This is a genomic window from Amycolatopsis sp. NPDC003865 (assembly GCF_053605345.1).
This window is the reverse complement of sequence record NZ_JBSGJA010000005.1, coordinates 336,874-393,865: the sequence shown is the minus strand read 5'-3', so window position 1 is coordinate 393,865 and position 56,992 is coordinate 336,874. Positions and strand designations below refer to the sequence as shown.

Below are 56,992 nucleotides of genomic sequence, written 5' to 3'. Positions count from 1 at the left end.
CGCCGGGACGTGGAACAGCCGGGCGAACAGCTCCAGGTCCGCCAGGTCGCCGTCGATCGAGAGCTTGCCCGAGCGGATCGCCTCGGCCGCCGACACGTGGCCGCTCATCAGGTCCAGCAGAACCGACCCGCTCGCGGCCTTGATCACCAGGTCCGCGCCGGCGAAGCGGCCCTCGCCGACCTTGACCGCGCCGTCCTCGACCAGGGTGTGGACGATCATGCGGTCGTCGAAGCGGATCTCGTAGTTGATCTGGACGCCCTCGGCGGCGTCCGCGCGGAACGTCGTGTACAGCGAGAGGATCGCCGAGTCGAGGGTGAAGACGTCGTCCGGGCCCGGGTGGTGCAGCGAGCGCGCGCCCCACAGCCCGAGGTCGAGCAGGATCTGGTCGAGTTCGCTGCCGTACTGGGTCAGCTCGTAGACCAGGCCCGCGTCGAGCTCGGCGCGGACGCGGCGGCGCAGCACCCCGGTCGCCTCCAGCTCGTTGAGGCGGGCCGACAGGATCGACGGCGGGATCTTGGGCAGGCCGGCCTGCAGCTCGTCGTAGCGCTTCGGGCCGAGCACCAGGTCACGGACGATCAGCAGCGACCAGCGCTCGCCGACGATCTCGAGCGCGCGGGCGAGGCCGCAGAACTGGCCGTAGGCGCGGGTGTTGGGAGCGGGCATCGAACTTCCTCACTTCTTTCTCGGGCGGAGCGGGGTGAACGGCCGGAGCCGGGGAAGCGGTTGATCAGCGGTGGTCCCCTTCGGAGATCAGCTCGCGGTGCAGCACCTGGAGGTCGTCGCACGGTTCGACGCCCAGCTCGCCGGCCAGCCGCGACCGGAGCCTGCGGTAGACGGCCATCGCGTCGGAGCGCCGCCCGCTGCGGCCGAGCACGCGCATCAGCTGACCGTGCAGGGCTTCGTCGAGCGGGCTGCCGGTGGCCAGCGACCTCAGCTCGCCGATCAGCTCGCGGTGCTTGCCGCTGGTGATCTCGGCTTCGATCCGCAGGTGCAGCACGCTGCGGCGCTGTTCCAGCAGCTCGGTGCGGTACGCCGACAGGATCGGTCCACAGTAGACGTTCGCGAGCGGCGGGCCGGACCAGAGGTCGAGCGCCGCGCGGTAGGCGTCGGCCGCCGCGGTGTGGTCGCCGGCGTCCTGGTGCTCGTGGCCCAGCTGCTGCAGCCGGACGAACCGGTGGACGTCCACTTGGGACGGATCGATGTAGAAGGTGTAGCCGGACTGCTTGGTGGCCAGCATCTTCTCACCGTCGGGGGCCAGCCGGTTCTGGTCGATGCACCGGCGCAGGTGGTAGACGTAGGTGTGCAACGTCGTCCGCACCGTCCGGGGCGGGTTGTCCGACCACAGCTCCCGGATCAGGGTGTCGATGTGTACCATCTTGCCCGGGCGCATCACCAGCACGGCGAGCAGCTGCAACACCTTCGGCGTGGTCGGCGCGTAGTCGGCCCCGGCGCGCAGCACTTCCAGCGGGCCCAGGACGGTGAACGTCACTCCGCCGTCGTCGGGTGCTTCCGTTGGCGGAAGTTCGGAGTACATGGCAGGCCTCCAGCGTCATCAATGCGTCCTCGCGCTCCCCAGTGGTGCGGCGCGGGTCGGGGGACGGCCGACTCCGGGCTTCTATCCGAATGTGACAGAGCGTCCTTCCGGCGACCAGTGAGTCACCCACCAGAGTCAACGTGGGTTTCCCCCGTGGCCCCGTGCGTTTCGCAGCTTCGTCCCGTGCGTTCCGCATGGTCCGCCATCCGGCCCAACCTGGGGCCGGATGCCCGGCGGGGTCGCTGGAACGGACCAGGCGCCGGCCCCGGCGGGACCGCCGCGGCTCCCGCGGGCGGGTGTCCCGCACGTCCGCACCGTGCGTTCCGCACGGACCGTCCGGTGTGGATCTCCGGTGGACGAGCGGGTGTCCGGCGAGCGGGTGCGTTTCGCCCGGTCACCCTCCAGCGCGCGTCGACCGTCCTGCAAGGACCGGCGTCTTCCCTGACACCAGGAGAACTGACGTCTGGGAATTCGAGGTTGGGTTGATCATGTTGCGCTCTGTTGCGGCTGCCGGGTACGGCAGCGAGTTCGACCTGCTCCGCGAACCGGCGCTCGAGCGGGTGGAAAAGTCGGTCCGGCCCGCGGTACTGCAGGCGATTTCGTCGATCCAGGAACGGTACTTCGAGCCGATCACGCTCGCGGAACTGGCGTCGGAGGTGTTCGTCAGCCGGTTCCACTTCTCCCGGATGTTCGCCGACGCGACCGGGGTCACGCCCGGCCGGTTCCTCACCGCCGTGCGCCTGTTCGAGGCGAAGCGGCTGCTGCTGACGACGTCGCTCAACGTCTCCGACATCGTCTGCAGTGTCGGCTACAGCAGCGTCGGCACCTTCACCAGCCGGTTCTCGCGCGCGGTCGGGATGACGCCGACGCAGTACCGCGAGCCCGAAGTCGCCGAGCTGCTCGTGGCGATTTCGCCGACGTTCCAGCGGCTTCCGCCGCTGCGCACGCTGCGTGCGGCCGGGCGCAGCTGCGCCTCGCTGCAGACCGGCAGCGGCGTGCTGTCGATGCGGCTGGACATGCCGCGTGGCGCCGCACCCGCGGACACCCTCGTCGGGCTCTTCGCCGACGCGGTGCCGCAGTGCGGCCCGGTCGCCTTCGGCGGCATGGCGAACATGAGCTCCGGTGAGCTGACCATCCACGGCGTGCCCGCCGGCCGGTGGACCGCGATCGCGGTCGCGCAGCACCAGGCGGGTGGCGCCGGGCCGCGGTTCACGATCGGCTACTCGACCGTGCAGGTGTCGCCGTTCGGCCAGTCGGCGGGCCGGGTCGCCCTGCGCGCGCCGGCGGCGACCGACGCGCCGATCGCGATCACGCTGGCGTCGATGCCGTCGCCGTTCACCCAGCGCATGCTCGCCGCCCAGCGGCCGAACCTGCGCGTCGCCTGATCCCCGACGAGCAAAGGACGACCACGACGATGTCCACCGTTATCGGAGTGCTCCGCAAGCGCTTCCTGGCTCCTTCCCTCGCTTCGGTCGGGTTCGCCGAACGGGGCTTCCCGGTCACCCACACCGACGCGACGGCCCGGCTCGAGGCGGTGCCGCAGGCGGTCGTGTGCGGCTTCGAATGGGCCATCGAGGGCGCCTCGCTGTGGGAGATCGAGCGCCGCCTCGCGCTGATCGAGCCCGAGCAGCGCGGGTTCGCCTACGAGGGCGCGACGATGGGCTACACGATCCTCGACGCGATGCCGGGCGGCGGCCGCGACCGCACCCGCGAGCTCCTGGAAGGCCCCGGGCGCCCGCACATCTTCCTGACCTACATCGGGATCGGCTTCGCGATGGCGCGGCTGCCGCGTCCACTGTGGAAGAACATCCTGCCCGAGCTGACCGGGGTGGCCTACCACCCGGTGATGAGCTGGCTGGCCGTCGACGGCTACGGCTTCGACCGCGCCTACTTCGACACGGACAAGTGGGTCGACGAGCAGGCCGAGCCGGTGCCCTACCCGTGGGCGGGCCGTCCGGAGTACTTCGGCCGCGCGTTCGACCAGGGTGTCGGCCGCGCGCTGTGGTTCATCAACGGCGGCAACCCGGACGCCGTCGCCGCGGCCGTCGGGCGGTTCGCCGAGCACCGCCGCGCGGACCTGTGGAGCGGGGTCGGGCTGGCCGCGACCTTCGCCGGCGGCAGCGACCAGGGCGGGCTGGGCCGGCTGCGCCGGGCGTCCGGCGAGTACTACGACGAGCTCGCGCTGGGCGTGGTCTTCGCGGTGAAAGCGCGGACGTACTCCTCCTACGTGCCCGCCCACACCCACCTCGCCGCCGGCGTGCTCACCGACCTGTCCGTGCAGGGCGCGCAAAACCTCGCGGACCGCACCGAGCAGGCCGACGGCGACGACGGGCCGGTGCCGCCGTACGAGCTGTGGCGGCAGCGGATCCGGACGGAGTTCGCCCCGGCCGCGCGGCGGCGCGCGAGCTGAACCCGTGATCGCCGGCAAGCGCGGAGTAGAGCGCTGACCAGGGAATCTGTGACCGTAGAGGAAACAAGCCTGTCGACCCTAAGGGGGAGAGTGCGTTGGGCAATGGTTGGCGCACGCTGAGACGCCGTGTCTTGACGCCGGACGTCTCGGAAACCTTGCTGGAGAAGCGGGGCTTCCACCGGAAGAGCCCAGCCGCACAAGAACGGCTCGAGACCGTCGGGGAGAAGTTCCTGCTCGGGTACGCGCACGCCGTCGAGGCGAAGTCGGTCGAGCAAGCCGAGGAATGGCTCGAGCAGATCCCGCCGCAGTTCCGCGGATTCGCCTACGAAGGCGCGGGCATGGGCTACGGCGTGCTGGACGGGCTGCCCTTCGGCAAGAGCTCGAACATCGCCGAGTTCCTGGCGGGCCCCGGCGAAAAGCACGACTACATCATCTACGTCGGGGTCGGCTGGGCGATGTGCCGGCTCCCGCGGTTCGCGTGGCCGAAGGCTTCGGCGTTCGACCCGCTGCTGCGCTGGCTGGTGCTCGACGGCTACGGCTTCCACCAGGCGTACTTCAAGACCGACAAGTACATCCGGAACCAGTACCAGGAACCCGGCTTCTCGTGGCCGGACCGGCGGTACGGCGACTACGCGCTGCGAGCCATCGACCAGGGCATCGGCCGGGCGCTGTGGTTCATCTGCGGCACCGACGTCGAACTGGTGACCAAGACGATCGAGGGGTTCCCCGAGTCGCGCCACGGCGACCTGTACGCCGGGGTGGGGCTGGCCTCGACCTACGCGTGCGGCGTCACGGCCGACGAACTGGCCGAGCTGGTCGACCGCGCCGGAATCCACCACGGGCCGCTGGCACAGGGCAGCGCCTTCGCCGCCGAATGCCGCGTGCGGTCGGGCCTGCTGATCCCGGAGACCGAAATGGCGGCCCGGGCGATCTGCGGGCTGTCCGCCGAACGCGCCGCGGCCATCACCCAGGAGGTCCGCCCGGCCGTGGTCGTCGACGGTGACGACGTCCCGGCGTTCGAAACCTGGCGGCAGCGGATCGCCGAAGAAGTGCTGACCCACGGAGGGAAGAAGAAATGACCGCGACCTTCGGCTGGCTGCGCAAGCAGCTGGCGGGCATCGTGGCGCTGGTGCTGATCCTCGGCCTGTTCCTGGTCGCCCGGCTGCCCACCGTTTCCGCCGCCGAGCAAGACGCGATGGCGGGCAAGTTCCACTTCACCCCGATGACGATCGCGCTGCCGGCGGCCAAGAAGTCGCAGTCGATCCGGACGGTGAACAAGGAGTACGAGCACATCGCCGCGTGGATCTCCTCGGTCGGCGCCGCGATCGCCATCAACGACATCAGCGGCAGCGGCAAGGCCAACGACCTCTGCCTCGTCGACCCGCGCAGCGACCAGGTCGTCATCACGCCGGCGCCGGACTCCGGCCCGCGGTACGCGCCCTTCGCGCTCGACCCCGCCCCGGCGCTGCCGACGTGGGACTACATGGCGCCGATGGGCTGCGTCCCCGGTGACTACAACGAGGACGGCCGCACCGACGTCCTGGCCTACTACTGGGGCCGGACGCCCGTCCTGTTCCTGCAGAAGGCGAACGCGACCAAGTTCGACGCGTCCGCGTTCCAGCCGACCGAGCTGGTGCCGGGCGACCACCGCGGCGCCGACGGCAAGTACAACGGTCCACTGTGGAACACCGACTCCGTCACCATCGGCGACTTCGACGGCGACGGCCACGTCGACGTCTTCGTGGGCAACTACTTCCCGGACAGCCGGGTCCTCGACCCGAACGCCGACGGCGGCATCACGCTGAACCAGTCGATGTCGCACGCGGAGAACTCCGGCGCCAAGTACATCTTCCGCTGGACCGGCGGCTCGGCCGGCGCCACCCCGAGCGCGCGGTACGTCGACGCGTCGCAGGGCATCCCCGAGTCCGCGCGGCTGGGCTGGACGCTGGCTTCCAGCGCCACCGACGTCAACGGCGACAACCTGCCGGAGCTCTACATCGCCAACGACTTCGGGCACGACCACTTCCTGTACAACAAGTCCACGCCGGGCCACATCGAGCTCGCCGAGGTCACCGGGGTCCGCGGGATCGCCGACCCGAAGTCGAAGGTGCTGGGCCACGACTCGTTCAAGGGGATGGGCGTCGACTTCGGCGACCTGAACCACGACGGCCTCTACGACCTGTTCGTCAGCAACATCACGACCTCGTGGGGCATCGAAGAGTCGAACTTCCAGTTCATGAACGAGGCCAAGGACAACGCGGACCTGACCAAGCAGTTCCAGAACGGCGTCGCGCCGTTCCACGACGACAGCGCCGAGAAGGGCACGGCGTGGTCGGGCTGGGGCTGGGATGTCAAGATCCAGGACTTCAACAACAGCGGCGAGAACCAGATCGCCCAGGCGACCGGCTTCGTCAAGGGCCAGATCAACCGCTGGCCGAACCTGCAGGAGATCGCCACGGCCCACGACGGTCTGCTGTCCAACCCGTTCTGGTGGCCGAACGCGCGCGCGGGTGACGACATCGGCGGCGACCAGACGCTGCACTTCTTCGTGAAGAGCCCGGACGGCCGCTACGCCGACCTCGCGCCGAAGCTGGGGCTCGCGGTGCCGGTGCCCACCCGCGGTATCGCGGTCGGCGACACCGACGGCGACGGCCTGCCCGAGTTCGCGGTGGCCCGGCAGTGGGAAGAGCCGATCTTCTACCACAACGACAGCCCGAACCCCGGCAAGTACCTGCAGCTGAAGCTGACCACCGACGCCCCGGTGGCGCCCGGCCCGCTGCCCGCGGCCGGCGTGCCCGCGATCGGCGCCCAGGTGACCGTGACGACCTCGGACGGCAAGAAGTACCTCGGCCGGGTCGACGGCAGCAGCGGGGAGGCCGGCCGGCGCAGCTTCGACATCCAGATCGGCCTCGGCCAGAACGTCAGCGGCCCGCTTGACGTGCACCTGCAGTGGCGGGACCGGACCGGGCAGCTGCGGACGCAGGACCTGAAGCTGCAACCCGGTTGCCACATGTACCAGCTGGGCTCCACGGCGAAGGAAGCGATGTGACATGACCACCCCGACTCTGACCAAGGTGGACAGCGCGCCACCGAAGCGGACCAACAAGGTCATCACCGCGCTGCGGCGCTTCGCGATCTCGATCACGATCTTCAACATCATCGGCTACACCGTGCTCGGCTTCGAGCAGCCGTGGCTGTACCCGTTCGTCGCGCTGGCGACCGCGTACACCACGGAGATCGTCCTGGAGATCATCAACGCCCGCGTGACGCAGCGCGACGTCCGGTTCCGGGGCAACGGGTTCAAGGGCCTCATGGAGTTCCTGCTCCCCGCGCACATCACCGGTCTCGCCCTCAACATGCTGACCTACGTCAACGACCAGATCCTCGTGATGATGTTCGGCGTCGTCGTCGCTGTCGGCGCGAAGTGGGTGCTGCAGGCGCCGGTGTACGGCCGCATGCGGCACTACATGAACCCGTCGAACTTCGGCATCACGATCATCCTGCTCGTGTTCCCGTGGGCCAGCATCGCCCCGCCGTACCACTTCACCGAGCAGATCCCCACCTGGGGCGGCTGGCTGATCGTCGGCATCATCCTCGTGTCGGGCACGGTGCTCAACGCGCTGCTGACCAACCGGATGTGGCTGATCGCGGGCTGGCTGAGCTTCTTCGTCGTCCAGGCCTTCGTCCGCGGCTGGCTCTTCGGCACGTCGATCCCCGGCGCGCTGGCGATGGGCACCGGCGTCGCGTTCGTGCTCTACACGAACTACATGGTCACGGACCCGGGCACGTCGCCGTCGAAGAAGGGCTCGCAGTTCCTCTTCGGCGCCGGGGTGGCGCTCGCGTACGGCTTCTTCACCGCCGTGCACGTGGCCTACGGGCTGTTCCTGGCCACCGCGACCGTCTGCCTGATCCGCGGCATGTTCCTGTGGGGCCTGCACTTCTCGAACAAGGCGCGGATCAAGTTCGAGGCCGACCAGGCCGCGCAGAAGACGAAGCTGGAGCTCGCCTCGGCGCCGCCGGCCGACGACGAGAAGCCCGGGGCTGTCGCGGCATGACCGTTCCCTCGGACGAGACCCGGGCGGCGCGCACCGCGCCGCCCGGGCCGCCGCGCCGGGCGACGTTCCGGTTGCTGAAGCAGCTCTTCACCGACCGGCTCGCGCTCATGGGCGACAACGCCGAGACCTACGGCGACGTCGTCCGCATCGCCATCGGCCCGAAGGCGATGTACCTGGTCAACCACCCGGACCTGGCCAAGCACGTGCTCGCGGACAACGCCGCGAACTACCACAAGGGCATCGGCCTGCAGGAGGCCCGCCGGGCCCTCGGCGACGGCCTGCTCACCAGCGACGGCGAGACCTGGAAGAAGCAGCGCCGGACCATCCAGCCGGTGTTCCAGCCCAAGCGGATCTCGCGGCAGGCCGCGGTCGTCGCGTCCGAAGTGGACGCGCTGGTCAAGCGCCTGGCCTCGCACGAGGGGCCGGTCGAAATCCTGCACGAGATGACCGGGCTGACGCTCGGCGTGCTCGGCAAGACGCTGCTCGACGCCGAGCTGGGCGGGTACGAGACGCTCGGTCACTCGTTCGAAGCCGTGCAGGACCAGGCCATGTTCGAGGCCGTCACGCTCAGCATGGTCCCGCAGTGGGTGCCGCTGAAGAAGCAGCTCGAGTTCCGGACCGCGCGCGACGACCTGCGCCGGATCGCCGACGAGCTGGTCGAGCAGCGGCTGGCGAACCCGGTCGAGAACGGCGAGGACGTGCTGTCCCGGCTGATCGCGTCCGGGTCCGAGCAGGGCGCGTCGCGCGAGCGGATGCGCGACGAGCTGATCACCCTGCTGCTGGCCGGCCACGAGACCACGGCGAGCACGCTCGGCTGGGCGTTCCACCTGATCGACGAGCACCCCGAGGTCGGCGAGCGGCTGCACGCCGAGGCCACCCGGGTGCTCGGCGACCGGCTGCCCGAGCACGAGGACCTGCGGCGGCTGACCTACACGGTCGCGGTCGTCGAGGAGGTCATGCGGCTGTACCCGCCGGTGTGGCTGCTGCCGCGGATCGCCCAGGCCGACGACGAAATCGGCGGGTTCCACGTGCCGGCCGGGTCCGACGTCGTCGTGGTGCCCTACACGCTGCACCGGCACCCGGGGTTCTGGGACGACCCGGAACGCTTCGACCCGGGCCGGTTCACCGCCGCGGAGCGGCCGCCGCGCTACGCCTACCTGCCCTTCGGGGCCGGGCCGAGGTTCTGCATCGGCAACAGCCTCGGCGTGATGGAGGCGGTGTTCGTGCTCGCGACGGCCGCGCGGGACCTGCGGCTGCGCAAGGTGCCGGGCAAGGTCGTCGAACCCGAGGCGATGTTGTCCCTGCGGGTGCGGGGTGGCCTGCCGATGACCGTGCACCGCCGGCAGCGGCGGCGGCTGACCGACGCAGCCTGACGTCTACTGAGGACATTCGACGAGGAGGTAGGCCGGTGCAACCCGAGGCCACCGAAGAAGAACGCGTCAAGAACATGACTCTCGAGGCCTACGCGGACACGATCGTGCCCGGGGAGAAGCGGTTCCCGGAGGACCGGGCGGTCGCCGGAGCCGCGCCCGGTCCCGGCTCGGTGGCGGCCGGCGCGCTCGAGCTGCTGAACTTCGACGCGACCGGCGTCACGGCCGGCCTGCCCTACCTGGCGCAGTCGCTCAACGACCACGCGAAGGTCTACGCGGGCGAGGTGGAGCTGCGGCTCGACCACGACGTCCCGCCGTTCGTCGCGCTGCCGTACGAGCACCGCCGCGAACTGGTGCGGCGGCTGACCACGCCCGGGCACCCGGAGAAGGACGGCTGGGTCAGCCTGGCGCTGTTCTGCAACATGGCCTTCGACAGCGCTCCGCACAAGCACACGGCCGAGGCCATCCGCGAGGGGCACCCCGGCCTGCTGGCGCTGGGCTACACCGAGCCGGACGCCGACGGGTTCTGGCGGTTCCCGAAGTACGGCTACGGCCGCAAGCTGGCCGACCTCCACCCCGACACCACGCCCTCCGGGAGCCCCGCATGAGCGCCATCGACAAGACCGACGTCGTCATCGTCGGCAGCGGTTTCGGCGGGTCCATCCCGGCCTACCACCTCGCCGCCGGCGGGGCCAAGGTGACCGTGTTGGAGCGCGGGCCGTGGCTGGCGGCCGACGACTTCGAGCACGACTACCTGCTCGGCTCGTCCTACACCCGCGCGTTCGACTTCGTCGTCGGCGACGGGATGAGCGTGCTGGGCGGCAACTGCGTCGGCGGCGGCAGCGTCGTCTACTTTGCGGCGATGCCGCGGGCGCCGAAGTTCGTCTTCGACCGCCACGGCAGCATCGGGCGCCGGATGTGGCCGTCGATGATCAGCCGGGACAGCCTGGAGCCGTGGTACGACCGCGTCGACGAGTCGATCCCGGTGTCCAAGCAGGACTGGAGCGACGTCTCCTACGCCGGCGGGCTGTGGGCCGCCGCGTGCAACCACTCGGGTCGCACGGCCAACCCGGCCCCGGTCGCGGTCGACAACGCCACCTGCGTCAACTGCAACTTCATGATGGCCGGCTGCAAGTTCGACGCCAAGCGCTCGATGCTGACCAACTACCTGCCCGCGGCGCTGGCCCACGGCGCGGAGATCCGGCCGCTGCACGAGGTCCAGCGGCTCGAGCGCACCGAGGACGGCGGCTACCGCGTCCACTTCGACATCGTCGACGAAGAGGACTACCGGATCCACACGGGCACCGGGGTGATCGAGGCGAAGGTCGTCGTCATCGCCGCCGGCGCCGGGGCGACGCCGGTGATCCTGCAGCGGTCGGAAGCCGCGCTGGGCACGATGCCGCACGGCGTCGGCCGGTACTTCTCCGGCAACGGCGAGCGGCTCAACACCGCGATCATCGACGAGGACCGCGTGCGCGAGGTGCTCGGACTGTCCCGTGAGGACGGTCCGGTGTACTCCGCCAACCACATCGGCAAGGGCCCGACCGTCGCGAACTGGGACAAGCTCGACGGCTCGCTGCCGGAGTACGAGCGGTACTCGCTGGAGCAGCTGTACTTCCCGCCGGGACTGGGGACCATCCTCGCCCAGGTGCCCGGCGGGGAGGAGCCGCGGTGGTACGGGGCGCAGAAGAAGGAGATGCTCAAGCAGTGGGCCAACTGGCTGACGATCTTCCTGATGACCGAGGACGACAACGAAGGCGTCTTCGGCACCCCGCCGCCCACCGGGAACGCCTACCGCATCTCGCAGCAGATGCTCGGGCGCGGCTCGCTGCGCTACGAGCCGACCACGAACACCCGCCGCGGCTGGGCGCTCGCGGACGCCGACTGCAAGGCGATCATCGAGAAGGACGGCCTGGCGAAGGTCGCGCCGTGGACCAACGACGTCGTCGGCGCCTACACCGTGCACCCGCTCGCGTCGTGCCGGATCGGTGACGACCCGGCGACGTCGGCGCTGTACCCGAACCACGAGCTGCGCAACCACCCCGGCATCTTCGTCACCGACAGCGCCGCGGTGCCGGGCGCGCTGACGGTGAACCCGGCGATGACGATCGCCGCGCTCGCCGAACGGTCGGTCCCGAGCATCGTCCGGGCCGCGCAGGCCAGGGGCGTCGACGTCAAGTACGGCGCGCCGGCCCCCGACGGCTCGATCACCGGCCGTCGGGCGGTGTCCAAACTGGACCTCGTCGCGGGCAGCTGATGCACGGGTACATCGAACTCGCGCTCCTGGGGGCCTGGGAGCGCGGGTCCGCCGGTTCTCGAGGAGGAACGATGGCGCCCGGACTGGTGCGGTTCGCCCTGCGGCGGACGCTGCGGGACGTGAAGTACGTCGAGGCCGTGCGGCCGAGGCGGGCGCGGGGGCTGGTGCGCGCCGTCTACCGGCAGGTCGAGCGGGACTTCGGGATGCTCGCCCCGCCGATCGCGCTGCACTCGCCCGCACCAGACGTGCTCGCCGCGGCGTGGCTGATGCTGCGGGAGTCACTCGTCGCGGGCGGGACGGCGAGCCGGGCCGACAAGGAGGTCGTCGCGGCCGCGGTGTCGGCGGCGAACTCCTGCCCCTACTGCGTCGAGGTGCACGGCATGGCGCTCGGTTCGCTGGGCGAGCCCGGCGCCGCCGCGGCCATCGAAGCCGGCGACACCGGGGCCATCCCGGACCGGGACACGCGCGCGCTGGCGGAGTGGGCGAGGGGCGGGGGACGGCTGCCCGCCGGCGTCCCCGCCGACACCGCCGCCGAGTTCACCGCCGTGGCCGTCGCGTTCCACTACCTCAACCGGATGGTGAGCGTGTTCCTCGGGCCGTCGCCGCTGCCGGAGGCCGTGCCGCCGTCGGCGCGGGCGAAAGCCAAGGCGGTACTGGGGTACCTGCTCAGGCCGGGTGCCGCGCCGCCGGCCGGGGAGGCGCTGGGCCTGGTGCCCGCGACCGCCACCGACGGCCCGGGCTGGGCTCCGCGGGGCAGCACGCTGGCCGAGGCCTTCGCGGCCGCCGCGGCGGCGATCGAGGCCGCCGGGGAACGTTCGGTGCCGCCGCGGGTGCGGGAGCTCGTCCGGCGGGAAGTCAAGGCGTGGGACGGGAAACCGCCCGGGCTCAGCCGCGCGTGGGTCGAGCCGGTGCTCGCCGAACTGCCCGGCCCCGAACGCGCGGCGGGCCGGCTCGCCCTGCTCACGGCCAAAGCCGCCTACCAGGTCGTCCCGGCCGATGTCCGTCCTAAAAGGACTAACGATCGCGCGCTGGTGGAGCTGGTGTCGTGGGCGGCTCTCACCGCGGCCGCGGCGGCCGGTGACCGGCTGCCGCACCGCCCGCGAAGAGAAGACTCCCCAGGTCGGCGCGGGTGATGATCGAACGGTCAGATCGCCCGCCGGGGCGCGCAGAACCGGGGCACACCGATTTCCTGGCCCGTGACGCAGCACCGGAGGAACCGATCTGCCGGACGGCGGTCGCCGCGACGGTGGCTCCCCTCACCCCCGCCACCACCGCGGTGGCCGCCGTCCCACCATCTTGACGTCGCACCGCCGAGAGGACAGACAGGTGACTGACACCACGGGCGTGATCGCCGACCTGACCGCCGAGGCCGCCGAGGTGGACGCGCTCGTCGCCGGCCTCCCGGACGCGGGGTGGGACACCCCGACCCCGGCGCCGGGCTGGGCGGTCAAGCACCAGATCGCGCACCTCGCGTTCATCTTCCGGATCGCCGGCCTCGCGGCCGCGCAGCCGGAGACGTTCACCGAGACGATCAAAGCGGTCGAGGCGGTCGGCTTCGAGAACGCCGTCGAAGGCGCGCTGCAGGAGTTCATCCACGACCCGGCCGAGGTGCTGCTGTCCCGCTGGCGCGCCGAGCGCGACGCGGGCCTCAAGGCCCTCGCCGCCGTTCCCGGCGACCAGCTGGTGCCGTGGCTGGTGCACCCGCTGCCGCCGTACGTGCTGGCCTGTGCCGGGCTGATGGAGCTGTTCGGCCACGGCCAGGACATCGCCGACGCGCTGGGCGTGCGCCGCGAGCGCACCGACCGGATCAAGCACCTGGTCGGCTTCGCCGTGCGCGTCCGCGACTTCGGCTACGAGGCGCGCAACCTGACGCCCCCGGACGAGGAGTTCCGGTTCGAGCTGACCGGGCCTTCGGGCGCGCTCTGGACGTTCGGGCCGGCGGACGCGGCCCAGCGGGTCAGCGGCAGCGCCGAAGACTTCTGCCTGCTCGTCACCCGGCGGCGGCACCGCTACGACCTCGACATCCGGGCGAAGGGCACGCTGGCGGACCAGTGGCTCGACATCGCGCAGGCCTACCGCGGGCCGGCGGGCCAGGGCCGCCGTCCGGGCCAGTTCGACGCTTGAGTGTCCACAACAGACAGTGAGGTTCGGTTGTCCCAGCGTGCTGAGGTGCGCGCCGGGGCAGTGAGAAAGAAGACGGTCCGCGCCGGTCCGGAGAAGCTGGACTCCGGTGGCCCGGCGGACCGGGCGGACCGGGTGGCGGCGCCGTCGCCGCCCGAGGACGACAGACCGGCGCAGGACCCCGTTCCGGCGCCGGAGGACAGCGGGGACCTGACGGTTCCGGTGATACGGGGCTCGAGAGCCAGTGGGAGTGCGGTGGCATGAGCGTAGAGCGGATTTCGATCGTCGGTATCGGTCTCCGGTACCCCGATGCGAGTTCTCCGGAGGAGCTCTGGGAAAACGTGCTGGCCGGGCGCCGGGCGTTCCGCAGGCTGCCGGACGAGCGGATGAACCGGGCGGACTACTACTCGCCCGACCCGAAGGCGCCGGACCGCTTCTACGCGCAGAAGGCGGCCGTGCTGCGGGACTACGAGTTCGACCGGGTCGCGCACAAGGTCGCCGGCAGCACGTTCCGGGCGACCGACACGACGCACTGGCTCGCTCTCGACGTCGCCGCCGCGGCCCTCGCCGACGCCGGCTTCGGCGAGGGTGAGGGTGCCCCGAGGCAGAACACCGGTGTCGTCATCGGCAACAGCCTCACCGGCGAGTTCTCCCGCGCCAACATCATGCGGCTGCGCTGGCCGTACGTGCGCCGCACGGTCGCGGCCGCGCTGACCGCCCGCGGGTGGGAGGACGAGGAGACCGCGAACTTCCTGCGGGAACTGGAAGTCCAGTACAAGGAGCCGTTCCCCGAGATCAACGAGGACACCCTCGCCGGCGGCCTGGCCAACACCATCGCCGGCCGCGTCTGCAACCACTTCGACTTCGCCGGCGGCGGCTACACCGTCGACGGCGCCTGCTCGTCGTCGCTGCTGTCGGTGGTGACCGCGGCCAACGCGCTCGCCCAGGGCGACCTCGACCTCGCCATCGCCGGCGGTGTCGACCTCTCGATCGACCCGTTCGAGGTGATCGGCTTCGCGAAGACCGGCGCGCTGGCCAAGCGCGAGATGAAGGTCTACGACGCCGACTCCAACGGCTTCTGGCCCGGCGAGGGCTCGGGCATGCTGGTCCTGATGCGCGAGAGCGACGCGCTGGAGCAGGGCAAGCGGATCTACGCGTCGATCGGTGGCTGGGGCGTCTCCTCCGACGGCAAGGGCGGCATCACCCGGCCCGAGGCCGCCGGGCACCGGCTCGCCCTCAAGCGCGCCTACGACCGCGCCGGCTACGGCGTCGAGACCGTCTCCTACTTCGAGGGCCACGGCACCGGCACCGCGCTGGGCGACGCCACCGAGATCGAGGCGCTGTCCACCGCCCGCCGCGACGCCGACCCGCTGGCCAAGCCGGCCGCGCTGTCGACGATCAAGGGCAACATCGGGCACACGAAGGCCGCGGCCGGGGTCGCCGGCCTGATCAAGGCGACGCTGGCGGTGTACCACCAGGTCATCCCGCCGGCCACCGGGCACTACGAGCCGCACGAGTCGCTCACCGGGTCCTCCGCGCGGATGTACGTCCCGCGTGACCCGGCGCTCTGGCCCACCGACCAGCCGGTCCGCGCCGGTGTCTCGGCGATGGGCTTCGGCGGGATCAACTCCCACGTCACCGTCACCGAGGCACCGACGGCGGCCCGCCGCCGCGAGCTCGACGAGCGGGCCCGCGCCCTGACGGCCGGCCGGCAGGACGCCGAACTGCTGCTGTTCGACGCCGACGACGTCGCGACCCTGCGCGGGAACATCGCCGCGACGCTGGAAGTCGTGCCGAAGCTTTCGTTCGCCGAGCTGACCGACCTCGCGGGAACGCTGGCGAAGGACCTCTCGGGCAAGCCGGTGCGCGCCGCGGTCGTCGCGGCCAACCCGGAGCACGCCGAGCGGAAGCTGACGAAGCTGCTGGAGCAGCTGGAGTCCGGGGACTCGGTCTTCGACCCGGCCGACGGCATCTTCGCGAGCAGCCGCGGGTCCGCGCCGAAGATCGGCTACCTGTTCCCCGGCCAGGGGTCCGGGCGGGGCGGGGAAAGCGCCCTGCGCCGCCGGTTCGCCGTGGCCGAGGAGATCTACCGCGCCGCGGCCCTGCCGGTCGCCGGCGACCAGGTCGCCACCGAGGTCGCCCAGCCGCGGATCGTCACCGGTTCGCTGGCCGCCCTGCGGGTGCTGCGGTCGTTCGGCATCGAGGCGTCGTCGGCCACCGGGCACAGCCTCGGTGAGCTGACCGCCCTGCACTGGGGCGGCGCGCTCGACGAGCGCGGCCTGCTCGCGCTGGCCAAGGTCCGCGGCAAGGTGATGGCTTCGACGACCGGCGACGGCACCGGCGCGATGGCGGGCATCGCCGCCTCGCCCGGCCGGGTCGAGGAGCTCGGCCTGGGCGACGACGTGGTCATCGCCGGGTACAACGCGCCCGAGCAGACCGTGATCTCCGGGCCCGCCGAGGCGATCGACAAGATCGTCGCGCGGGCCAAGGCCCAGGGCGTCGGCGCGACCCGGATCAAGGTCTCGCACGCCTTCCACTCGCCGGCCGTCGAGCCGGCCGCGAACGCCATGACCGAGCGGCTGGGCGAGTTCACCTTCGCCCGGCTCGAGCGGCCGGTGGTGTCCACGGTCAGCGGGGACGTGCTGCACACCGCCGAGAACCTGCCCGAGCTGCTGCGCGACCAGATCGTGCTGCCGGTTCGCTTCCGCGAGGCCGCCGCCAAGGTGGCCGAGCGCAGCGACCTGGTGGTCGAGGTCGGCCCCGGCCGGGTGCTGACCGGGCTGTTCGAGGAGATCGCGCCGGAGACGCCGGTGCTGGCGATCGACACGGACAACGCGTCGCTGCAGGCCCTGCTGCGCGTGGTCGGCGCGGCGTTCGCGCTCGGCGCGCCGGTCTCGGTGGCGGCCCTGTTCGAGGGCCGCGTCGTGCGCGCCCTGCCCGCCGACGGTGAGTTCAGCTTCCTCGCCAGCCCGTGTGAGGCCGCGCCCTCGATCGACAGCGAGCTGGCCGCCGAGCTGGCCGCGGAGAAGGCCCAGGCCGCCGAGGCCGACGCCGGCACCGCCGATGCCGACTCCGGCTCGACGCTGGACCTGCTGCGCAAGCTCGCCGCCGAGCGCGTCGAGCTGCCCCTGGAAGCCGTCACCGCCGACACCCACCCGCTCGACGACCTGCACCTGTCGTCGATCACGGTCGGGCAGCTGGTCAACGACGTCACCCGGGCGCTGGGCCGGCCCGCGCTGGAGGGCATGCCGAACTTCGCGACGGTGTGCCTCGGTGAGCTCGCCGAGATGATCGACGAGCTGGCGCAGACGGCGAAGCCGGCCGACACCAAGTCCGGCGAAGCCCCGGGTGTCGGGCCGTGGGTCCGGCCGTTCGCGGTCGAGTACGTGCCCGCGCCGCGGCCTTCGGCGGACCTGACGCCGGGAACCGGCCGCGCCGAATGGCAGGTCTTCTCGACGCCGCGGCACCCGCTGGCCGAACCGCTGCGGGCCGCGCTCGCCGCGTCCGGTGCCGGTGACGGCGTGCTGCTCTGCCTGCCGGCGGACTGCGACTCCAGCCACGTCGGCCTGTTCCTCGACGCCGGCCGCGCGGTCATGGCCGCCCCCAACGGCACGCGCTTCGTGGTCGTGCACCACGGCTACGGCGCCGCCGGCCTGGCCCGCACGCTGCGGCTCGAGGACCCCTCGGCGAAGACGACGATCATCGACTTCGCCGACCCGGCACCGTCCGATGTGGACGCGATCGCCGAAGCCGTGCACACGGTGGTGGCCGAGGTCGCCGCGACCACGGACTTCACCGAAGCCCGCTACGGCGCCGACGGCGGCCGCACGGTGCCGCGGCTGTCCGCGCTGGCCGCGCCGAAGCCCGGCCCGATCCGCGACTCGCTGGACCCGACCGACGTCCTGCTCGTCACCGGTGGCGGCAAGGGCATCACCGCCGAAAGCGCGCTGGCGCTGGCCAAGGACTCCGGCGCCAAGCTGGCCCTGCTCGGCCGGTCGGACCCGGAGTCCGACACCGAGCTGGCGGAGAACCTCGACCGCATGGAGGCGGCGGGCATCCGCTACCGCTACGAGCGCGCCGACGTCACCAGCGCCCCGCAGGTCGCCGAGGCGATCGCCCGGGCCGAGGCCGAGCTCGGCCCGGTCACGGCGATCCTCCACGGCGCGGGCCGCAACGAGCCGGCCGCCCTCTTCAGCCTGACCGAGGACACCTTCCGCAAGACCCTCGCCCCGAAGATCGGCGGGCTCAACGCGGTGCTCGCCGCGGTCGACCAGGACCGCATCAAGCTCCTGGTCACCTTCGGCAGCATCATCGGCCGGGCGGGCCTGCGCGGTGAAGCGCACTACGCCACGGCGAACGACTGGATGACCGAGCTGACCCTGCGCTTCGGCCAGGAGCACCCGAAGGCGCGGGCGATCGCGCTGGAGTGGTCGGTCTGGTCGGGCACCGGCATGGGCGAGAAGCTCGGCGTGGTCAGCGCCCTGATGCGCGACGGCATCACGCCGATCCCGACCGAGGACGGCATCACCATCCTCCGCCAGGTGCTGGCCGACCCGGCCGCGCCGCCGGTGCTGGTGGTCTGCGGCCGCACGTCGGGCCTGGCCACGCTGCCGATCCAGAAGCGGGAGCTGCCGCTGACCCGGTTCGTCGACCGCGCGGTCGTGCACTACCCGGGCGTCGAGCTGATCACCGAGGCCGACCTGTCCGACGGGGCCGACCCGTACCTGACCGACCACCTGCTCGACGGGCAGCTGCTGTTCCCGGCGGTGCTCGGCATGGAGGCCATGACGCAGGCCGCGTCGGCGACGCTGGACCGCGTCGGCACCCCGGTGCTCTCCGACGTCGAGTTCCTCCGGCCGATCATCGTCTCGCCGGGCGGGTCGACCACGGTCCGGCTGGCCACGCTGGCCCGCGACGCGGACACCGTGGACGTCGTCATCCGCAGTGACGAGACCGGCTTCAGCGCCGACCACTTCCGGGCGCGGCTGAGCTTCGCACGGCCGGCGGAACTCGGCGAGCGGGCCGCCCGCGACGTCGCGCTGCCGCCGGTCCCGGTGGAGCCGATCAGCGAGCTGTACGGCTCGGTCCTGTTCCAGGGCAAGCGGTTCCAGCGCGTGCTCGGCTACCGGCGGGCGAGCGCCCGGCACGCGGTCGCCGAGATCGCGACCACCGCCGACCACCAGTGGTTCGCCCCGTTCCTCCCGCAGGAGCGGCTGCTGGCCGACCCCGGCACGCGGGACGCGATGATGCACGCGATCCAATGCTGCGTCCCGGACGCGACGCTGCTGCCGCAGGGCATCGAGAAGCTGTACCTGGCCGAACCGGGCCGTCAGCACGACGAGTACGTGCTGCTGGACGCGAAGGAACGCTCCCAGGACGGCGACAGCTACGTCTACGACCTCGACGTGCGCAACCCGGACGGGACGCTGGTCGAGCGCTGGGAAGGCCTGAAGCTGCGCGCGGTCCGCAAGCGCGACGGCGCGGGGCCGTGGGTCCCCGCGATGCTCGGGTCCTATGTGGAGCGTGCCTGCGAACGGCTGCTCGGCGGGACGCGGGCGGTGGTGCTGGAACCGGACCCGGCGGGCCGCCCGGCGGAGGGCATCGCCGAACGGAGGGCGCAGACCGCGCTCGCCGCGGGCCGCGCGCTCGACCGGCCGGTCGAGGTCCGCTACCGTCCCGACGGCAAGCCGGAGTGCGACGGCGTGCAGGTGAACGCGTCGCACACCTCGGAGCTGACCCTGGTGGTCGCCGGCGCCGACCAGGTCGCCTGCGACATCGAGACGGCGATCGAACGCACCGACGAGGACTGGGCCGGGCTGCTGGGCGAAGAGCTCCTCGCCCTCGGCCGGCTGCTGGCCGCGGACACCGGCGAACCGATCAGCGTGGCCAACACGCGGGTCTGGAGCGCGCTGGAGTGCGTCCGCAAGACCGGCTCGATGACCCAGGCGCTCACCGTGCGCCAGGTCGACGCCGACGGGTGGGCGCTGCTCGCCTCGGGCGGCGCGCGGATCGCCACCTGGGCGACCACCGTCAACGACCGGACCGATCCGATCGTCTTCGCCGTGCTGCACGCAGAGGGGAACTGAGATGGCCGACTACTACGAGATCCGTCACACGGTCGGCTTCGAAGAGACCAACCTGGTGGGCAACGTCTACTACGTGAACTACGTGCGCTGGCAGGGCCGGTGCCGCGAGATGTTCCTCAAGGAGAAGGCCCCGGCGGTGCTCGAAGAGGTCCGGCACGACCTCAAGCTGTTCACCCTCAAGGTGGAGTGCGAGTTCTTCGCCGAGATCACCGCGTTCGACGAGCTGTCCATCCGGCTGCGGCTGGAGGAGCTCACCTCGACGCAGATCCAGTTCGCGTTCGACTACGTCCACCTCACCCCCGAGGGCGACGAGCGGCTGGTGGCCAGGGGACGGCAGCGGATCGCCTGCATGCGCGGGCCCAACACGGCCACCGTGCCGTCCCGGGTTCCCGAGCAGCTGCGCGAAGCGCTGGTGCCCTACTGGACGGCCGCGGTCAACGGCAAGGGAGTCTGACAGTGGCCCACGAATCGGAGCCTCCCGTGCTGAAGCGGCTGCCGAGGTCCTCGACGCGCCGCGTCCTCTCGCCGCAGCCGGGACTGCGGCAGGTGATGGCGCAGTTCGCCACCGGCGTGACGGTGCTGACGGCGGGCGGGGAGGACGCGCACGGCATGACCGCGAACGCGTTCTCGTCCGTCTCGCTGGAACCGCCGATGGTGCTGTGCTGCGTGTCCAAGGCGGCCCGGATGCACACCGCGATCGTCAACGCCGGCTCGTTCGGGGTGAACATCCTCGCGGCGGACCAGCAGGACACGTCGAAGTACTTCGCCGACTGGCGCCGTCCCGACGGGATGGCCCAGTTCGAAGCCGTCGGCTACACGGCGGGCGGCAAGACCGGCGCCCCGCTGCTGAACGGGGCGCTGGCCTGGCTGGAGTGCGAGCTGGCGCAGGTGCTGGAAGGCGGTGACCACTCGATCTTCCTGGGCCGGGTGGTCGCCACGAGCCGCGGCACGGGGGAGCACGCCCTCGTCTTCTACGGCGGCTCCTACCACCACGTCGACGGGAAGGCCCGCGCGGCCTGAGGGAGGGAACGCCATGCTGATCGCGGTCACGGGCGGCACCGGTTTCCTCGGTGCCCACACGGTCGCGGCGCTGCTGCGGCGGGGGCACCGGGTCCGGCTGCTCGCGCGTGACCCGGTCGGCCTGGCCCGGCCCGGCGTCGAGGTCGTCGGCGGCGACGTCACCGACGTCGTGGCGGTCCGGCGGCTGGTCGCCGGGGCGGACGCGGTGCTGCACGCCGCCGGCGTCTACACCTTCGACAGCCGGCGTCGCGACGAGCTGTGGCGGGTGAACGTCCGCGGCACCGAGGTGGTGCTGGCCGCCGCGCGCCGGGCGGGCACCGGGCGGATCGTGCACGTGTCGACGGTCGGGGCGCTGTACCCGGCGACCGCGCCGTCGATCGGGGCGTCGAGCCCGGTCGGGGAGTCGCGGGAGCCCTACCTGGCGTCGAAGGCGGCGGCGGAGCGGATCGCGCGGCAGCACCGGTCGGTGGGCGCGCCGGTCGTCGTCACGTACCCGCCGGCGCTGCTCGGGCCGGACGACCCGCGCCTGGGCGACCAGAACGCGCGGCTGCGCGACGTCCTGCGCGGGCTGACGCCGATCTGGCCGGGCGGCGGGCTGCCGATCGGGGACGTCCGCGACTCGGCGGAGCTGCACGCGCGGATCCTCGACGGTTCGGTGTCCGGCGCCGCGTTCTTCGGGCCGGGCCACTTCTTGACGACGCGCGAATACCTGGCGGCCGTCCGGGCGGCGACCGGGCGCGCCCTGCCGGCGGTGGTCCTGCCGGCGCGGGCGCTGTACCCGGTGGGGCGCCTGGCCGACCGGCTGCAGCGGGTGTGGCCGCGGGCGCTGCCGGTGCAGTACGGCGCGATCCACGTCTGCGCGACGGCGGTGCCGGTCGGCGCGGACGCGCCCGGCGGCGGGGTTCCGGCGCGGCCGGTGCTCGAAACCGTGCGCGACACGGTGGCCTGGCTGCACGCCACCGGGCGGATCTCCGGCGGGCGAGCCGGCCGCGCTTTGTCCACAGTGGACGTCAAGCGTCCAGTTCTCACCGGCCCCGGACCCGGGGCCGTCCAGACCGAGGAGGTCCTGCCATGACCACCAGCGACGCCGGGCACGCGGACACCGGTGACCGGGGGCACGTGACGGTCCCGGCCGCCGCGGCGGCCGCGGACGCCGTGATCCGCCCGATGCCCCGGCTGGGCCGCGGCATCGTGTGGTCCGACATCGTCGCCGAGATCGAGCGGGACCACCGGGCCCGGATGAGGGATGCCGCGTGAGCGGAAGCCAGGAGTCCGGTGCGGCGCGGGCGGACGACGCGGAGGTGGTGCCGGTCCCCGACGGGGTCCGGCGCCGCCGCCTCGGCCGTCCGGCGCCGTCCGGGGACGCGCAGGTCATCGAGCTGGCCCGCGCCGCCGACCTGGCCCGGCCGGCGCCGCCCGACATGCCGCTGCTGCGCCGGCGCCGCGAGGAGCTGCGCGCGCACATCCACGAAGGCAAGCTCGACGCCGTCCGGCGCCAGCACTCGCTGGGCAAGCTGACCGCGCGCGAACGGCTCGCCCTGCTGCTCGACGACGACTCCTTCACCGAGATCGAGCCCTACCGGCGCCACCAGGCGAGCGGGCCGGGCCTCGCGGGCAACCGCCCGCACACCGACGGCGTCGTCGCCGGCTCCGGCACGATCGACGGCCGCCGGGTGTTCGTCTACGCCCAGGACTTCACGCTCTTCGGCGGTTCGCTCGGCGAGGCGCACGCGGCGAAGATCCACAAGGTGCTCGACCTCGCGGTGGCCAACGGCGCGCCGGTGATCGGGCTCAACGACAGCGGCGGCGCCCGGATCCAGGAGGGCGTCCTCGCGCTCAACGGCTACGGCGGCATCTTCCGCCGCCAGGTCGAGGCGTCCGGGGTGATCCCGCAGATCAGCGTCATCCTCGGCCCGTGCGCGGGTGGTGCGGCGTACTCGCCCGCGTTGGCGGACTTCACGTTCATGGTGCGCGACACCGCGCGGATGTACCTGACCGGACCCGACGTCGTCGAGGCCGTGACCGGCCGGCGCGTCACGCACGAGGAGCTCGGCGGCGCGGACGTCCACGGCGGCGCGTCGGGCGTGGCGACGGTGGTGCACGACGACGAGGAGAGCTGCCTCGCCGACGTCCGGTACCTGGTGTCGCTGCTGCCGTCGAACTACCTCGACCGGCCGCCGTCGGCCAGCCCGACGAGCGCGGCGGACGACTACCGGCCGCGGCTGGCCGAGCTGGTCCCGGTGGAGCCGAACCAGCCGTACGACATGCGCGACGTCTTCGCCGAGGTGGCCGACGACGGCGAGTTCTTCGAGCTGCACGAAGGCTGGGCGCGCAACGTTTTGTGCGCGCTGGCGCGGATCGACGGCCACGTGGTGGGCCTGGTCGGCAACCAGCCGGTGGTGTTCGCCGGCGTGCTCGACGGGCCGGCGTCCCAGAAGGCGGCGCGGTTCGTGCGGTTCTGCGACGCGTTCGGCATCCCGCTGGTGAGCCTGGTGGACGTGCCGGGTTTCCTGCCGGGGGTGGAGCAGGAGCGCGGCGGCATCATCCGCCAGGGAGCGCAGCTGCTGCACGCGTACTGCGAGGCGACGGTGCCGCGGATCCAGGTGATCCTGCGCAAGGCCTACGGCGGCGCGTACATCGTGATGGACTCGCGGTCGATCGGGTGTGACCTGTCCTTGGCGTGGCCGACGAACCAGATCGCGGTGATGGGCGCGGAGGGTGCGGTGAACGTGCTGTACCGCCGCGACCTGGCGGCCTCGTCCGATCCGGCGGCGTTGCGCGCGAAGCTGGTCGCGGAGTACACGGAGGAGTACTTGAACCCGCAGTACGCGGCGGAGCGGGGCTTGGTGGACGACATCATCGACCCGGCGGAGACCCGCGCGGCGGTGGCGAGGGGGCTGGCGATGCTGCGCGACAAGCGCAAGCCGGCCCCGGCGCGCAAGCACGGCAACCTGCCGATCTGAGGGAGGACCGGGATGTCCGCGATCCGCGTGGTGCGGGGAGAGCCGGACGACGGCGAGCTGGCGGCGCTGGTGGCGGTGCTCGAGGCGCTCGCGCGGGCGCGCCCGGCCGAGGTGGCGAAGCGGTCGGCGTGGGCGGACCCGGCCCGGAGGGCAAGGGAGCCGCGAGCGGCGGCGGACGCTTGGCGGCTGTCGGGTCTGCCGCGCTGAACCGGGCCGGGTGAGCGCTGGCTCCTGGGTCGGCCCGCGCCTCGGGCCCCGCGGCTGGGGACCTCGGACTTCGGGCCTTGCGTCTCGGGCTTCGCGCGCTTTGGGCCGCGGGGCTGGGGTTTCGGGTCGCGCGCCTTCGGCTTTGGGCCTCGGGTGTCGGGTGTCGGGTCTTGCGCTTCGGGCTTGGGCCTCGCGCTCTGGCCGCGCACCTCGCGCCTGGGGCCGCGCGCCTCGGCCTCGGGCCTCGCGCGGCGTTCAGGCTCGCCGCCGAGCGCCCCAAGGCACATTGGTTGCGTCTCGCGCACCGAAGGCCGCCTTGGGGCGCTTGCCGACTCGGCCGAGGAACAACCGTGCGGGTGAGCCGGGGCGCGCCCGCGGCGCCCATAGGTGGCCTTCCGCCGCCCGGCTTCGCTGCCGCCGGTCCCGGTGGGTGGTCTCCGGTCGCCCGGCTTCGCTGCCGCCGCTCTCGGTGGGTGGTCTCCGGTCGCCCGCCTTCGCTGCCACCTGTCCCGGCGGGTGGCCGCCGCCCGCCCGGCTTCGCTACCGCCGTGCCCGGTGGATGGCTTCAGGTCCCCCGCCGCTGCCGGCGTGCCGCGGTCAGGCCACCCGGCCCTGCAACCGGCGCGCCGCGGCGCGCTCGCGGCTCGGTGAATGCGTTGTGTGGCCCGGGTGCACCGCCACGTACCTCACCACGCCGTCCGAGAACGCCTCCACCTCCGTGCGCTCGCCCGACCTGAACTCCGCTCCGCACACCGCGCACGTGCGCTGCCGGTCGGCCGCGCCGCCGAGGGGCTTCCGTTCCTCCGCCATGCGTCGCACCTCGCCTTCGAGTCACTCCCAGTGCACCCCTCCCACCCCTGTCCCGACCACTCAAAAGCTGCGCACGTCAGCGGATCCCATCCGATCCTCGACCCCGGGGGCGCATGGTGGATCCACATCCCCGACACACGCGGAGGAACGCCATGACAGCAGCAGCGATCCCGGCCGACGACTGGACCCCGCCACCCGCCGAGGAACCCCGCGGGCTCCGGCTCGTGGAGGCGCCCGAACCGGCCGAAGAAGACCACATCGTGCTCGGCTACAACTGAGCGGCGCGGGCTCCGGCGCCGGACACGGACGGTGCCGGAGCGCACGCTCGGAGATGAGCACCCCGTCGCCCGGCCAGGAGAATCGAAGCTGTTCGGGCCGGAGTGTCACCGCCGCACGGTGGCCCATGCGTCACGGCGATCTGCGACGTTCGGTTGGGAGGCCGGCGGATGGCAATGCGCCTCCAGCTCACGGCGGGCCTCGAGGTTCTCGAAAGCTGGGCCGAGACGGCGTCGCAGGCGGAGCGGAACGTCGTCTACGAAGCCTTGTTCGCCGTCGGCGACGGCTCCGCCTTCATCGTCTACGATATTTTCGCCGATCCCGGCGATCCCGGTAATTTCCTCATCATGGTGAAATCGGGACTGGTTATCAAAGTAATGGTGCAACGCGCCGATTCCGCTTTCGAAATCCGCTATGTCGGAGCGGTCGAAGACGGGGTCAACGCCGCCGAACCCCAAGAGACGTCGAGCCCGGAGTAGTCGTTCCTCCGCGCGCGCTGGGCCGAACGGACCAATTCCGGCCCGCAGCCGGGTGTTGACATTTGCACTGACCGGACCCCGCCCAGTGCGCTCGTCGGACGTGTATTCCTCACCTTGACAGCGTATCTTGCCATGTGAAAGCCTTTGTATGTTCGCTGGTCAGGCCACTATTTCTGGGGTGGGTTACGTAGGAGGCTGCACCATGTCTTCACCCGAATTGCCAGGACTCGACGTCTCCGGTCGCGTGCGCGCCAGGGATGTGCAGATGACCGGGACCGCCGACGTCGGCCGCCGGGTTCTCATGATCACCGGCGCCATCGACACCACCGACCACGACGTCTCGGTGAGCGTGAACCTCCCCGAGCCCGGCCGCTGGCAGGTCATCAAGGCCGAGACCAACCTGACCGACCAGACGTGGGTCGCGATGCAGGCCGTCATGGACGAGGACTCCACGTTCCTCGACGACGAAATGCTGATGTCGCCGCAGTTCTCGAAGAGCTTCATGACGCCCGACGCGCGCCGCCTCACCTTCTACGAAGGCGAAGTCCGCCCGGGCGAGACGGTCCTGAAGACGTACTCGATGGAGACGAGCGGCCGCAAGCCGACCTACTTCTACTCGCGCTACAGCCCGATCGCCACCGACAGCGCCGAGCAGTCCCAGCAGACGCTGGACGAGCTGGTCACCAACGGGATGAGCCAGCGGCCGGTGGTGGAGCTGATCGTCCCCGTCACGGTGCTCTGAGCCGGCGGCGGGGCGAGCAGTGATCACGTTCGTACCGGAGCCGCACCTGCTCGACTCTCCTCGTGGCCGCGCCTGGCCGCGTCCTCCCGCGCCACCTTCCCCGGCGCGGGGGGACTCGCCGGCGCCCGCCGCGGACGTCGTGGTCGTCGGGGCCGGCCCGGCGGGGCTCGCGGTCGCCTCCGCTCTGTGGCACCACGGCGTGACCGACGTCGTCGTCGTGGACCGCACCGGGCGGCCGTGCGGGCGGTTCTTCGGCCGGATCGACCAGCTGGGCCAGCGCGTGCTGCGCTCGCCCTACGAGCACCACCCCGGCGTCGAGGGCTTCCGCGACTGCGAACTGCTCGACTTCGCGCGGCTGCACTGGGGCCGGCTGACCCCCGCCGAGCGCGGCGAGATCCGGATGTCGCAGTCCGGGCACCGGTCGGTCGTCCCCGTCGACGTCTTCGAGGCCTACTGCGCGCACCTGGTCACCACCCACCACGTGGGGGAGAAGACCTGGCAGGCGACCGTGCGCGCGGTCGTGCCCGCGCCCGAAGCCGTCGCCGTGCACACCGACCGCTTCTCCGTCGCCGCCCGGCACGTCGTGCTGTGCCCGGGCGAGGAACGCCGCCCGGCCCCGGAAACGTGGTGGGGCGGGGGCCATCCGCCGCGCGGAGTGTCCTTTTGGGACGAATCGGTGCCGTCGGGCGCGCGCTGCCAGGTGGTCGTCGGCGCCGGGCTCACCGCGGCGCACCTGATCACCGGCGCGCTCGAAGCCGGGCGCGAGGTGCACTGGGTGGTCCGCGAGACCGGCGAGCGCTACCAGTGCGCGGACGTCAACTCGACCTTCTTCCGGCCGGAGGGCCGCAAGCGCTTCGACGGCGTCGGCTGGGCCGAGCGGCTCGAGCTGATGGGCCGGTTCCGGCGCGCGTCGATCATGTTCGAGTTCCGGCCGCTGCTCGAGCGCGCCGAAGCCGAAGGACGGCTGGTCGTGCACCGCGGCGAAGCCGTCAAGGAGATCACGACCGCCGTCGGCGGGAGCGTGGTGCTGCGGCTGGAGAGCGGGCGGCGGGTCGTGGGCGACCACGTCGTGCTCGCGCTCGGCACCACGCCGTCGATCGGCACCGGCCTGCTGCCCGACGAGGTCGTCGACGCCCGCGACGGCTGGCCGTCGCTGGACGAGCGGACGTTGTCCTACCGCCGCGAGCCGCGGGTGTCGGTGGTCGGGGCCGCGGCCGGGATGGTGCTGGGCCCGGCCGCTCGCAACATCGACGGCCACCGCGTCGCGACCACGCGGGTCGCCGCGGCGATCGCGGCGCAGCTGCGCAGCGGCGTCGCCGAGCCGGCCGAGGCGGTCGTCGGTGTCTGAGGCGGCCCCACGACACGATTCGCGGTTCGCGCTCCCGGACGTCGACGCCCCCGGCACCACCGAGGCCGGGATCATCCTGCTCGGCCTGGACGCCGACCGGCTGCTCGCCGGCCTCGCGCTCGCCCGGCTCGGCGACGACCCGGCCCTGGTCACCCAGGTGGTCGACCAGGCCCGGCACGGCTCGGCCGGGTTCGGCCTCGGCGGGCTCCTGGAGTCCGGGCGCGAGCACTGGCTGGCCCTGCGCGACCGGCTCGGCGAGCCGCCGTCGACCTCGTCGCCGGGCTCGCTGCGGCGGGAGTGGGAGCGCCGGCAGGACCTGGTCGCCGCGGCGGTGCCCGGCGCCGGCGCGGGGACGATCGCCTACCTGACCGCCTGCGCGCTGCGCGGCGTCGAGATCGACCAGCTCGCCGCCGGGCTGGCGGACGGAAAGGAACCCTTCGATGTCGTACCTGAGGTCCCTGCCGGCTGAGACCACGCTGCTGCAGGTGTTCCAGGCCAACCCGGATCCGGCGCGGCACCTGCTGGACCTCCACGAGGTGCTGATGCGCGGCGAGTCGCCGTTCTCGGCGGGGGAGCGCGAGCTGATCGCGGCGTACGTGTCGGGGGTCAACAGCTGCCGCTACTGCCACGGCATCCACACGATCACCGCGGAGGCGTTCGGGGTGCCCGAGGGGCTGCTGGCGGCCGCGGTCGCGGACCTGGACTCGGCGCCGGTCGACGACAAGCTCCGGCCCGTGCTGGCCTACGTCGGCAAGCTGACCCGCACCCCGTCCCGGATGACCGAGGACGACGCCGAAGCCGTGTTCGCCGCCGGCTGGGACGAGCGGGCGCTGCACGACGCGGTGCTGGTGTGCGCGCTGTTCAACTTCATGAACCGGATGGTGGAAGGGCTGGGCATCCGCGCGGACGAGGCGTACGCGACGACGTCCGGGCTGCGGTTGAAGGAAGGCGGCTACGCGGGCCTGGCCGCCTTGCTGTGAGTCCCTTCGTGAGCAGGAAGGAACCCGGGCCGCCAGGAGCGGCCCGGGTTCTTCCGGCAGGACCGGATCAGACGGTGCCCGGCTTCGGCAGCTGCTGCTTGGCCGGGGTGTTCTGGTAGGACGCCAGGTGCCAGGCGCCGTCCCGCTTCACGACGGTCCAGGAGGCCCGGATCGACTGGGAGTCCGCGACCTCGGTCTCGCCGGGGCCGAGGACGCCGCCCTGGGTGATGAGCACCCCGGAGTCCGCGGTGAAGAAGCGGATCTCGATCGGCCGCCCGGTGACCTGGGTGCCCTTGTAGTTGCCCTCGAACGACTCCTTCAGGAACGCGCGGATCTCTTCGCGGCCCTTCTTGAAGATGCCGGGCAGGATCATCGTGCCGTCTTCGGTGAAGACGCCGGCGAACCCGTCGGCGTCGCCGTAGGCCCACGCGGCGATGACCTTCTGGGTGAGCGCCGCGATCGCGGCCTGGTCGGCGGCGGTGCCGCTTTCGGTCGTGGTCATGGGAGTCTCCCTAGATGTAGAGCGTGTTGGGCTCAAGACCGCACAGCACCCGGCCGTACAGCTCGGTGTTGGTGTTGGGGTGCATCAGCGCGTGGAGGTTGACCGCGGCGATGTCGCGGGCGATCCGCTGGATCGGGATGCCGTGGTAGATCGAGGAACCGCCGGAGGCTGCGGCCAGGATGTCGATGGACTCCTTGGCCAGCCGGACCACCGCGCCGAGGTCGGCCCGCGCGATCGCGCGCTCGTCCAGCTTCCACGGGGTGCCGTCGGCGGTCTTCGTGTCGACCAAAGTGGACAGCCGGTGCGCGTGGAACTGGGCCTCGTCCATCTTCATCGCCGCCTCGGCCACCTGGTGGTGCGTGATCGGGGCCTCGCGCTGCGATTCGTAAGCGGTGTAGGTGATCTTGCGGTCCGGCAGCCGCTTGAGGAAGCTGTCCTGAGCGGACTTCGCCATGCCCACCAGCGTGCCGACCGACGACGCCGAGGCGATCGGGAGCAGCGGCGCCCGGTAGATCGAGCCGGCCGGGCCGCCCTGCCCTTCCAGGACCGCGGGCAGCGGGAGCACGCGCTCGGCCGGGATGAAGACGTCCTGCGCGACCGTCGACACGCTGCCGGTGCCGCGCAGGCCCGCGGTGTCCCAGTCGTCCACGACCAGCAGGTCCGACAACGGGACCAGCGCCATGATCGGGTACGGCTCGCTCTCGGGCGGGACGAGGATCGCGATGATCTCCTGCCACTGCGCGTGCAGCGCCCCGCTGATGAACCCCCACTTGCCGTTCACCACGACGCCGCCGTCGACCGGCGCGGCCATCGCGGACGGGCTGAGCGTGCCGCACACGCGGACGTCCGGGGTCGAGAACACCTCGTCCTGCACCGCTTCCGGGAAGTGGCAGGCCATCCAGGTGGGGATCCAGTACACCGAAGCCACCCAGGAGGTCGAGCCGTCGGCGCGGCCGATCTCGGTCGCGACGTCGACGAGCGTCCGGGTGTCGGCCTCGAAACCGCCGTACCGCTTCGGGCGGCGCAGCTTGAACACCCCGGCCTCGGCGAGCGCCTCGATGGACTCGTCGTGCACCCGCCGGTTCTGCTCGGACCAGTTCGCGTGCTTCTTCAGTACGGGAGCCAGTTCGGCCACGCGGCGAACCAGTTCCTCCCGCGTCGGAACATCGGTGCTCGACACCTTGACCTCCTAGATTGTCGACCGGCCCAGCTTGCAGCGGCGCGACGGAAAACGCGTCTTCCTGCTTGCCGGAGCCCGCACGAGGATCGGCGGCCGTGGTGGGAAGGTTAGTCAGCGAGGTGACCGGGCAGGTCCTCGCGAATGCGGTTTTCGCGCGGGCGGTCTGGAGTCCTGCCCGGCGCGCGGTTACGTTTGCTCCCATGGGATCTCCGATCGACGACCTGCTGGCGGTCCTGCCGGCCGACCGCGTGCTCACCGATTCCGGCGTGCTGGCCGCCCACTGCCGTGACGAGGCCGACCTGTGCGACGCGGGCACGCCCCTCGCCGTCCTGCGCCCGAAGAGCACCGCCGAAGTCGCCGCGGTCGTGCGGGTCGCCGCCGCCCACCGCGTGCCGGTCGTCCCGCAGGGCGCGCGCACCGGGCTGACCGGCGCGGCCAACGCCGTCGACGGCGCCCTCGTCGTTTCGCTGGCCGGGTTGAACCGGATCCTCGAAATCGACGCGGGTGAGCGGATCGCGGTCGTGCAACCGGGGGTGGTCAACGCGGAACTGCGCCGGGCGGCGGCGAAGGAAGGGCTCGCCTACCCGCCGGACCCCGGCTCCTGGGAGTCCTCGACGATCGGCGGCAACGTCTCGACCGACGCGGGCGGCATGTGCTGCGTCAAGTACGGCGTCACCGGCGACTACGTGCTCGGCATGGAGGTCGTGCTGGCCGACGGGGAGGTCCTGCGCTGTGGCCGCCGGACCGTGAAGGGGGTCGCGGGCTACGACCTGACCGGTCTGTTCGTCGGGTCGGAGGGCACGCTCGGGATCATCACCGAGATCACCGTCCGGCTCCGCCCGGCGCCCGCGGAGACCCGGACCGTGGTCGCGGTGTACCCGACGGTGCCGGCGGCCGGGCGGGTGGTGTCCTCGATCGTCGCCGCCGGCCTCGTGCCGAGCATGGTCGAGCTGCTGGACCGCACGCACCTGCGGGCGATCGAGGCGTACCGGCCGATGGGCCTGGACACCGAGGCCGCGGCCATGGTGCTGATCGCGACGGACACCGGCACCGGGACCGACCTCGAGGCGATCGCCGAGTGCTGCCGGACGGCCGGTGCCAGTGAGCTGTACGTCGCCGAGGACGCGCTCGAGGCCGAGGCGTTGACCAGCGCGCGCCGCCTGGCTCACCCGGCGATGGAACACCTCGCGCAGCGGGCGTTTCCCGGCGGCCGCGGCGGTCTGATCGTGGACGACGTGGCGGTGCCGAGGGCGCGGGTCGCCGATCTCCTCGCCGGTGTCGGGGAGATCTCCGCCCGGCACGGCGTGCTCGTGGGGGTAGTCGGCCACGCCGGCGACGGGAACCTGCACCCGGTCATCGTGGTGGACCGGGCCAGCCAGTCCAGTATGGACAGTGGCAGGCTGGTGTTCGACGAGATCATGCGGCTGGGCCTTTCGCTGGGCGGCACCTGCACCGGCGAGCACGGCGTCGGCCTGCTCAAACGGGACTGGCTCGCGCGTGAGGTCGGCCCGGTCGGGATGGGGGTCCACCGAGCGGTGAAGGCGGCCCTCGACCCGCACGGGATCTTCAACCCCGGCAAGGTGATCGCGCTCGGCTGAGCGCACACCGCAGGAAGGCAGCCACCGTTTCCGGCTGCGACCATGGGCGGAGAGAACGCTTGCGGAAACGGAGACGCGATGGTGGTGGACGAGCAGACGCCCGCGGTGGCGGTGATCGCCGGCACGCCCTACGACTCGGGCCTCGGCGCCGAACTGCTGAGGGCCAGGGGGCTGGCGACGGCCCCGTACGCCATGGCGGGTTCGCCGGACGAGCAGGACTCCCTGCAGTACCGGGACCCCGGCGCGCTGACGGCGGCGTTCCACGCTCGTCTGCACGACCTGCACGCCCGGGGGACCGAGCTGGCGATGCTGTTCTGCAATTCGCTGTCCGCCGTGGTGTACCACGATGCCGCGGCACTGCCGGTGGTCTCGCCCGTCACCGTGTACCGGGAAGTGTTCCCGGCGCTGCGCTCGTCGCTGGTGATCACCGGCAACGCGCAGGCCGTCGTCGGTGTCGAGCGGACCGCCTGGGAGGTCAGCCCGGGCCACCGGATGCTCGGCGTGTCCGATCCCGGCCTGGTCCGCGCGATCGAGAGCGGTGATCCGGAAGCGGCTTTCAGCTCCTCGCACCTGCCCGCGACCCTGCGCCTGGCGGAGCGCCTCGACCTCGACGCCGTGGTACTGGCCTGCACGCACTTCACCAGCGTCCAGCCGCTGATCGCCGCCGCCTGCGGCCTGCCCGTCATCGACGTCGGCGCCCGGCTCGTGGAGCTGGCGGCGCTGACCGCCACCGGATCGGAGATCCATGGTTGAGCTGTCCCGCGCCGACCTGCACGTTTCGGTGTCCGATCCGGTCGCGACCTCGATGAACTTCCTCAACGAGATCGCCGGCCGGTACCCGGACGCGATCTCGCTGGCCGCCGGCCGCCCGTACGACGGGTTCTACTCGACCGAGGACGTGCAGCGGTACTTCGGGTCCTATGTGGACCACTTGCGCGCCGGCGGGCTCTCCGAGGAGCGGGTACGCGGCCTGCTGTTCCAGTACGGGCGGACCAACGGCCAGCTCGGCACGTTGATCGCCACGATGCTCGAGCAGGACGAGGGAATCGTCGTGCCCCCGGATTCGGTGATGGTCACGGCGGGTTGCCAGGAAGCCATGCTCATCGCGTTGCGGGCGCTGTGCACCGGCCCGGACGACGTCGTCCTCGCGGTGGAGCCCTGCTACGTCGGGCTGACCGGCGCGGCCCGGATCCTCGGCGTGGAAGTGGTGCCGGTGCCGGAATCGCCCGCCGGGGTCGGCCCGGAGACCGTCGCCGAGGTGGCGCGCGAGGTCCGCGCCGCAGGCAAGCGCCCCCGCGCGCTCTACCTCGTGCCGAACTTCTCCAACCCCTCGGGCGTCTCGCTGCCGGTGACGACCCGCCGCCGGCTGCTCGAGGTCGCGGACGAGCAGGACCTGCTGCTGCTCGAAGACGACCCGTACGGCCTCTTCGGTCTGGACGACGAGCCGCGCCCGGCCCTGAAGTCGCTCGACACCGGGCACCGCGTGATCTACCTGGGATCGTTCGCTAAGTCGTGTTTCCCCGGTGCCCGCGTCGGCTTCCTCGTCGCCGACCAGACCGTGGTCGACGCGGAGGGCCGGCGCACGCTGCTCGCCGAAGAGATGTCGGCGGTCAAGAGCATGGTCACCGTGAACACCTCGCCGATCTCCCAGGCCGTCATCGGCGGCGTCCTGGTCGAATCGGCCTGCAGCCTGCGCGCCGCCAACCGGGACAAGGTCGAGTTCTACCGGGACAACCTGCGCACCATGCTCGCGGCGCTGGAGAAGCATTTCGCGCCTTCCGGACGCGGCGAAGGCGCCGTGCGCTGGAACGTGCCGCGCGGTGGGTTCTTCGCGGTCGTCGACCTGCCGTTCGAGGCCGACGAGAAACTGCTCGAGCTCTCCGCGGAGCAATTCGGCGTCCTGTGGACACCCATGCGGTTCTTCTACTCCGACGGCGGCACCCACGCGGTCCGGCTGTCCTGCAGCTACCTGAAGCCGGAGCAGATCGCGGAAGGCGTGCACCGGCTGTCCCGGCTGGTCGCGGCGAACGCCTGAGCGGGGTCTCGCGCCCAGCGGGCCCGGAGGCGGTCGGTGGCGCACGTCCGCCTTCTTCCTGCGTGCCTTTTTTCGCGACCCCGCCGTTCGAGCGATATCGGTTCCGGTAAAAGGAATCGGACGTCCGAACGCCTCGTCCGGGAGCCGAACCGGCTGCCTTGTCGACGGCAGGTGATCGGAGTAATGATGTCCACCATGACCAAAACCGCCCGTCGCATGTTCGAGCTGCTGGAGCCGATCTGCCTGGCCACTTTCCTGGCTGCCGAATGCAGCGAGGAACTGGCCGCGCTCGGCCACCGCACCTACTGGGACGGCTACTTCGCCAGCCGCGCCGCGCCGTTGGGGCGGGTGCCGGCGCAGGTCGTGCATGCGGCCTTCTACGGCTTCACCGCGGCGGAGGCCGCGCGGCACATCCCGAGCGCGTGGGAGACGATCCCGCCCGAGGCGTCCCTCGCCGCGCGGGAGCGGGGCAGCGTGGCCTCCCTGCGACGCATCCTCGGCGACGAGCTGGCCGGCTCTCCGGGCCTGGTGCGCGCCGCCGACCTGACGGCCAAGGCCGCGACGAGCGCGCCCACCGAAGGCCGCGTGATGTACGCCGCGATGCGAGCGCTCCCGGTGCCGGACGACCCGGTCGCCCGGCTGTGGCACTGCGCGACCATGCTGCGCGAGCACCGCGGTGACGGGCACGTCGCCGCGCTCGTCGGCGCGCGCATCGGCGGCACGGAGGCCCACGTGCTCAGCGCGCTGGCGCAGGGCGTCCACCCGCCGGAGTCGTTCGGGCGCATCCACCACCTGCCGAAGAAGAAGCTGGCCGCGGTCATGGCCGGGTTGCGCGAGCGCGGGCTCGTCGACGCCGGCGGCCGGTTCACCGACGCCGGCCGCGAGACCCGGCGACGCGTCGAAACCCTCACCGACGAACTGGCCGCCGCGCCCTACGACGCCCTCTCCGCCGCCGAGCTCGACGAGCTGATCGCCGAGCTCGAACCCATCACCGCGAAGCTGGTGGCCGGGGGGTTGCCGGTGCCGGACAACGACTGACCGCTCCGGTGCGCGGAAACGGCGAACCCGCCCCGCGTTGGCGGGCTTGCCGTTTCCGCCGGGCAACCGGCCGGTCCTTTGTTCACGTCCCATTCCGGCGTATCACACACCGCGCCGTCACGGGTACCGTGCGTTGGCATTTCTGGAAGGCGTCGGCATGCCTCCGACCGTGCGAAACTCCTGAAGCTGCCCCATCACGAAAGCAGGAACAGGGAGTAGGACAATGTCGCACGAAGCAATTCAACCTCGCTCGGGGCCGGCTCCGACGCGAAATCTGACCCCGCGTTTACCGTCACTCACCGGATTGCGGTTCGTCGCCGCCGCGATGGTTTTCGCCTTCCACGCGCAGGCGATGAACCCGTACGCCTCGAAGAGCGCTCAGGCCGTCACGAAAGCGCTGTTCGGTGTCGGCGGGTTCAGCGGGGTCACCTTCTTCTTCGTCCTCAGCGGCTTCGTCCTGACCTGCGCCGCGCGGCCACGGGACACCACTCCGCGGTTCTGGCGGAGAAGGTTCTTCAAGATCTACCCCAACCACCTGCTCACCTTCGTGGCCTCGATCTTCTTGCTGACGGTGATCACCGGCCAGGGCGCCCGCGTCTCGGACGGGGTGCTGAACCTGCTGCTGCTGCAGAGCTGGAGCACCACCCTCGACGTCCGCATCAGCATCAACCCGGTCGCCTGGTCGCTGTCCTGCGAGCTGCTGTTCTACCTCCTCTTCCCGTTCATCATCAAGCTGGTCAACAAGGTCCGGCCGGAGCGGCTGTGGCTCTGGACGATCGTCTCGGCCGCCTCGGTGCTGGCTCTCCCGGTCGTCGCCGGGGTACTGCCGGCCGGCCCGATGCTTCCGTACGGGTTCAGCGACCTGCAGCTGTACTACGTCTTCCACTGCCCGGCGGGGCAGCTGCTGACGTTCGTCTTCGGGATGTTCCTGGCCAAGGTCGTGCTCGCCGGGCGGCGGCTCCCCCTGAAGCTCGGCGGCGCGGTCGCGCTGACCATCGCCGTCTACTTCATCACCCCGATGTTCGGGCCGCTCTTCCAGTTCGGCTCGCTCATGGCGATTCCGCTCGGCCTGCTCGTCGCCGCCGCCGCGGTCGCCGACCTCGACCGGGTGCCGACGTTCCTCGGCAGCAGGCTGATGGTCTGGCTGGGCAACATCTCGTTCGCCTTCTACCTGTGGCACTACACGATCATCGTCGCCGGCCACCAGTGGCTGGGGCAGGGCGGGAACTGGAGCACGCTGACCTCGGCCGCCGTGGAGGTCCTGCTGTTCGCGGTGTCCCTGGTGGTGGCCTGGGCGACGTTCAAGTTCTTCGAAGAGCCCATCATGAAGCGGTTCGCCTCGCCGCGCCGCACGCTCGGCCCGGCCACGGTGACGACCGTCCCGGCCGGCGACCAGGCCGACCGGGCCGCCTGATTCCCGGTAGGCGAGAGGGCCTCCGGGTCCGGTGTGGATCGCGACATCCGCACCGGACCCGGGGGCCCTCGCGGTTTGCGCCGACGCACTCCTGACTCCGTGCACCGGCCACGGCAAAGCGGCCTGCCGCTGGAGGCAGGCCGCTTTGCGGACCCGGGGGCCGGGAACCGGAATCAGGAAAGGGCGGCGGTGTCGATGACGAAGCGGTAGCGGACGTCGGAGGCCAGGACGCGCTCGTAGGCGTCGTTGATCCCCTCGGGCGTGATGACCTCGACGTCCGCGGTGATGCCGTGGGCGGCGCAGAAGTCGAGCATTTCCTGCGTTTCGGCGATACCGCCGAACAGCGAGCCGGCGACGGTCTTGCGGCCCATGATGAGGGAGAAGGCCGGCAGTACCAGCGGTTCGGCGGGGATGCCGACGTTGACCAGGGTGCCGCCCGGCGCCAGCAGGGACAGCAGCGTCGGCAGGTCGGGCGGCGCGGTCACGGTGCTGATCAGGAGGTCGAACCGGCCGGCGAGCCCGGCCAGCGCGGCGGCGTCGCCGGTCGCGTGGAACTCGGTCGCGCCGAGTCGCAGGCCGTCCTCGAGCTTCTTCAAGGTCTGGGAAAGCACGGTGACCTCGGCGCCCATCGCGACGGCGAGCTTGACGCCGACGTGGCCGAGACCGCCCAGCCCGAGCACGGCGACCTTCTTGCCGGGGCCGGCGCCGTAGCGGCGCAGCGGCGAATACATGGTGACACCGGCGCAGAGCAGCGGCGCGGCACCGGCCGGGTCGAGTCCTTCCGGGACGCGCAGGACGAAGTTCTGGCCGACGACGATCTTCCCGGAGTAGCCGCCCTGGGTGACGGTACCGTCGGCGTCGGTGCCGGCGTAGGTGCCGACCATGCCCGCGCAGTCTTGCTCCTGGCCGGCCTCGCAGCTCGCGCACTCCCCGCAGGAGCGGACCATGCAGCCGACCCCGACCCGGTCCCCGGGTGAGAACCGCGACACCTCGGCGCCGACGGCGGTGACGGTCCCGACGATCTCGTGGCCGGGCACGAGCGGGTACGGCTGCGGCCCCCACTCGCCGCGCACGTGGTGGATGTCGGTGTGGCAGATCCCGCAGTACGCCACGTCGATCAGCACGTCGTGCGGCCCGACCGCGCGCCGTGTGATCGTCGCGGGCCCGAGCGGGGCACCCTCGGCAGGTGCGGCAAAAGCGTCAGTGGTGAACAAGGCTCGGCACTCTCCTCACGGGGCTCGCGAAACCAGCGGCCCCATCGAGTCAACCAGCGTGGCCCCGGCGGCTGCTTATCCCGCATTGCCGAATCCGCGACGGGAAGCCCGTCCGCCGGAGGACGGCCGCAACGAGGAAGTTGCCGCGGTGGCGGGCCGCGGTGAGGCTGTCAGCGTGACCGCTCAAGGTCTACCCCCTTCGTGCGGATCCGACAGCCGGCGAAGGTTGAACTACTAACGCGAAGGGGGCGTAGTGCCCACGCGAGAAAACTGGGAAGTGCTGGTCCGGCGGGACGATTTCGCCGCGAGCGAGATCCGTGTCCCGGTCCTGGCCGAGCTGGAGCCCGGCGAGGTCCGGCTCGAAGTCGAGCGGTTCGGCCTCACCGCCAACAACGTCAGTTACGCGAAATTCGGTGCCGGGAACATGATCGCGTTCTGGAACGCCTTCCCCGCGCCGCCGGAGTTCGGCCGCGTGCCGGTCTGGGGCTTCGTGCGCGTCGCGGAATCGCGCCACGACGGCGTCGCGGTCGGCAGCCGCTACTTCGGCTACCTGCCGATGGCGAGCCACCACACCGTGCGGGCGGAAGTCACGCCGCGGGGTCTGCTCGACACCTCGCCGGAGCGGGCCTTCCTGCACCCGTGGTACCTGACCTTCCAGAGCGTCGGCGAACCGGACGAGCTGGACGACTTCCGCGCCCTGATGCGGCCGGTGTTCCCGGCTTCGTTCACCCTCGCCGACCTCGTCGAACGACAGGCCGCCCAGGGCGCGAAGTCGCTGATCGTCACCAGCGCCTCCTGCAAGACGGCGATCGGCCTGGTCGACGAGCTGCGGGCGCGGCAGGTCGGGATCACGACCGTGGGCATCACCTCCGAGGGCAGGAAGGCGTTCGTCGAAAACCTGGACGTCTACGGCGAAGTCGCCACCTACGACGCCTTCGAGTCGGCCACCGTCACGGCGCCGGCCGTCCTCGTCGACTTCACCGGCTCGGCCAAGGTGCTGCACGCGGTGTACCGGCAGTTCGCGCCGTCGCTGACCCAGGGCGTCCTCATCGGGTTCAACCACCCGGAGCCGGGTGAGCAGGCCCCGGCCGGGCTGCCCGACCCGCAGCCGGAGCTCTTCTTCACGCCGATGGTCGAAGACCACACCATCGGCGAGGAGGGCGCGGACGCGTACTACGCCCGCTACCACGAAGCGGAAACGCGGTACCTGCGGAACATGGCGTCCTGGCTCACGATCGCGCACGGGCACGGACCCGTCGAAGTGGTGGAGGCGTTCCGCGCGCTGGCGGACGGAACCCAGGCTCCGGAAGTGGGCCGCGTTCTGCTGCCTTGACCCGGCGGGAAAACCGGCGGCGCCCCACGGGGTGCCGCCGGTTTTCTCGTTGTACCGCAGCATCCGAGACGCCGCCGGCGCGGACGGCATCGATGATGGAAGGGATTTTTTCGGTGTCGCCGGCAGTGTGGAGTGAAAATGGACGAGTGCCCGTACGTACTGGACCGCAGCGGCAGCGATCTCCACGGGGAGAACAAGAACCTGCGCGCCCGCGGCCCGGTCACCCGCGTGGAACTGCACGGCGGGTACACCGCCTGGTCCGTGACGGGTTTCGAAGAGGCGAAGCAGCTGCTCGTCGACCCCCGGATCGCGAAGAACACCAAGGACAACTGGCCGGAGTACCAGGCGGGCCGGGTGCCGCAGAACTGGGAGCTGTTCACCTGGGTCGCCATGGACAACATGCAGACCCGGGACGGGGCGGAGCACGACCGGCTGCGCAAGCTCGTCGCGAAGGCGTTCACCAACCGCCAGGTGGCGAAGTCCCGGCCGATCATCGAAGGCATCGTGCACCGCCTCCTCGACGAGCTCGCGGCGGTGCCCGCCGACGAGGTGGTGGACATCAAGGGCCAGTTCTTCTACCCGCTGTCGACCATCCTCGTCTGCGACCTGCTGGGCATCCGCGACGAGGACCAGGCGACCATGCTGCGGGGCGCCCAGGTGAACGCGAAGACGGACAACACGGCCGAGGAGTCCGAGGCCAACCTCCACCAGTGGCACGAGGCGCTCGGCCGGCTGGTCGCGACGAAGCGCCGCGAGCCGGGCGACGACCTCACCACCATCATCATCAAGGCCACGGAGGACAACGAGGCGCCCCTCACCGACGAAGAGGTCGTCGGCTCGGTGCACCTGCTGATCGGCGGTGGCACCGAAACCACGGCCAACGTCCTGTCCCACACGCTCGTCGACCTGCTCACCCACCCCGACCAGCTCGCCGCGATCCTCGCCGGGGAAGCGAGCTGGGAAGCGGCGTGGGACGAGGAGGTCCGCAAGGACGGCGCCGTCGGCTCGATGCCGTTCCGGTGTGCGCTCGACGACATCGAGATCGGCGGGGTGACCATCGCCAAGGGCGACCTGGTGCTGATCAACTACCTGGCGGCGGGCCGGGACCCCGCCAAGTACGGCGACACCGCCGACGAATTCGACATCACCCGCGCGGACAAGAGCAGCCTCGGCTTCGGTTACGGCCGGCACCGCTGCCTCGGCCCGGCCCTGGCCACGATGGAGGCCCTGGTCGCGCTGCCGGCGTTGTTCGAGCGCTTCCCCGACCTCAAGCTGGCCGTCCCGGCCAGCGAGCTGAAGCCCGCGCCCACCTTCATCTTCAACGGGTTCGCGGAAGTCCCGTTGTTGCTGCGGGGCTGAACGCGGCCGGCTCGCGGTGCCGCGGCGAGCCATCCGGACTATGCGAAGGGCGCCGGTCACGATGTGGCCGGCGCCCTTCGCGTTCGTCCGCCCGTCAGGCGGCTTTCGGCAATTCCTCGTCGAAGTGCTGCACGCGGGTCCCGCGGGCCGCTTCCCGGCGGCCCGCCCGCTTGTCCAGGTACACCGCCATCGGGGCCGTCATCGCCGTGGAGATCAGCGCCATCAGCACCAGCATGGTGAACATCTCCGGCGACAGCACCCCGAGGTCCAGACCCACGTTCAGCACGATGAGCTCGGTCAGGCCCCGGCAGTTCATCAGGACGCCGATCTGCAGCGCCCGGCAGAAGGTTTCCCCGACACTGCGGGCCGCCGCCGTCGCGCTGACGAGCTTCCCCACCACCGCGACCACGAGGATCGCGGCGCACCACAGCCACAGCGTGGGGTCACTGAGCAGCCGGATGTTCGTGCGGAGGCCGCTGTAGGCGAAGAACAGCGGCAGCATCAGGGACGTGGTGAGCCCGTTGACGTTCTGGTGCAGCCACTTCTCGATCACGTTGCCGCGCGGGAAGACCAGGCCGAACATGAACGCGCCGAACATCGCGTGCACACCGATCCACTCGGTGGCCATCGCGCACAGCAGCACGCCGACCAGGGCCAGCGGGGCCAGCCGGCGCAGCTTCGGCTCGGAGGTCCGGCTGAAGTACTTCGCCATCAGCGGCCGGACCACGTAGTACAGCAGGCCGGTGAAGGCCGCGGCCAGGCCGAGGGTCAGCAGCACGCCGAACAGCGACGAGGCGGTGACCAGTGCGACCACCAGCGCGAGCAGGGACCACGCCGTGACGTCGTCGACCACCGCGCAGGTCAGCGCGACTACCCCGATCCGGCTGTGGAACATGCCGGTGTCCTTGAGGATCCGGACGAGCACCGGCAGGGCGGTGATGCTCATCGACACGCCGATGAACAAGGCGAACGCCAGCGACCCGACACCCTGCGGCGCGAACTTGGCGTACGCGAAGACGGCGAGCAGAACGCCGAGCACGAACGGCACCGCGATGCTGACGTGGCTGACCACCACGGCGAGGTGCCCGCGGCCGCGCATCAGCCGGGTGTTCACCTCGAGCCCGGCCAGGAACACGAACAGGACGACGCCCACCTGCGCCAGCACGTTCAGCTGGGGCATGATCGCGGTGGGCAGCAACGCCGACGCTGCCGACGGCGAGATCGCCCCGAGCACCGACGGGCCGAGGACGATGCCCGCGGCGATCTCGCCGACCACCGGTGGCTGGCCGATGCGCCGCATCACCCAGCCGGCCGCCTTGCACGCGGCGATGACGACCGCGATCGCCAGCAGCAGCTGGGCCACCGGGTGCCCGGTGGCCGCCGCCGACTTGGCCGCCACCCCCGCTCCCTTGCTGTCCCGGGTGAGCAGGACGATGCTGGCCAGCACCGGTATCACGACGAGCAGGCCGTAGACCCCCAGCGCCCGGCTGGTGTACTTCCGCTTGGTATCCGCCATCGGTGATCTCCTCTCTCAGAGCGGGCCCGGTGACGCCGGCCGGAACGACGGGCCGGCGCGTGGGCCCGCGCCGCGCGAAGCAGGCACCGGGAATGGACTTGGGTGCCGTGCGAACAACGTATCCGCGGCCGCTGGTCCGGAGTCTTTCCGAGTGCTTCGGTCACGCCGCTGCGCAAACGCGGAGAAGACGCGCGGGGGGTCGGCGGGAAATCCTGGGAAACCACGGTTTCCGGGAGGACGCGATGGGCCGCGACGGCCGCAGCGCCGCGAGGCGCGAGCACTGCGAACGCCCCGACGACGTGACCTCCGTCGACGAAAACGGAAAGAGCCCGGCAGCAGGCGCCGGGCTCTTTCCGTTTTTCCGCACGGCCGTCGGCAATCGGAAAGATGCGTTCGCGCGTACCGGCTGTCAACGTCGATGGGAGTGTTTCACATCAGCGTCTCTGGCGGGTTCTGGAGGACAGGTGACGGTATCGCGGACGCGGGCGTCCGAAAACATGACCGTTGATTACGTCGAGTTTTACGTCGAGGACATCGAAAAGAACATCAAGTGGCTTGTGGACGGTTACGGCTGCGGGGTGCGTGCGACCTCCGGGGACGCGCCGGGACAGGTCCGTTCGATCGCGGTCGGGCAGGGCGATATCGATCTGGTGCTGACCGAGCCGGTGGAGCAGGACCACTCGGCCGCCGCGTACGTCGAGCGGCACGGTGACGGGGTCGCCAACATCGGCCTGCGGGTGCCCGACGCGGCCGCGGCGTTCGACGCGGCGGTCAGCGGCGGTGCGCGCCCGGTCTCGCCGCCCGCCGAGCGCAACGGCGTGGTGACCGCGTCGATCATCGGGTTCGGCGACGTCACGCACACCTTCGTGCAGCGCCCGGCCGGCTCGGCCGCCTACGACGCGCACGGGCTGGTCGCGCGGCCGGGTGCCGGCGGTGCCGGTACCGGCCTGCTCGCCGTCGACCACTTCGCGGTGGTCGTCGAGCCGGGGCAGATCGACGCCACCGTCGACTTCTACCGGCAGGCCCTCGACTTCGACCTCACGCTCGCCGAGCGGATCGTGACCGGTGACCAGGCCATGTACATCAAGGTGGTGCAGAGCAAGTCGCGGGCGGTCACCCTGACGCTGATCGAGTCCGACCCGGCCGCCGAAGCCGGGCACGTCGACGAGTTCCTGAAGGACCACGGCGGGGCCGGCGTGCAGCACATGGCGCTGTCCACGGGGGACGTTCTCGCGTCCGTGCGGCAGATCGGTGACAACGGCATCGAGCTGCTGTCCACTCCGGACGCTTACTACACCCTGCTCGCCGAGCGCGTGCAACCGGACCGTCACAGCGTCGAGGAGCTTCGCGCGCTGAACATCCTGCTCGACGAGGACCACGACGGCCAGCTCTACCAGATCTTCGCGAAGTCGGTGCATCCGCGGAACACGATCTTCCTGGAGATCATCGAACGAGCGGGCGCGAGCACGTTCGGCAGTTCGAACATCAAGTCCCTGTACGAAGCGGTCGAGACCCAGCGGCACCGCGCCGGTGACTCGGACTCGAAGTGACTGACGGAGGAATCACGACTATGGCTGGCACGGAAGACTTCGACGTCGTCGTCATCGGCGGTGGTCCCGGTGGCTCGGCGACCGCGGGACTGCTGGCGCAGCAGGGTCACAAGGTGCTCGTGCTGGAGAGGGAGAAGTTCCCCCGCTACCACATCGGTGAATCGCTCATCACCGGCTCGATGCCGACGATCGAAGCGCTCGGGCTGCGCGACAAGCTGGACCGGATGGGGTACGTCCGCAAGTACGGCGGCACGCTGATGTGGGGTCGCAACCAGGGCGCCTGGGACTTCCGGTTCACCGAGGCCTCGGAGTACGAGTACACCTTCCAGGTCCGCCGCGCGGACTTCGACTCGGTGCTGCTCGGCCGGGCCCGCGAACTGGGCGCGCTCGTCATCGAGGAGGCCACGGTCCAGGATGTCCTCTTCGAGGGCGACCGCGCGGTCGGCGTGCGCTTCCAGCGCAAGGGCGACGCGGAACCGACGACCGTCGGCTCGAAGCTGGTGGTCGACGCGTCCGGCCAGCAGCACCTGCTCCCGCGCAAGCTCGATCTCATCGAGTACCACAACGACCTGCGCAACCTCGCGGTCTGGGCGTACTTCCAGAACTGCAACCGCTACAGCGGGACGCGGTGGGGCGACACCCTGACCGAGAACCGCCCGCACGGCTGGTTCTGGTTCATCCCGCTCTCGGACGGCACGGTGAGCGTCGGGTACGTGACGCCCATCGAGGAGTTCAAGAAGTCGGGCAAGACGCTCGAGGAGCTGCACGCGAGCGAGCTGGCCGCGGCCGACGAGATCACGTCGCTGACCGCGCCGGCCACCCGGGTGAGCGGCTACCGCACGATCAAGGACTGGTCGTACACCTGCAAGAAGTTCTACGGTCCGGGCTGGGCGCTGGTCGGCGACTCGGCCGCGTTCATCGACCCCCTCCTCTCCACCGGCGTCGGCCTGACGCTGCGCGGCTCGCTCGGCCTGTTCGAGACGGCCAACCTCGCGCTGCGCAACCCCGACCAGGAGGCGGCGCTCTACGACCGCTACGAACGCAACTACCGCGAGTTCCTCAACTCGCTCTTGGAGTTCGTCCGGTTCTTCTACGACCGCACGAAGTCCAAGGAGGACTACTTCGACGCCGCGCAGCAGAGCATCGACCCGAAGCGCCTGCGGCCGCGCAAGATCGACTTCGCCCGGATGCTCTCCGGCGTCTCCGGGATGCGTGACATCTTCGACGGTCCGCTGGCCCTGCGGGCGTTCCGGGACTCCGACGCGCCGCAGACCCCGGACACGTTGGCGGGCTAGGAAAGGGATGGGGAACACGGAAATGGGATCATTTGTCATCCCCGAGCGGTTCGCCGAGCAGGCCGCCCGGACGCCGGACGCGGTGGCGGTGTCCGCCGGCGAGACCAAGCTGACCTACCGCGAGCTGGACGAGCGGGCCAACCGGCTCGCCCACCGGCTGATCGGGCTGGGCGTCCGCCAGGACGACCGCGTGGCGGTGCTGCTGGAGCGCTCCATCGACCTGGTCGTGGCGACCCTCGCCACGGTCAAGGCCGGCGGCGTCTACGTCCCGGTGCACGAGGACTACCCGGCGGAGCGCCGCCAGTGGGTCGTGGACCACGCCGAGGTGACGGTGCTGCTGGCCGACACCGCCACCCACGCGGCGGGGCTGCCGGGCGGGGTGCCGGTCCTGGTCGTCGACGACGACCCGGCCACCGCGGAGCAGCCGGCCACCGACCCGTCGGTGCCGATCCACCCGGACCAGCTGGCCTACGTCATCCACACCTCCGGCTCCACCGGCCACCCCAAGGGTGTCGCGGTGACCCAGCGGGACGTGGTGCGGCTGATCTTCAACACGCAGTGGACGCCCGAGCGGCACGCGCGGGTGCTGATGGTGGCGCCGTACGCCTTCAACGTCTCCACCTACGAGATCTGGATGCCGCTGCTGCACGGCGGCCGGATCGTCATCGCGCCGCCCGGGCGCCTGGAGCCGGCCAAGCTGCGCGACCTGATCGCGGGGGAGCGGATCACCGGCATCCACCTGACGGCCGGTCTGTTCCGGGTGCTCGCGGAGGAGTCGCTGGAGACGTTCACCGGCCTGTCGGAGATCCTCACCGGCGGCGACGTGATCGCGCCCAACGCGGTGCGCCGGGTCCTGGACGCCTGCCCGGACATCGTGATCCGGGCGATGTACGGCGTCACGGAGTGCTCGTTGTTCTCCGCCCACCACCCGCTGACGGCGTCGTACCGGCCCGGCACGCTGGTGCCGGTCGGGGACGCGTTCAACGACGTCGACATCCGCATCCTCGACGACCGCCTGTCCCCGGTGCCGAACGGCATCGAAGGGGAGATCTACATCGGCGGCCGCGGGGTGGCACGGGGCTACTACGGCCGCACCGACCTGACGGCCGAGGCCTTCGTGGCGGACCCGTTCGGCGAGCCGGGCGCCCGCATGTACCGCACCGGCGACCTGGCCCGGCGCAACGACGACGGGCTGATCGAGTTCGTCGGCCGGGCGAGCAGCCAGGTGAAGATCCTCGGCTTCCGGGTCGAGCTGGCCGAGGTCGAGGCGGCGCTGAGCAGCTACCCCGGTCTCGCGCAGGTCGTCGTCGTGGTGCGGGAGCTCGAATCGGGCGAGAAGCGGCTGGTCGGCTACGTCGTGCCGGACGCCGGCGACATCGACCTGGGTGCACTGCGCGCCCACGCCAAGGAGCAGCTGCCCGACTACATGGTCCCGGCCGCGCTCATCCGGCTGGACTCGCTGCCGCTGACGTCGAACGGCAAGCTGGACCGCAAGGCGATGCCGGAGCCCGACTTCGAGGCAGCGTCGGCGTTCCGGGCCCCGGAGACGCCGCTGCAGGAGAAGCTGTGCGCGATCTTCAGCTCGGTCCTCGAGGTGCCGAAGGTCGGCATCGACGACAGCTTCTTCGACCTCGGCGGCCAGTCGCTGCAGGCGATGCGGCTGCTCAGCCGCATCCGGACCGAGCTCGACGTCGACTTGCTGATCAACGTGCTGTTCGACGTACCGACGGTGGCCGGGCTGGCCGACCACCTCGACGACGCCGCCGCGGCGGCCTGAGCCGGAGGGAGGATCGGATGGCCAACCCATTCGAGGACCAGGACGCCCACTACACGGTCCTGCGCAACGACGAGGACCAGCACTCGCTGTGGCCGGCGTTCGCGGCCGCCCCGGACGGCTGGGCCGTGGTGCACGGCCCGGGACGCCGGGAGGAGTGCCTGGCTTACGTCCGCGAGCACTGGCTGGACCTGCGGCCGCGCGGGGTCGCCGAGTTCATCGCGGCGCAGACCGGCTGAGTCCGGCCGGCCGGTGAACCGAAGTCCGTCCGGCGGGGTTTCCCTCGCCGGGCGGACTTTCTTTTGTGCCTGACAGCGCGGTCCCGCGAGACTCTCCTTCACCTGACAACGCGAAACGCCGTCGTCCCGGACCGGGAAGGTCCGGGACGACGGCGTTTCCGGGTGGTCAGCCGAGCAGGTCGCGCCCCAGCGCGCCGAGGTGGTCGAACGACGCGAGGTCGGGGACGGTCCAGCCGTCGAGGTCGTACTCGGCGAGGCACGTGTCGACGAATTTCTGGTAGCCGTCGAGCTGCCCGTCGGCGAGCTGGCCGAGCAGCAGCTCGACCCGCGTGTTCTCCATGTTGCCGGCGTAGTTGCGTTCGTAGAGTTCGTGGCGGCCGCCGAATTCGGTGCCCACAGCGTCCCACAGCAGTTTCATGACCTTGACGCGTTCGGTGGCGTCGATGCCGTGGGAGCCGCGCAGGTACTTGTCGAGATACGGCCGGACCTCGGGATTCGAGAAGTCCTTCGCACTGGAATTGAGGTAGATGAGGCCGCTGGCGACGTCTTGGAGGACGATTTCCCGGATCCGGGCGTAGCCGAGCTGGGAGAACCAGCGGTAGGCCATCCCGTAGTTCGGGTTGGGCAGCACGGCGCCGTTGCGCCAGGGGACGGGGTTGCGCGCGGCGGCGTCGGAGAGGCCCCAGAAGAGGTTGCGCCACGCGAGAACTTCGCCCAGCCGGGCTTGCACGCCGCGGAAGTCGCTGACGCCGGTGATTTCCAAGGCTTTCGCGAGCAGGCCGGCGAGGAATTCGAGTTTGACGGCGAGCCGCGTGCAGCCGTGGAAGGTGAACCGCTCGATGAAACCGGATTGCCCCGAGAACATGCCGACCTTGACGACGTCGCCGTAGATGAACACGTTCTCCCAGGGGATGAGCACCTTGTCCAGGACGAGAATCGTGTCGTTCTCGTCGAGGCGGGAGGAGAGCGGGTAGTCGAAGGGGCTGCCGGTGAGGGCGGAGGCCGCGGTGTAGGACTGGCGGCAGATGAGCTTCATGCCGGGTGCGTCCATCGGCACGGTCGCGACCAGGGCGAACTTGCGGTCCTTGATCGGCAGGCCGTAGTGGGCGATGAAGTTGTAGTGGGTGAGAGCGGAGCCGGTGGCGACGACTTTGGCGCCGGAGACGATGAGGCCGTTGTCGGTTTCGCGTTCGACGTGGACGAAGACGTCGGCGACTTCGTGGGGTGGCCGGTCGCGGTCGACGGGTGGGTGCACGATCGCGTGGTTCCAGTAGAGGACTTTTTCCTGCGATTCGCGGTACCAGCGGCGGGCGTTGTCGGCGAAGGGGTTGTAGAAGTCGGCGTTGGCGCCGAGGGTGCCGAGGAAGGCGGCTTTGTAGTCGGGGGAGCGGCCCATCCAGCCGTAGCTGAGGCGGGACCAGGCGGCGATGGCCTGCTGGTCGGCGACGAGGTCTTCGGCGCTGTGCGGGGTGGTGAAGAAGCGGTGGGTGTAGCCGCCCGGCCCGCCGGTGTCGGTGGCGGTCGTGAGGACGTCCCGGTGCTGGGGGTCGTGCAGGGCGTCGTAGAGCCGGGCGACCATCCGCGCCGGGTTGCGGAACGCGGGATGCGCGGTGACGTCCTTGACGCGTTCGCCGTAGAGGTAGATCTCGCGGTCGTCGCGCAGGCTCTCGAGGTACTCGGCCCCGGTCAGCGGGCGCGTGGTTTCCCCCGCCCGGGACGCGGGGTCGTTCGCTGGCGCATTGCTGGCGGCTGCCATGTCCTGGTCGTCCCTTCGACGAGCGTGAACCACATCGAGCATCACATTCGCGGCCCCGCGCCGGCGTCCTCGCGGATGCGGTGCGCGAGCCGCGAAACCGGGGTGCGGCTCAGGCGAGCCGCACCCCGGGGTGTCTTCAGTTGCCTCCGGCCGGTGGCGGGTTCACATCGGTGAACGACGTCGTCGGCTTGACCGCCGTGTAGGGCGTGAAGCTCGGGCAGTCGGTGAAGGCGTTGGTCATCGGCGTGGCGTACGCGTCGAACTGGGTCAGCGGCTTGATGCCGACGAGCAGTTCGATGGTGCGCAGCACCGACACCGTGCTGTAGAAGGTGGAATCCACCTTGCCGGTCTGCGTGTACGGGCTGACCACCAGCGACGTCGTGCGGTGCGCGTCCACGTGGTCCGCGCCGGCCTGGGCGTTGCTCTCGGTCACGAAGATGGCCGTGTCGGCCCAGTACTTCGAGTGCGAGACCGCCTCCACCAGCTGGCCGAGCGCCCAGTCGTTGTCCGCGACGTAGGCGGGCGGAGTCGGCTTGCCGGGCCAGTTGCCGAACGTGAAGTCGTTGGGCAGCGCGACGAACTGGACCGTGGGCAGGTTCCCGCCGGCCACGTACCCGGCGAACTCCCGCTTCCACTCCTCGATGCGCGGCAGCATGCAGCTGCTGCCGCCCTGCGGCGCGAAGCTGCCGGCCGAGTCGGCGCAGTCGGGCTGGAAGCCGACGTAGTCCGGATCGGTGTGCGCGTCCAGCGTCGGGTCGGGGGCGTGCAGCTTCCCGGCCGCGTCCGGCGCGACGGCGAACCCGTAGTTGCGGAAGGAGATCCCCTTGGCCGCCAGCCGGTCCCAGATGTACGCGCCGGCCGGGTCCCGGTTCGGCGCGACGGCCGGATCGGCGGTCGCGGCCGGCGGCATCGTGCCGCCGGTGTGCCGCCGGGGCGTGGCTCCCCAGGTCTGCTCGGTCAAGGAGTTGGAGCCGGCCGCCGTGGCCCAGCTCCAGCCCTGCACGCCCACCTCCGCGCTGGCGTAGGTGTTGTCCAGCGTCACGAACCGGTTCGAGAGCGCGCGTTGGTTCGGCGTGCTGGCTTCGCCGAACAAGCTGAGCTCCGGGATGCCGTCGCCCTTGCCCAGATCGCCGAGCACCTGGTCGTAGGTGCGGGCTTCCTTGACCACGTAGATCACGTGCTTGATCGGTGTCGGGCCGCCGACGCGGCCGGGCACGATCGAGTTGCCCCCGCCGCGGACGCGGTCGGCGAGCGCGAACCCGTTGTTGCCGACCACCTGCCGGGTCCAGCCGGCCAGCTGGGCGGGGTCCGCGCTCACCGCGATGGTGGACAGCGTCCCGACCATCATCGTGCCGATGAACTGGGCACGCCACGCCGGGTCCATGGTCAGTTCCGGGGTGTCCTTGAAGGGGTTGGGACCGTCGGGGTTCGGACCGGCGCCGAGGCCCTTGGCGTTCAGGACGAACAGCTTGCCGGCCGAGGCGAGCACCGCCGCCGGGTACCAGCCGGTGGGGATCAGCCCGGTGACCTGCCCGCCGCCCACGTCGATCACGGCGACGTCGTTGTTGCCGGAGTTCGCGACGTACAGCGTGCGCCCGTCCGGCGACAGGGCCAGGCCGAGCGGGTTCGAGCCGACGGGCGCGTTCGGGTACGGCGCCAGGTCGATGGTCCGCACGACCCGGTTGGTCGCCGTGTCGAGCACGCTGACCTGGTCGGAGTCGCCGTCGGCCACGTAGAGCCGGCGGCCGGCGGCGTCGAGGACCGACTGGTTGGGGTGGGTGCCGACGGTGACCGTGGTGAGCACGGCCGGGGTCGCGGTGCTCACGTCGAGCACGCTGACGGTGTTGCCGCCGCGGTTGGTGACGTAGGCGGTGCGCCCGTCTTTCGCCAGGGTGACCCCGTACGGGGCGTGACCGACGCCGATCGTGCTCGCGTGGCCGGTGGCCAGGTCGACCACCGTCGCGGCGTCGGCCAGCTGGTCGGCGACGACGAGCCGGGCGCCGTCCGGCGTGACCGCGAGACCGGCCGGGTAGACGTCGACCGGCCGGCCGGTGGCGTCGGTGACGGCCAGCGGGATCGCCGCCTGTTCGGTGAGCTGCGCACCGGAGACGCCGAGCACGTGGATCTTGTCGCTGCCACCGCCGCTGACGTACAGGTGGGTGCCGTCCGGGCTGAACGCCAGCCCCGTGAACACGGCTTCCGGCGGGTCGTAGGTGATCGTCTGCGTCACCGTACTGGTCGCCGCGTCGACGACCTGCAGGGACTGCGGGCCGTTGCCCGCGTTCGCGACGACCAGGTGCCGCTGGTCCGGGAAGAACACCGCACTGAGCGGCAGGTCGCCCAGGTCGGTCTGCCGGCCGGCAGGGGTGACCCGGAAGCCGACCGGGGTGACGGCCGTGCCGTCACCGGCCGGGCCGGCGTGCTTGACGGGGCTCGTCGTCGCGGCCGCACCACTGCCACTGGCCAGCACCAGGGCGGCCGCGGCGGCGATCACCGCGAGTTTGGCCCGGCCGTCCGGACGAAAGCGAAACATCATCGGCACTCCCAAAACCGATCACGGGGCCGAAGTCGGGCCGGCCCGGGAACGCGGCAGAAGCCTGACAGCCGTTCCGCGCGGGGTGCATCTCCTGTGTTGCCGACCGTCCATCCACTGTGGACAGGCACGGCGAAGCCCGGGGAGCGGCGGAAAATCCGCTCCCCGGGCCGGGCCGGGTTCAGGGCACGATTTCGATCTGGCCCATCATGCCCAGCACCGAATGCTCGATGAAGTGGCAGTGGAAGACGTACTTGCCGAGGTAGTCGCCGAAGGTGGCCTGAACCGCGACCGAATTCCCCGAGGTGACGAACACCGTGTCCTTTTGCCCCGCGTCGACCGGCAGCAGCGGTGCGCCGCCGCGGTCGACGACGCGGAACTGCACCAGGTGTATGTGGAAGGTGTGGTTGAGGGGCGCGGCGTCGCCGTTGTGGATCCGCCAGAGTTCCGTGGTGCCGCGCTTGATCTGGTAGTCCACCCGGTTCGGGTCGAACGCCTTGCCGTTCATCAGGCCCATCGGGGTGGCACTGGTGAGGTCGAAGCTCATGGTGATGTCGCGAGTCACCGTCGCCGGTGGCATGGCGGGGAGCGGGCGCAACACGGCGGGGACGCGACTGGTGTCCGGCGCGGACCGTACGACGTCGAACCGCAGGACGGGGCCGGCGTCGGCGTCGGACAGCACCAGCTGCGTGCCGACCGGGAACCTGCCGAAGTCGACCACGAAGTCGGTGCGCTCGCCCGAAGCGAGGGAGAGCTCGGTCTCCGGCACCGGGGCGGGCAGCAGTCCGCCGTCCGAGCCGATCCGGATCATCTCGGTGCCGTTCAGGTTCAGCGTCATGAGCCGCTCGTTGGCGGCGTTCAGCAGGCGGAACCGGTACTTGCGCGCGGCGACCTGGAAGTACGGCTGGATCTTGCCGTTCGCCAGCACGGTGGGGCGCAGGGCCGGCCAGTCGCTGACCAGCTGGGCGTTCCCGTCGAAGTGCGCGTCGCGCAGCAGGATCGGCACGTCGAACTCGCCCGAGGGCAGCCGCAGCGGTGTCTCGACGTCGTCCTCGAGGACGTAGAACCCTTGCAGGCCGCGGTAGAGGTGATCGGCTTCGAACCCCATCGCGTGGTCGTGGTACCAGAGCGTCGCGCCCTGCTGCAGGTTCGGGTACCGGTAGACGCGGGAGGCGCCGGGCGCGAGGGTGTCCATCGAGTAGCCGTCGCTGTCCTGGGGCGTGTGACCGCCGTGGAGGTGGACGTTGGAGGCCTCGCTCAGGCCGTTGGTGTAGGTGATCTGCACGGCGCGACCGGTCCGGGCGCGGATGGTCGGCCCCGGGAAGAGGCCGCCGTACGTGAGCACAGGGGTCTTCGTGCCGGGGAAGATCTCCACGTTCGCCGGCTGGATCGCCAGCCGGTAGAAGTCCGTGGTCGAGCTGCACGCGACCGGGCGCAGGACGGGCGACACGGGCATGGCCGCGGTGAACGGGGTGACCGGAGGCGGCGGGGTTGCCGCGGTGAGAGGTCCGGAGTGGTGCAGCATGCCGGCCATGTCCGTGCCGGCCATCTGCCCGCCCATGTGCGCGTCGGCCAGTGGCCGCACCTGCGCGGGCGTGCCCTTCGGCAAAAGTAATCCGGCCGCCGCTCCGCCCACGGTCAGCCCGCCGAGTGTGATAAGGCGTCGTCTGTTCAGCATTGCATTTCGCTCCCCAGTGCCGGTGTAGTAGAGGCCGGCTGCAGGGATCGTCGCATTCACCCGAGTCGGAAACGTTCTTTCTCCGTGCGCTGTGGCGATGGTGATGACCGACGAAAATGCGTGGTCGGCGTGATTGTTTTTCCCTCACGCGCGGAATCGCCGGAAATGTCGGGGAAATGGCACGGTGAGCATTGGATCGATCGCGCAGTGTGGTGCTGCCGGTGACCGCGCGGCCGCGCTGCGTCGGTCCCGCCGACGCGACGGAGCGGGCGCCGGAGTGGTTCCAGCGCCCGCTCGTTGCCGGCCGTCGACGAACTTCCGAGACGCGGCACTAGGCCGCTTCGCGGCCCGCCTTGCCGGCGATCGCGGTCACGGTCGCGGATCTCCTCGGCTTGCCGAGCAGGAACAGCGCGGCGAGGACACCGGCTACCGCGAAGGCGATGGCGACGGCGAAAGCGGTCCGGAAGCCGGCCGTCATCGCCGAGGCCGGATCCGGTCCGCTCGCCGCCGACGCCGCGACCGTGGTGAGGATCGCGATGCCGAGGGCGCCACCGATGTGGAACGCGGCGGTGTTCACCCCGGACGCCATGCCGGCGTCGTCGGCGGGCACCCCGGCCAGCCCGGCGACGGAGCCGGCGACGAACGCGGCGCCGAGCCCGGGACCGAACAGCAGCATGCCCAGCAGCATGTCGCCGGCGAAGCTGCCCTGCGCGGAGATCCCGGTCAGGCTCAGGCAGCTGAAGCCGATCAGCACCAGCCCGGCCACCGCGACCGGGCGGGTGCCGAACCGGGTCACCAGCGGGCCGCCGGCGAGCGTCGAGCCGACCACGGTCAGCACCGTCATGACGGCGAACATGAGGCCGTACTGGACGGCCGAGTAGCCGAGCACCACCTGGGCGTACTGGGTCATCACCACGCCCATCCCGCCGTGCACCGCCATGCCGACGGTGAGCATCACCAGGTTGCCGCCCATGAACCCCTTGCTGCGAAGGTACTTCAGCGGCAGCAGCGGGGCGGCGGAGCGGCGTTCGGCCAGGACGAACCCGGCCAGCAGCACGAGGACGACGGCACCGAGGCCGATCGTCCGGCCGCTCCACCAGCCGGCCTGCGGTGCGTCGACGATGAGGTAGACGAGTCCCACGAGGGCCGCCGTGCTGGTCAGCGCGCCGGCCACGTCGAAGGTCCGGGCCCGCTCGCGGTCGTAGCTCTCCCGCAGCACCAGCGGGCTCAGCACCACCACGAGCACGGCCACCGGGATGTTGACGAAGAAGATCCAGCCCCAGCCCGGCCCGCTGGTGAGCGGTCCGCCGAGCAGCGAACCGATGGTGCCGCCGATCCCCGCCGCCGAGCTCCAGACCCCCAGCGCCTTGTTGCGCTCGCGGCCTTCGGCGAACGTCGTCATCAGGATCGACAGCGCCGTCGGCGTCATGATGGCCGCGGCGAAGCCCTCGGCCACCCGGGCCACGATCAGTACTTCAACCGACCACGCGAGCCCGCACAGCAGCGACGAAACGGCCAGCAGGGCGGAGCCGACGATGAACATCCGGCGCCGGCCGAGCAGGTCCGCCACGCGGCCGCCGAGCAGCAGCAGCCCGCCGAAGCTGAGCAGGTACGAGCTGAGCACCCACTGCACCGCGCTCGGCGTCAGCGCCAGGTCCTTGGCCATCGACGGCACCGCGACGAACACGATCGAGCCGTCGAGGATGATGATGAAGGTCGCCGCGCACAGCACGGCCAAAGCCAGCCGGCGGCGCGGGTCGAGCCGCGCGCGTCCCTGGATCGGCGACACCGTCGCCCGGTTTCCCTTGCCGTCCATCAGTCCTGCCCACCTCTTCCGGATGCCGGGTTCACCGGGGGTCGGCGACGACGTTGGCGCGCTTGTACGCCAGCGTCACACCGTCGAAGACGGGGAGCATGCTCAGTTCGACCCGCTTGTCGTCGCGCAGTGCGATGTTCAGCTCCCGGAGCGCGTCCGTGTCGGGGTCGCTGACGTCCGGCTGGGCGACCCGGCCCGACCAGAGCACGTTGTCCAGCACCACCAGCCCGCCCGGCCGGAGCAGCTCGAGGCACCGTTCGTAGTAGACGGCGTAGCTGTCCTTGTTGGCGTCGATGAACGCGAGGTCCACGGTGCCTGCCGCGCCGTCGGCCAAGAGCGCGTCCAGGGTCTCGACCGCCGGCCGCAGCTCGAGCTGGATGCGGTCGGCGACGCCGGCGCGGGCCCAGAACGGCCGGCCGATGTCGGCCCACTCGGAGCTGACGTCGCACGTGATGAGCTTGCCGTGCGCGGGAAGGGCCCGCGCCATCGCCAGCGCGCTGTACCCCGTGAACGTCCCGACCTCCACCACGGTGGTGGCGGAGATCAGCCCGACGAGGAAGCTGAGCAGCTGCCCCTCCACCGGCGGGGCCAGCATGCCGTGCGCGAGCAGCTCCATGGTGGCCATCCGCAGTTCGCGCGCGATATCGTCCTCGCGGAGCGACACGTCCACCACGTACTGCTGGATTTCGTCCAGTTCTCCGGTCGCCATCAGCGTTTCCTCCTGGTGATAAACGAATGCGGATCGGCCCGCCACCTCGACGATCGGTTGGGCGCACGCAATCGGAATGCTCGCACACGGAAGTGCCTGGCACGTCTTGAAAAGTGCGTCGGCCCGCACTGCAGGAGAGGGGGCGCGCCGGTGCCGGCTGTTAACCTCGGTTCCCGGGCAGTCCTGGGTCGGCAACGTGAGAACTGCGGAGGGCGCTGTGTCGAATTCGACCGGGATCGACGAGCCGATCACCATCGAGGTGTGGCTCGGGGACAGTGCGAAGACCGGCGATTCCGACGAGGACATGCTTCCGGGTTTCGGCAATCCGATCGTCGACGCGGCCGATTCGTTCAACCGGGCGCACCCGGAGTACCGGGTGCGGATCCGCAAGATCGATTATCGCGAGCTGCCGAAGGCGGTGGCCGAAGCGGTCACGCGGGGGAACCCGCCGGACCTCGCCGAGTACGTCTACACCGCGACCCAGGTCGCGCTCGACACCCGGAACCGCGCCGGCGAACCGTTGTTCGTGCCGGTCCAGCGCGCGGTCGGGGACCGCGCCAAGATCCTCGGCGAACCGGTGATCATCGACGACCTCATGCCCTCGGCGCGCGATTACTGGAGCCGCGGCGGCGAACTGGTTTCCGTACCGACGTCCGTCACGAGCAATGTCCTCTTCGCCAACAAGACCGTGCTCGAGCGCGCCGGCGTCGACCGGATGCCGGTGACGTGGCAGGAGCTGACGGCCGCGTGTGCCGCCGTCGCCGGCCTGCCGGACGGGCCGCCGCACGGGGTCACCTGGCCCAACTATGGCTGGCTGTTCCACCGCGAGGTGGTCGGGCAGGGCGGGTTGTTCAGCAACGGGGACAACGGCCGGACCGCCCGATCCACGCGGGTCTTCCTCGATTCCCCGGAACTGCTCCGCTATGTGCGGTGGTGGCAGGAGCTGCGGAAGAGCGGCCACTACTTCTACACCGGGGAGCTGAACGACTACTTCGGTGGCATGGAGGCGTTCGGCCGGCAGGAGGTCGCTTTCGCGGTCACCTCGTCGGCGGTCGGCGACGTCATGGCGGGCATGGCCGCCGAAGGCGGCTTCGAGTGCGCGGTCGGCCAGCTGCCGCGGTCCGGTGACCGGCCGTACAGCGGCGGGCCCTTCGGCGGCCAGTCCTTCTTCCTGACTGCCGGCCTGCCGAAGGAGAAGGAAGACGGCGCGCTGGCCTTCCTCCAGCACCAGCTCAACCCGCAGCACGCGATCGCGCGGATGCGGGACCGGTCCCTGCCGCTGACCCGGCCGGCGTACGAGCAGGCCGTGGCCGAGCACTGGACCGAGCCGTTCCCCGGTTTCCTCGTGGCGACCGAGCAGCTCGCCTCGCCGAACCGGACGCCGGCCGGAGCCGGCCCGCTGCTCGGGAACCTCAACGGCATCAACGGTGTGATGACCGCGGCGATGCACGACGTGCTGGTCTCGGGCGCGGATCCGGCGAGCCGGTTCCGCCTGGCGGGCGAGGAAGCGCAGGCACTGCTCGACCGGCACAACGCGGCGGCCCTCGCCTACCCGCCCGTGACTCCGGACGCCCTGACCGTGACGGCGTGACCGCGGCTTTCGCCTGACCTCGGCACTCAAGACCGACGGGGGAGCACCGGATCGATCGGTGCTCCCCCGTTCGGTGCGCCGTCCGGACCTCAGCCGAGGAGGTCGCGGCCCATCTTGCCGAGCTGGTCGAACGAAGCGAGGTCGGGGACGGTCCAGCCGTCGAGGTCGTATTCGGCGAGGCATTGGTCGACGAAGTGCTTGTAG

The 56,992-nt window shown here is 71.2% G+C and carries 48 protein-coding genes (2 of these 48 running past the window's edge); 35 read left to right on the top strand and 13 right to left on the bottom strand.

Annotation, left to right across the window (positions count from 1 at the left end; genetic code table 11):
• A protein-coding gene (locus tag ACWEVP_RS15930) for a winged helix-turn-helix transcriptional regulator (protein WP_452063277.1) crosses the window boundary here: on the bottom strand, nt 1-663 show its 5' portion. 36 nt of this gene lie to the left of the window's left edge; the window shows 663 of its 699 coding nt (coding positions 1-663); it begins with the start codon at nt 661-663; the stop codon falls past the left edge of the window.
• A gap of 64 nt (nt 664-727) precedes the next feature.
• Nucleotides 728-1,534 (bottom strand): AfsR/SARP family transcriptional regulator, encoded by an 807-nt coding sequence (locus tag ACWEVP_RS15925; RefSeq protein ID WP_452063276.1) that lies wholly within the window; start codon nt 1,532-1,534, stop codon nt 728-730.
• A gap of 488 nt (nt 1,535-2,022) precedes the next feature.
• Between ACWEVP_RS15925 and ACWEVP_RS15920 the strand changes: the two genes are divergently transcribed.
• The 17 genes from ACWEVP_RS15920 (at nt 2,023) to ACWEVP_RS15840 (ending at nt 24,023) form a co-directional block, all read left to right on the top strand.
• Nucleotides 2,023-2,919 carry a helix-turn-helix transcriptional regulator gene (locus ACWEVP_RS15920; protein ID WP_452063275.1) on the top strand — a complete coding sequence of 299 codons (897 nt, stop codon included), beginning with the start codon at nt 2,023-2,025 and terminating at the stop codon, nt 2,917-2,919.
• 29 nt (nt 2,920-2,948) lie between these two features.
• Nucleotides 2,949-3,944, top strand: a complete 996-nt coding sequence (locus ACWEVP_RS15915; protein WP_452063274.1) for a DUF1702 family protein — start codon at nt 2,949-2,951, stop codon at nt 3,942-3,944.
• A 95-nt stretch (nt 3,945-4,039) separates the two neighbouring features.
• Nucleotides 4,040-5,023 (top strand): DUF1702 family protein, encoded by a 984-nt coding sequence (locus ACWEVP_RS15910; RefSeq protein ID WP_452063273.1) that lies wholly within the window; start codon nt 4,040-4,042, stop codon nt 5,021-5,023.
• On the top strand, nt 5,020-6,993 hold the full coding sequence (locus tag ACWEVP_RS15905) for a CRTAC1 family protein (protein ID WP_452063272.1): 1,974 nt from the start codon (nt 5,020-5,022) through the stop codon (nt 6,991-6,993). The genes ACWEVP_RS15910 and ACWEVP_RS15905 overlap by 4 nt, the downstream gene beginning before the upstream one ends.
• 1 nt (nt 6,994) lies before the next feature.
• On the top strand, nt 6,995-7,999 hold the full coding sequence (locus ACWEVP_RS15900; RefSeq protein WP_452063271.1) for an enediyne biosynthesis protein: 1,005 nt from the start codon (nt 6,995-6,997) through the stop codon (nt 7,997-7,999).
• Entirely contained in the window at nt 7,996-9,372 is a 1,377-nt protein-coding gene (locus tag ACWEVP_RS15895; RefSeq protein ID WP_452063270.1) for a cytochrome P450, read from the top strand. Before ACWEVP_RS15900 ends, ACWEVP_RS15895 begins: the two co-directional genes overlap by 4 nt.
• A gap of 35 nt (nt 9,373-9,407) precedes the next feature.
• Complete coding sequence (locus ACWEVP_RS15890; RefSeq protein WP_452063269.1) at nt 9,408-9,977, top strand: DUF5987 family protein; 570 nt, start codon at nt 9,408-9,410, stop codon at nt 9,975-9,977.
• On the top strand, nt 9,974-11,626 hold the full coding sequence (locus ACWEVP_RS15885) for a GMC family oxidoreductase N-terminal domain-containing protein (RefSeq protein ID WP_452063268.1): 1,653 nt from the start codon (nt 9,974-9,976) through the stop codon (nt 11,624-11,626). The genes ACWEVP_RS15890 and ACWEVP_RS15885 overlap by 4 nt, the downstream gene beginning before the upstream one ends.
• Before the next feature lie 71 nt (nt 11,627-11,697).
• Nucleotides 11,698-12,759, top strand: a complete 1,062-nt coding sequence (locus ACWEVP_RS15880) for a carboxymuconolactone decarboxylase family protein (RefSeq protein WP_452063267.1) — start codon at nt 11,698-11,700, stop codon at nt 12,757-12,759.
• 193 nt (nt 12,760-12,952) lie between these two features.
• Nucleotides 12,953-13,750: a TIGR03084 family metal-binding protein gene (locus ACWEVP_RS15875; protein ID WP_452063266.1), complete on the top strand. Its 798-nt coding sequence runs from the start codon at nt 12,953-12,955 to the stop codon at nt 13,748-13,750.
• A 257-nt stretch (nt 13,751-14,007) separates the two neighbouring features.
• Nucleotides 14,008-19,833 (top strand): type I polyketide synthase, encoded by a 5,826-nt coding sequence (locus ACWEVP_RS15870; protein ID WP_452063265.1) that lies wholly within the window; start codon nt 14,008-14,010, stop codon nt 19,831-19,833.
• A 1-nt stretch (nt 19,834) separates the two neighbouring features.
• A complete protein-coding gene (locus ACWEVP_RS15865; protein ID WP_364466109.1) occupies nt 19,835-20,287 on the top strand; it encodes an acyl-CoA thioesterase in 453 nt (150 codons plus the stop codon).
• Nucleotides 20,288-20,289: 2 nt separating this feature from the next.
• On the top strand, nt 20,290-20,853 hold the full coding sequence (locus ACWEVP_RS15860) for a flavin reductase family protein (RefSeq protein WP_452063264.1): 564 nt from the start codon (nt 20,290-20,292) through the stop codon (nt 20,851-20,853).
• A 13-nt stretch (nt 20,854-20,866) separates the two neighbouring features.
• The gene (locus tag ACWEVP_RS15855) at nt 20,867-21,928 is read left to right on the top strand and encodes an NAD-dependent epimerase/dehydratase family protein (protein ID WP_452063263.1); all 1,062 of its coding nucleotides are present in this window, start codon (nt 20,867-20,869) and stop codon (nt 21,926-21,928) included.
• Nucleotides 21,925-22,110, top strand: a complete 186-nt coding sequence (locus ACWEVP_RS15850) for a DUF6222 family protein (RefSeq protein ID WP_452063262.1) — start codon at nt 21,925-21,927, stop codon at nt 22,108-22,110. The genes ACWEVP_RS15855 and ACWEVP_RS15850 overlap by 4 nt, the downstream gene beginning before the upstream one ends.
• Complete coding sequence (locus ACWEVP_RS15845) at nt 22,107-23,816, top strand: acyl-CoA carboxylase subunit beta (RefSeq protein WP_452063261.1); 1,710 nt, start codon at nt 22,107-22,109, stop codon at nt 23,814-23,816. The genes ACWEVP_RS15850 and ACWEVP_RS15845 overlap by 4 nt, the downstream gene beginning before the upstream one ends.
• 12 nt (nt 23,817-23,828) lie before the next feature.
• Entirely contained in the window at nt 23,829-24,023 is a 195-nt protein-coding gene (locus ACWEVP_RS15840) for an acyl-CoA carboxylase subunit epsilon (RefSeq protein ID WP_452063260.1), read from the top strand.
• Between the two features lie 597 nt (nt 24,024-24,620).
• Here the strand turns inward: ACWEVP_RS15840 and ACWEVP_RS15835 are convergent.
• Nucleotides 24,621-24,833 (bottom strand): hypothetical protein, encoded by a 213-nt coding sequence (locus ACWEVP_RS15835; protein ID WP_452063259.1) that lies wholly within the window; start codon nt 24,831-24,833, stop codon nt 24,621-24,623.
• Between the two features lie 152 nt (nt 24,834-24,985).
• Between ACWEVP_RS15835 and ACWEVP_RS15830 the strand changes: the two genes are divergently transcribed.
• The 6 genes from ACWEVP_RS15830 to ACWEVP_RS15805 all read left to right on the top strand — a co-directional run bounded on the left by ACWEVP_RS15830 (nt 24,986) and on the right by ACWEVP_RS15805 (nt 28,658).
• Nucleotides 24,986-25,111 (top strand): hypothetical protein, encoded by a 126-nt coding sequence (locus tag ACWEVP_RS15830; RefSeq protein WP_452063258.1) that lies wholly within the window; start codon nt 24,986-24,988, stop codon nt 25,109-25,111.
• 168 nt (nt 25,112-25,279) lie between these two features.
• Nucleotides 25,280-25,588 carry a DUF6235 family protein gene (locus tag ACWEVP_RS15825; RefSeq protein WP_452063257.1) on the top strand — a complete coding sequence of 103 codons (309 nt, stop codon included), beginning with the start codon at nt 25,280-25,282 and terminating at the stop codon, nt 25,586-25,588.
• Between the two features lie 265 nt (nt 25,589-25,853).
• Nucleotides 25,854-26,330, top strand: a complete 477-nt coding sequence (locus tag ACWEVP_RS15820) for a DUF6423 family protein (RefSeq protein WP_452063256.1) — start codon at nt 25,854-25,856, stop codon at nt 26,328-26,330.
• Between the two features lie 19 nt (nt 26,331-26,349).
• Nucleotides 26,350-27,678, top strand: a complete 1,329-nt coding sequence (locus ACWEVP_RS15815; protein ID WP_452063255.1) for an NAD(P)-binding protein — start codon at nt 26,350-26,352, stop codon at nt 27,676-27,678.
• Nucleotides 27,671-28,147 (top strand): DUF6187 family protein, encoded by a 477-nt coding sequence (locus tag ACWEVP_RS15810; RefSeq protein WP_452063254.1) that lies wholly within the window; start codon nt 27,671-27,673, stop codon nt 28,145-28,147. Before ACWEVP_RS15815 ends, ACWEVP_RS15810 begins: the two co-directional genes overlap by 8 nt.
• Nucleotides 28,119-28,658 carry a carboxymuconolactone decarboxylase family protein gene (locus ACWEVP_RS15805; protein WP_452063253.1) on the top strand — a complete coding sequence of 180 codons (540 nt, stop codon included), beginning with the start codon at nt 28,119-28,121 and terminating at the stop codon, nt 28,656-28,658. The genes ACWEVP_RS15810 and ACWEVP_RS15805 overlap by 29 nt, the downstream gene beginning before the upstream one ends.
• A 67-nt stretch (nt 28,659-28,725) precedes the next feature.
• On the opposite strand, the gene ACWEVP_RS15800 is transcribed toward ACWEVP_RS15805, so the two are convergent.
• A complete protein-coding gene (locus ACWEVP_RS15800) occupies nt 28,726-29,160 on the bottom strand; it encodes an SgcJ/EcaC family oxidoreductase (RefSeq protein ID WP_452063252.1) in 435 nt (144 codons plus the stop codon).
• 10 nt (nt 29,161-29,170) lie between these two features.
• Complete coding sequence (locus tag ACWEVP_RS15795; RefSeq protein WP_452063251.1) at nt 29,171-30,340, bottom strand: acyl-CoA dehydrogenase family protein; 1,170 nt, start codon at nt 30,338-30,340, stop codon at nt 29,171-29,173.
• Between the two features lie 200 nt (nt 30,341-30,540).
• On the opposite strand from ACWEVP_RS15795, the gene ACWEVP_RS15790 reads away from it, so the two are divergent.
• The 5 genes from ACWEVP_RS15790 to ACWEVP_RS15770 all read left to right on the top strand — a co-directional run bounded on the left by ACWEVP_RS15790 (nt 30,541) and on the right by ACWEVP_RS15770 (nt 36,425).
• Nucleotides 30,541-31,938, top strand: coding sequence for an FAD-binding oxidoreductase (locus ACWEVP_RS15790; RefSeq protein WP_452063250.1), 1,398 nt, complete (start codon nt 30,541-30,543; stop codon nt 31,936-31,938).
• A gap of 78 nt (nt 31,939-32,016) precedes the next feature.
• On the top strand, nt 32,017-32,691 hold the full coding sequence (locus tag ACWEVP_RS15785; protein WP_452063249.1) for an aspartate/glutamate racemase family protein: 675 nt from the start codon (nt 32,017-32,019) through the stop codon (nt 32,689-32,691).
• Nucleotides 32,684-33,973 carry an aminotransferase-like domain-containing protein gene (locus ACWEVP_RS15780; protein ID WP_452063248.1) on the top strand — a complete coding sequence of 430 codons (1,290 nt, stop codon included), beginning with the start codon at nt 32,684-32,686 and terminating at the stop codon, nt 33,971-33,973. The genes ACWEVP_RS15785 and ACWEVP_RS15780 overlap by 8 nt, the downstream gene beginning before the upstream one ends.
• Nucleotides 33,974-34,168: 195 nt before the next feature.
• Nucleotides 34,169-35,011 carry an SCO6745 family protein gene (locus ACWEVP_RS15775; RefSeq protein ID WP_452063247.1) on the top strand — a complete coding sequence of 281 codons (843 nt, stop codon included), beginning with the start codon at nt 34,169-34,171 and terminating at the stop codon, nt 35,009-35,011.
• 304 nt (nt 35,012-35,315) lie between these two features.
• Complete coding sequence (locus tag ACWEVP_RS15770) at nt 35,316-36,425, top strand: acyltransferase family protein (RefSeq protein ID WP_452063246.1); 1,110 nt, start codon at nt 35,316-35,318, stop codon at nt 36,423-36,425.
• A 173-nt stretch (nt 36,426-36,598) separates the two neighbouring features.
• Here the strand turns inward: ACWEVP_RS15770 and ACWEVP_RS15765 are convergent, their stop codons facing one another.
• Nucleotides 36,599-37,639, bottom strand: a complete 1,041-nt coding sequence (locus tag ACWEVP_RS15765) for an NAD(P)-dependent alcohol dehydrogenase (protein WP_452063245.1) — start codon at nt 37,637-37,639, stop codon at nt 36,599-36,601.
• A 253-nt stretch (nt 37,640-37,892) separates the two neighbouring features.
• Here ACWEVP_RS15765 and ACWEVP_RS15760 point away from each other — a divergent pair, with 253 nt between their 5' ends.
• Together ACWEVP_RS15760 and ACWEVP_RS15755 are read left to right on the top strand one after the other, a co-directional pair.
• Entirely contained in the window at nt 37,893-38,972 is a 1,080-nt protein-coding gene (locus tag ACWEVP_RS15760; protein WP_452063244.1) for a DUF2855 family protein, read from the top strand.
• A gap of 138 nt (nt 38,973-39,110) precedes the next feature.
• Nucleotides 39,111-40,331, top strand: coding sequence for a cytochrome P450 family protein (locus tag ACWEVP_RS15755; protein WP_452063243.1), 1,221 nt, complete (start codon nt 39,111-39,113; stop codon nt 40,329-40,331).
• A 94-nt stretch (nt 40,332-40,425) separates the two neighbouring features.
• On the opposite strand, the gene ACWEVP_RS15750 is transcribed toward ACWEVP_RS15755, so the two are convergent.
• Nucleotides 40,426-41,847, bottom strand: a complete 1,422-nt coding sequence (locus ACWEVP_RS15750) for a cation:proton antiporter (RefSeq protein WP_452063242.1) — start codon at nt 41,845-41,847, stop codon at nt 40,426-40,428.
• A gap of 497 nt (nt 41,848-42,344) precedes the next feature.
• On the opposite strand from ACWEVP_RS15750, the gene hppD reads away from it, so the two are divergent.
• Genes hppD through ACWEVP_RS15730 form a run of 4 tightly spaced genes read left to right on the top strand, consistent with a single transcriptional unit; the run spans nt 42,345 to nt 46,705 of the window.
• On the top strand, nt 42,345-43,397 hold the full coding sequence (gene hppD / locus ACWEVP_RS15745; RefSeq protein WP_452063241.1) for a 4-hydroxyphenylpyruvate dioxygenase: 1,053 nt from the start codon (nt 42,345-42,347) through the stop codon (nt 43,395-43,397).
• Between the two features lie 20 nt (nt 43,398-43,417).
• Nucleotides 43,418-44,692: an NAD(P)/FAD-dependent oxidoreductase gene (locus tag ACWEVP_RS15740; RefSeq protein ID WP_452063240.1), complete on the top strand. Its 1,275-nt coding sequence runs from the start codon at nt 43,418-43,420 to the stop codon at nt 44,690-44,692.
• 22 nt (nt 44,693-44,714) lie between these two features.
• Nucleotides 44,715-46,469, top strand: a complete 1,755-nt coding sequence (locus tag ACWEVP_RS15735) for a non-ribosomal peptide synthetase (RefSeq protein WP_452063239.1) — start codon at nt 44,715-44,717, stop codon at nt 46,467-46,469.
• Between the two features lie 17 nt (nt 46,470-46,486).
• Nucleotides 46,487-46,705, top strand: coding sequence for an MbtH family protein (locus ACWEVP_RS15730; RefSeq protein WP_452063238.1), 219 nt, complete (start codon nt 46,487-46,489; stop codon nt 46,703-46,705).
• 166 nt (nt 46,706-46,871) lie between these two features.
• Here ACWEVP_RS15730 and ACWEVP_RS15725 read toward each other — a convergent pair whose 3' ends face one another.
• From ACWEVP_RS15725 to ACWEVP_RS15705, 5 genes are all read right to left on the bottom strand, one after another.
• Nucleotides 46,872-48,461, bottom strand: coding sequence for a 4-hydroxyphenylacetate 3-hydroxylase family protein (locus ACWEVP_RS15725; RefSeq protein WP_452063237.1), 1,590 nt, complete (start codon nt 48,459-48,461; stop codon nt 46,872-46,874).
• A gap of 136 nt (nt 48,462-48,597) precedes the next feature.
• Nucleotides 48,598-50,997, bottom strand: a complete 2,400-nt coding sequence (locus tag ACWEVP_RS15720; RefSeq protein WP_452063236.1) for a beta-propeller fold lactonase family protein — start codon at nt 50,995-50,997, stop codon at nt 48,598-48,600.
• Between the two features lie 178 nt (nt 50,998-51,175).
• Nucleotides 51,176-52,672, bottom strand: coding sequence for a multicopper oxidase family protein (locus tag ACWEVP_RS15715; RefSeq protein ID WP_452063235.1), 1,497 nt, complete (start codon nt 52,670-52,672; stop codon nt 51,176-51,178).
• 331 nt (nt 52,673-53,003) lie between these two features.
• The gene (locus ACWEVP_RS15710) at nt 53,004-54,488 is read right to left on the bottom strand and encodes an MFS transporter (RefSeq protein ID WP_452063234.1); all 1,485 of its coding nucleotides are present in this window, start codon (nt 54,486-54,488) and stop codon (nt 53,004-53,006) included.
• Between the two features lie 31 nt (nt 54,489-54,519).
• Nucleotides 54,520-55,197, bottom strand: a complete 678-nt coding sequence (locus ACWEVP_RS15705) for an O-methyltransferase (RefSeq protein ID WP_452063233.1) — start codon at nt 55,195-55,197, stop codon at nt 54,520-54,522.
• Nucleotides 55,198-55,414: 217 nt separating this feature from the next.
• Here ACWEVP_RS15705 and ACWEVP_RS15700 point away from each other — a divergent pair, with 217 nt between their 5' ends.
• Nucleotides 55,415-56,788 (top strand): extracellular solute-binding protein, encoded by a 1,374-nt coding sequence (locus ACWEVP_RS15700; RefSeq protein ID WP_452063232.1) that lies wholly within the window; start codon nt 55,415-55,417, stop codon nt 56,786-56,788.
• Nucleotides 56,789-56,877: 89 nt separating this feature from the next.
• On the opposite strand, the gene ACWEVP_RS15695 is transcribed toward ACWEVP_RS15700, so the two are convergent.
• Nucleotides 56,878-56,992 carry the 3' end of a 4-hydroxyphenylacetate 3-hydroxylase family protein gene (locus ACWEVP_RS15695; protein ID WP_452063313.1) on the bottom strand. 1,406 nt of this gene lie beyond the right edge of the window, so the window shows 115 of its 1,521 coding nt (coding positions 1,407-1,521); the start codon falls outside the window, past its right edge; it ends in the stop codon at nt 56,878-56,880.

What these genes read in the sequence shown, in the direction of transcription:
- ACWEVP_RS15735 (WP_452063239.1), top strand. Translation starts at nt 44,715, where the DNA reads ATGGGATCATTTGTCATCCCCGAGCGGTTCGCCGAGCAGGCCGCCCGG.
- ACWEVP_RS15780 (WP_452063248.1), top strand. Translation starts at nt 32,684, where the DNA reads ATGGTTGAGCTGTCCCGCGCCGACCTGCACGTTTCGGTGTCCGATCCG.
- ACWEVP_RS15825 (WP_452063257.1), top strand. Translation starts at nt 25,280, where the DNA reads ATGGCAATGCGCCTCCAGCTCACGGCGGGCCTCGAGGTTCTCGAAAGC.
- ACWEVP_RS15750 (WP_452063242.1), bottom strand. Translation starts at nt 41,847, where the DNA reads ATGGCGGATACCAAGCGGAAGTACACCAGCCGGGCGCTGGGGGTCTAC.
- ACWEVP_RS15720 (WP_452063236.1), bottom strand. Translation starts at nt 50,997, where the DNA reads ATGATGTTTCGCTTTCGTCCGGACGGCCGGGCCAAACTCGCGGTGATC.
- ACWEVP_RS15895 (WP_452063270.1), top strand. Translation starts at nt 7,996, where the DNA reads ATGACCGTTCCCTCGGACGAGACCCGGGCGGCGCGCACCGCGCCGCCC.
- ACWEVP_RS15840 (WP_452063260.1), top strand. Translation starts at nt 23,829, where the DNA reads ATGTCCGCGATCCGCGTGGTGCGGGGAGAGCCGGACGACGGCGAGCTG.
- ACWEVP_RS15880 (WP_452063267.1), top strand. Translation starts at nt 11,698, where the DNA reads ATGGCGCCCGGACTGGTGCGGTTCGCCCTGCGGCGGACGCTGCGGGAC.
- ACWEVP_RS15800 (WP_452063252.1), bottom strand. Translation starts at nt 29,160, where the DNA reads ATGACCACGACCGAAAGCGGCACCGCCGCCGACCAGGCCGCGATCGCG.
- ACWEVP_RS15790 (WP_452063250.1), top strand. Translation starts at nt 30,541, where the DNA reads ATGGGATCTCCGATCGACGACCTGCTGGCGGTCCTGCCGGCCGACCGC.
- ACWEVP_RS15715 (WP_452063235.1), bottom strand. Translation starts at nt 52,672, where the DNA reads ATGCTGAACAGACGACGCCTTATCACACTCGGCGGGCTGACCGTGGGC.
- ACWEVP_RS15730 (WP_452063238.1), top strand. Translation starts at nt 46,487, where the DNA reads ATGGCCAACCCATTCGAGGACCAGGACGCCCACTACACGGTCCTGCGC.
- ACWEVP_RS15805 (WP_452063253.1), top strand. Translation starts at nt 28,119, where the DNA reads ATGTCGTACCTGAGGTCCCTGCCGGCTGAGACCACGCTGCTGCAGGTG.
- ACWEVP_RS15835 (WP_452063259.1), bottom strand. Translation starts at nt 24,833, where the DNA reads ATGGCGGAGGAACGGAAGCCCCTCGGCGGCGCGGCCGACCGGCAGCGC.
- ACWEVP_RS15740 (WP_452063240.1), top strand. Translation starts at nt 43,418, where the DNA reads ATGGCTGGCACGGAAGACTTCGACGTCGTCGTCATCGGCGGTGGTCCC.
- ACWEVP_RS15710 (WP_452063234.1), bottom strand. Translation starts at nt 54,488, where the DNA reads ATGGACGGCAAGGGAAACCGGGCGACGGTGTCGCCGATCCAGGGACGC.
- ACWEVP_RS15725 (WP_452063237.1), bottom strand. Translation starts at nt 48,461, where the DNA reads ATGGCAGCCGCCAGCAATGCGCCAGCGAACGACCCCGCGTCCCGGGCG.
- ACWEVP_RS15925 (WP_452063276.1), bottom strand. Translation starts at nt 1,534, where the DNA reads ATGTACTCCGAACTTCCGCCAACGGAAGCACCCGACGACGGCGGAGTG.
- ACWEVP_RS15885 (WP_452063268.1), top strand. Translation starts at nt 9,974, where the DNA reads ATGAGCGCCATCGACAAGACCGACGTCGTCATCGTCGGCAGCGGTTTC.
- ACWEVP_RS15905 (WP_452063272.1), top strand. Translation starts at nt 5,020, where the DNA reads ATGACCGCGACCTTCGGCTGGCTGCGCAAGCAGCTGGCGGGCATCGTG.
- ACWEVP_RS15775 (WP_452063247.1), top strand. Translation starts at nt 34,169, where the DNA reads ATGACCAAAACCGCCCGTCGCATGTTCGAGCTGCTGGAGCCGATCTGC.
- ACWEVP_RS15870 (WP_452063265.1), top strand. Translation starts at nt 14,008, where the DNA reads ATGAGCGTAGAGCGGATTTCGATCGTCGGTATCGGTCTCCGGTACCCC.
- ACWEVP_RS15830 (WP_452063258.1), top strand. Translation starts at nt 24,986, where the DNA reads ATGACAGCAGCAGCGATCCCGGCCGACGACTGGACCCCGCCACCCGCC.
- ACWEVP_RS15920 (WP_452063275.1), top strand. Translation starts at nt 2,023, where the DNA reads ATGTTGCGCTCTGTTGCGGCTGCCGGGTACGGCAGCGAGTTCGACCTG.
- ACWEVP_RS15855 (WP_452063263.1), top strand. Translation starts at nt 20,867, where the DNA reads ATGCTGATCGCGGTCACGGGCGGCACCGGTTTCCTCGGTGCCCACACG.
- ACWEVP_RS15785 (WP_452063249.1), top strand. Translation starts at nt 32,017, where the DNA reads ATGGTGGTGGACGAGCAGACGCCCGCGGTGGCGGTGATCGCCGGCACG.
- ACWEVP_RS15755 (WP_452063243.1), top strand. Translation starts at nt 39,111, where the DNA reads ATGGACGAGTGCCCGTACGTACTGGACCGCAGCGGCAGCGATCTCCAC.
- ACWEVP_RS15915 (WP_452063274.1), top strand. Translation starts at nt 2,949, where the DNA reads ATGTCCACCGTTATCGGAGTGCTCCGCAAGCGCTTCCTGGCTCCTTCC.
- ACWEVP_RS15705 (WP_452063233.1), bottom strand. Translation starts at nt 55,197, where the DNA reads ATGGCGACCGGAGAACTGGACGAAATCCAGCAGTACGTGGTGGACGTG.
- ACWEVP_RS15850 (WP_452063262.1), top strand. Translation starts at nt 21,925, where the DNA reads ATGACCACCAGCGACGCCGGGCACGCGGACACCGGTGACCGGGGGCAC.
- ACWEVP_RS15865 (WP_364466109.1), top strand. Translation starts at nt 19,835, where the DNA reads ATGGCCGACTACTACGAGATCCGTCACACGGTCGGCTTCGAAGAGACC.
- ACWEVP_RS15820 (WP_452063256.1), top strand. Translation starts at nt 25,854, where the DNA reads ATGACCGGGACCGCCGACGTCGGCCGCCGGGTTCTCATGATCACCGGC.
- hppD (WP_452063241.1), top strand. Translation starts at nt 42,345, where the DNA reads ATGACCGTTGATTACGTCGAGTTTTACGTCGAGGACATCGAAAAGAAC.
- ACWEVP_RS15900 (WP_452063271.1), top strand. Translation starts at nt 6,995, where the DNA reads ATGACCACCCCGACTCTGACCAAGGTGGACAGCGCGCCACCGAAGCGG.